Genomic DNA, 57,671 nt, shown 5'->3' on the forward strand with positions numbered 1-57,671 from the left:
TTTTTGTATCTGGTGTTTTTGAAACGAATTAAACATACTGAGATCACTCTGAATCCTGAGGTGACTTGGGTGTATAGAGTAGTCATGCGCTTAGGCGGGGTTAATGGGAAAGACGGTTACGGCCAGATTCTTTGGCTCTATATAATGCGTCATCAGCCGCTTTTAATACTATGCCTGGATTAGAGGTTAGTTTGCTATCTGCAATCCCAATACTTACTGTTACATGAATATAGCGATGTATAACGTTATTTTTTCGCGTCATACTGCCTTGCTTATCATTGTCTGGACGTTCAGCATAATTTCGAAGTACTAAATTATATTCTGCAATAGCGATACGTAATTTTTCTAAATGTACTTCACATTGCTCACTTTTCTTACCTTTAAATAAAATGGTAAATTCTTCGCCACCATATCGGAACATTTGTGCACCTCCTCCTACCTTCGTTATTAGCTGAGCCACTAACGTTAAAACGTTGTCACCCGTTTTATGACCATATAAATCATTGAATTTTTTGAAATGATCTATATCTAGCATGGCTAAAGTGTAGGTTTTTCCGAGATTCTTTAATTCTGTTTCTAGTGCTCGTCGTCCTGGAATATTGGTGAGTTGATCGATAAAGGCTTGTTCGTGGCTACAAATAATAAGATTAAACATATGCAGTAGGGCAGCTAACGTGAAGGCTGAGCAAGAGACTAAGCCATACTGAAAAAAAATGAATGTTAAGCTGGAGAATAGTACCCCTATAAATACTGCTTGGTCAGAGCCATAATTACGAAATAAAATCATAAACGTGCTAGTACCAGCGACCACGACTCCCCAGATAATGAATAAAAGAGGAAGAGGAGAGAAGTGTAATTGTGTTAGCAACCCTGAATCCCACAACGATGAAAGATCCGCTTTTTCAATATATTGAATGAAGATAGTTGACCAAATGATTTGTATTGCAATAAATAAACAAAAGTAGCCTCCAAATAAAGACCATAACCGTTTATCTGGTAGTTTATGCACGAGTAATAAATTGAGCGGTAATAGAGTCGCCAGTAAATAATAAATGAGTTTTGTTGTATTATTGGTCAGTGGGGCTTGTAAGTGATTTTGTACAATGTAGTACGCAATTATCATCAATAATGCGACAAGGCTCGTACGTCCTTGATTAAATGGTTGGCTAAGAATAATGATAAGAGCAAAAAGGATATAAGGCAGTATTAGCAGCAAATTCTGATAAGCAAGCAACGTTTCACGACTTTCTTTTAATGAGATAACCATTAAGAAAGAGAGTAATGATGGTATTCCAAAGCGAAATCCAGGATTTCTGAAAATGGAAAATGATAGTAGCTGCACTTAAAGCAATTCCTTTGTCGTTAAGTCTATACCCAAGTTACTCGTTTCAGCGTATTTACTTCTGTGTCAAATGTGCTTGAAAGGGAATGCCATTCCTACACACATTTTCCTTGAATTAAACACGCTGATATTACTCTGAATCCTGCATCTTGAGGTGACTTGGGTATGTATGAAGTTCAAGTCACATACATATACAATAGCCGACGTTGAGATGTTTGCTCAGTTGTCTTAATGCATTGCATTTTATTCTACAAATATTTGAGGGTTTTATTGGCATGATAATGCAGAAGGAGCCTTAAGGCCCCTAGCTGGTAACGCTGTAGGTATTTACTTAATAAGGTAAGGAAATAGCTTTCTTTTTTGTGCGTCTGTTAGATTCTCTACACATTCAACATTGCGCTCAGGAATACCATCAGGATCAGGGTAGTGTTTTAGCACTTTTTCCATGCTTTCTTCTCTAATCAGGTGAAAGATAGGGTAAGGCGAACGATTAGTGAGGTTTTCTGCATCTTCTGGCTCGGCACCATAAAAACAGTAATCAGGGTGGAAGCTGGCAATTTGATAGATGCCACTTTTGTTCATTTGAATGACAAGCCCTTCAACCAAATCAAGAAACTGATTATAGTCATCGAATTCTTTAAATAAGTTGGGTGCAACCACCAAGGTTGTTTCTAATTCTTCTACTGGCGTTTGATCCAATGTTTGCAATTCTTGATAGATAGTTTCCAATAAAACATCTTCTGAAGCGTCTTCGCAAACTTGTATTTTTATTTGTTTATTACGATTAGGTTTTGCGGCAAAAGGACATAAATTCAGGCCAATAACGACATCTTCTAACCATTGCTGAACATCTTTTTCTACTTGTGACATAGCTGACTCTGCATTTGTTGTAATTATGAAATGAATTGTATCAATCGAGAGATATAATTTTTGTTTTATTTGTTCAATTCATCTAGCGATTATACCCAAGTTACCTCAAGGTGCTCGTTTCAGCGAGAATTTGTTGGGCTCTAGGCAAGGCACTTATTTATAGACCTAGTCGTTCTACGTTGAAAATAAGTAACACCGCATAGAGCCCAACAAAACTCGCCCTTCGGGAGTGATTCAGCGTATCTACTTCTGTGTCAAATGTGTTTGAAAGGGAATGCCATTCCTACACACATATTCCTTGAATTAAATACGCTGATATCACTCTGAATCCTGCATCTTGAGGTAGCTTGGGTATATAAATAAAAAGGCCAGCTTCTTATGGCTGACCTTTCATTTTAAAAAGAGAAAATGATTATGCTTTCTCTTCTTCTTTTTCTGTTGCATCTGAATCAACTTCAGGCGCAGGAAACTGCTGTACAGGTTTAGCAACAAGTTGGCGTGTTGCTGTTCGAATTTCCGCTAGCTTCACTTCAAATGTATCACCTAGTTGATATTCTTGTACTGTATCAATAGAAACTGTACCTAAATCACCGCTACAAACAATACGTTGCTTATTATCAACAATTAACGACCCCGGAATAAATGCCGAAGCACCAATCTCAAGTAAACGAACTCGAATACCAGCACGATTAATGTCGAAGATTTCAGCAGTAAAGACAGCTTCATCCTTCACTGCATTTTTTAGCAAGCGAATGTAAAGCCAATCAGCAACTCCACGCTCTGCCATACGGTGTGTACGACGGTGTAATGCAATCTCTTCACCGACAGTATCGTCAGGTTTCTGAGATGGCTCGTTGCCTGTAATAACAGCTTTAAGAAGACGATGGTTAATCATATCGCCATACTTTCGAATAGGAGATGTCCATGTCGCGTAAGCATCTAATCCCATAGCGTAATGCGGAGCTGGTTGATTACCAACCTCACTGTAAGCTTGGAATTTACGTAGGCGGTTATCTAAATACGTTGAATCAAGCGTATTTAACCAACGGCGAAGCGCACTGAAACCTTCTAGGGTTTTCAGTTCTTCTTTTTCAAATGGCGCTTCAACTTTTTGCAAGAATTCCATCGCGGTATCAAGTTTTTCAGGATGGAAACCATTATGAATATTGAAAACACCTGTACCGAATTTATCTCTTAATACTCGACCCGCACAAATGTTCGCTGTAATCATTGCTTCTTCGATCATGCGATTTGAAGTACGGCGAGGATCAGTATGAATTGCGACAACATCGTTGTCTTCACTGAGCTCGAAACGGTAATCTGGACGATCAGGGAATACTACTGCGTTATTTGAACGCCATTTGCTACGTACATTAGCAAATTGATGAAGCGCATCGATTTGTTCTGCAATAACGTCGTTAGCCATTAACTTTTCTGACTGACCTTTTTCAATCAGATCTGATACATCGTCATACGCTAAACGAGCCTGAGATTTAATCCATGCAGCAAAGAACGTGATGTCGTCTTGAATATCACCTTCGCTATCAACCGTTACACGGCAACAAATAACAGGACGTTTCTCGTTTTCAATCAATGAACATAGTTCATCGCTTAATTCACGAGGAAGCATTGGGATATTACGACCAGGTAGATAAACGGTGAATCCGCGCTTACGTGCTTCATCATCCATTTTATCGCCAACAGAGATGTAAGATGTTGGATCGGCAATCGCAATCGTGATTTCGAAGTTACCATCATCTTTCTTAACCGTATGAATCGCATCATCCATATCTTTGGTTGACTCACCATCGATAGTAATGAACGGAATATCGGTTAAATCTTGGCGCTCTAAACCTTCGTCTAGCATATTCCAGCTATCTTGCGGTGCAGGCTCTGCGTTAGGCAGTTCATAGCGGGCAAGTGTTACCCACCACGGTGCAATTTTATCGTTACTGTCTGTGATTTTTTCATTAATCACACAAGTAAACGGTTTGTTTGAATTTGTTAGCGGGTGGCTATTTAGATTTGCTACAACCCAGTCGCCTTCTTTCAGCTCTTCTGGATTCAACCCTTTTATAGCGCGTGCTTTTATTGCGTCTTTTAGCTGTGGGTGATCAGGCACAACGTTTAATCGGTTGTGGATCATCTTCACGCGGCCAATAAAGCGTGTCAGGTTCTGCTCTACCAGCTCCTGAGGTTCAGCAACTTCACGCTCTTTTTCTGTACGAAGCACAGCAATCACGCGGTCACCGTGCATTACGTTTTTCATATAATTAGGCGGAATAAAAAAGCTTTCTTTATTATCAGTTTCTAGAAAGCCAAAGCCACGGTCAGTCGCTTTTACGTTACCTTCTTTTTTAGGAAGGGTTTCTTGAATTTGTTTTTTAAGCTGGGCTAGCAGCGGATTATCTTGAAACATTATGCTCGGTCTCAGAATATTAACCCAGACACTATACGTATTTGGGGCGCTAAAACCAAGATTGTGGAATGTATATTTTGTGAAGATTTGTGCCATTGTCGAAAAACGGTGGCTTTCTATCTATATATAGGGCCAAGGGCAGATAATAAATATAGGGTCAAGAGCAGTTAATAAATGGCACGCAAAATGAAATGATTTCAGCAATACAGTGCAATAACGCTATCCTTATACAATTACCAAAATGGTGATAGCTCTCTTCTATGTACGGTGTTTTTCGAGTCGTTGTACTTTTCTCTGGCAATAACATTAGAAATAAAATGCCTTTCCCACATTTATAGTCTGTATTTCTAGAAGAGTAAGTAAGGTGAAGAAGTGCTTTTATGCTGCGGGATAGTGCCAATAAGAAGTAATGCTCATAAGGATAATGACCAAGACACATACTTTTTGTCTAAATAGTAAGTGTTTGGAAGTTATTTTGTGACAGCCTTCAATTTTTTCTGGCCTTTTATCGCGTAATGGAGCAGAATATGCGCCTCATATCGTCGAGGCCCATGCTTGTGGTTGCTATTGCAGAACTTGTAAAGCAGAAGGGGCCCCGTTTACGTTAGATTATTTATTGGGATCCCAATGCCAGAATCTGTTACAGAATTTCGCCAATTAGAATTGGCTGACACACTTTTATCCGCTCTTGACTCAATGGGCTTCGTTTCACCAACGCCTATTCAGGCAGCATCTATTCCTCTACTTCTTACTGGTGTTGATGCACTTGGTAAGGCACAGACTGGTACTGGTAAAACGGCTGCGTTTTCACTACCTGTTCTAAATAAAGTAGACCTTTCTCAGCATAAGCCTCAGGCTATCGTAATGGCTCCTACACGTGAGCTTGCGATTCAGGTTGCTGCAGAAATCAAAGTCCTTGGTCAGAACATTAAAGGTCTTAAAGTTTTAGAGATTTACGGTGGTGCTTCTATCGTTGATCAAATGCGAGCACTTAAAAATGGTGCTCACATTGTTGTTGGTACTCCAGGTCGTGTTAAAGACCTTATTTCACGTGATCGTCTGCACCTTGATGAAGTTAGTACGTTTGTACTAGATGAAGCTGACGAAATGTTGAAAATGGGTTTTGTTGATGACGTTACTTGGATCATGGAACAAGCTCCAGCATCTGCACAACGCGTATTGTTCTCGGCTACTATGCCTCCAATCGTTAAGCAAATTGTTGACCGTTTCCTACGTAGCCCAGAGCGCATTGACGTAGCTGGCGAAAACCGTACTGTATCTCAAGTTTCACAGCAGTTCTGGATCGTTAAAGGCGTAGAAAAAGACGAAGCAATGATTCGTATGCTTGAGACTGAAGAGAACATCGATGCGTCAATCGTATTCGTTCGTACTCGTCAAGATACTGAGCGTCTAGCTGATTGGTTATCTTCGCGTGGTTGTAAAGCAGCAGCTCTACACGGTGATATTCCTCAGTCTTTACGTGAGCGTACTGTTGACCATATTAAACGTGGTGTTATCGACGTTCTTGTTGCAACTGATGTTGTTGCTCGTGGTCTTGATGTTCAGCGTATCACACACGTATTTAACTACGACATTCCGTTCGATGTAGAATCTTACATCCACCGTATCGGTCGTACTGGTCGTGCTGGCCGTTCTGGTAAAGCGATCCTATTGGTTCGTACAAACCAAATTCGTATGCTACGCACTATCGAGCGTGTTACTAAATCTCGTATGGAAGAAATTCAACTTCCTAACCGTGATGCAGTTGCCGCTGCTCGCTTGACTCGTTTAGGTCAAGAACTAGAATCACAGAAAGAACAAGCAACGCTTGAAGCTTTTGTTGAACTAGTAGGTAAATTACAAGAAACAATCAATGTTGATGCACCAACGCTTGCTGCGATGCTTCTTCAACGTCAACAAGGTAACCGTCCTTTATTCTATAAAGGTCCAGACCCAATGATTGCAGCGATTGAGCGTGAACAGCAGCGTCGTGAGCGTCGTGGTAACGATGATCGTGGTTCTCGCAACGAACGTGGCGGTGAGCGTCGTTCAAACAACAGCGCTGATTGGGATACTTACCAATTACAAGTTGGCCGTGAGCAAGGTATTCAGGTTAAAGATATCGTTGGCGCAATTGCAAACGAGCTTGGCCTAAGCAAAGAGTTCATTGGTGCTATTAAACTAGCTCCTTCACATACTTTTGTTCAGCTTCCTAAGAAGATGTCTGCAGAAGTTTCAGCACAACTTAAGAAGCTACGCATTCGTCAAAACGATGTAAAAGCTGTTGTTGTTGAAGGTGAAGTTCTTCGCGAACACCGTCCACGTAACAGTGGTAGCCGTGATGGCGGCCGTGGTGGATACCGTGGTAACCGTGATAGCAACGGTGGCAATGGTGGCGAGCGTCGTTTCGATCGCAACCGTGGTAGCGATAACCGTGGTGGAAACCGTGGTAGCTCGAACAGTGATCGTCCACGCCGTCACAGCGGTGAGCGTAACAACAACGCTTAATCTGCTATAAGTCACGTACTAAAATACGTTGATTGAAAAAGCCGCTACTTGATAGCGGCTTTTTTGTATCTGATTTTTGTCCCGCCCTGAGATAAGTTGACACATTGGAGACTTATCTATGAATACTTCTAGAACAACAATCATAAAGCGCTCTCAGCGTGATTATACAATGGGCTTTATTAACCAACTAGGGAAAGGTGAAATGACCTACAAGCAAGCACAAGACCACTATGGTATAGGTAGTTTATTAGATAACTGTGTAGGAAAAATCGCTTTTAATTAGCCATGGATTGCAGATGATTAGTGATTATAAGCATGCAGGGAAGGCTCTAACCCTGCATTTTGAGATAGTTTGGGGGTAGGGGACATGGAAGCTACACGATATGTCTAGCTTCCACAGTATGAGGGGAGGGAATTAAACAGCTATGGTCTCAGGCTGTAAATATTGCTGCCATGCATTTTGGTATAGGTTTAAAGACTCAGTTCTAAGTTTTTCTATCTGTGCTAATTCAAACTCAGAGATGTTACGTTCTTCTGTCATACTTGTGCGTTCGATACGTTGGATTTCTTCGTATATCTTGTGTTCAGCACCATTTTTTACCGTAGATATGGCTTCTAAGTGAAGTTGAACTTCTGCAATCACTTGGCTTTTTGGTAAGCGTACTAATAATTTAAAATCACGGTAGCCAGAAGCTGTCGGGCTTTTAAAGCGATTTTTAACCGCAACAACAGAGACTTCTTTATTCAGCAATTCTAGTGATTGCATCAAACTCGGTATATCATTTGCTACTAATGAGCATCGTGCCAAATCGGTAATACGATGAGTTTCACCTTGTAACTCTGTCTTGATTTTTTCTTTAGCGCGTTCTTCTGATTTAACTGCTGGCACTAAAGCTTGAGTGTTTGAATGCAATGCTATCTCACGAGCCAGAAGATCTAATTCTTGCTGGGCATGTGTTGCTGCATGATACAGTTGGTTAAAATTACTGTAAGGCTGGGTAATATTCTGTTCTGTCCAGCTATTGACGTTATAAAGGCCACTTAGGCTACGCTGAAAAGACTTTTTACCTTCTTGTGTTTGGTAAGGGGAAACTTCATAGTCAGAATCTGAATATTGAGGTAGTGGTGCAGCGATCGAAGTACGACCGAAGACGATAAGGAGAACGAAGAAAGTACGAAGTACAGATTTCATGTGCATAAAACAACTCCTGTGAAACCCCTAGTAGGGCTTTCCATCAAAAACATACATATAAACGGTGACGTAAAAAGTGTGTATGTGTTCTGTGGTTTGTTCTAATAATATTCCTCATATCTTTTGAATGAATGCATATAATAGCGGGTATACCTGAACATAAGATGAATTTAGGTCTACGATAAAAAATACGATGTTTTTTTGTGATAAAGGCCACATATTAGTAGCCTTAATGATAGTGAATATAAAATGTAGGAATTAACTTACGGCCAATTTAGGCTGTAAATATTCTTGCCATACAGAGTGGTAAAGATGAAGTGACTGATTACGCAATTGTCTTATTTTTGCTGACTCTATATCATTTAACTGACGATTATTTGCTTTAGCAGTACGTTCAATTGTTTGAATCTGTTCATATAATTGGTGTTCTTTACCATTTTTAATATCAGATATACCCTCTAAATGAAGCTGTATTTCTGCAATATGTTGGCTGTTTGGAAGACGAACTAACATTTTTAAATCTCGATATCCTGATTTTGCGGGTTGTTTGAAACGGTTTTTCACTTCAACAATCGTCACTTCTTTACTCATAAGTTCAAAGGCCTGCACTAAACTACCTATGTCATCGGCAACTAAAGAGCCTCGTGCTAGGTCTGTTAATTTATGTACACTTCCATTTAATTCCGTTGCTATTTTATATTCGGCTCTGTCTCGTGATTTAATGCCCGGTGATGAAGCTCTTGTACCAGTCATCATCGACGTTTGTTGAATGAGTTGCTCTAATTCATGTTGAGCAATATAGGCTTGTTGATATAGAGAATCGAGATCATTCTGATCTTGCACAATGTGCAGCTGCCTCCACGTTGGGATCGCATAGAGACCACTTAGCGATCCTTGGAAAGATTTTTTTGACTTCTGCGCTGATGAGGGAAGTTCGGATTCTGAATCGGTGTAATTAGGCAAACTGGCTGTAGCGATAGGGCTACGACCTAATACAAATAAAAGAACAAAGCAGGTGCGAAGTATAGATTTGGTACCCATTAAAGCTCCTGTATGCACATAACTTAGAAATTAAAACTGCCAAAGTGTGCTGGTTCGGATGAACAACATATCCGTGTACATAAGATATCTGTCTTCATTATCTTGTTTCAATGGGTGAATTGATAAAATGAGAGGTGGTAATATTAAGGTTGTGACGTGCTTCCCATTGTGTATATTTTGAATGATTCATATCAGCTGAAACTCCTATTAAGGTGTTACGAAATATGTAGTTCTTACTGATGCTCTTAACTTAGCTGTTACCATTGCTTAGTGGTAAACTAGCTTTGTTTCTTATTTCAATAAATGGGTGAATTGTGCAGCAGAATCTAGCGATTGTATTTGTAGTTATTTGGTTGGGATTAACCGTTGGCAGTGTAATGCTGTTTCAACGTGGTTCAGATGTAAAGCGTAAGCGTAAACTATGGCCAATTTATACCATTTTCACTAACACTGTGATTGGTGGGTTTATTATTTATATGCAGCCGCCGATTGTACTCATGTTTAGTTTGTTGGTTTTGCTTATTCCAGTGACTTTCTTAACTATTCGTTCTACTAAATTTTGTGAAGCATGCGGTCAAGTTACACGGACGCCATTTTTCTTAAAGCCAGCAACGAAGTGCAGCCATTGTCAAAAGCCTCTGTAACATTAGTTAACGGTAACATTAGCTAACAACGTGAATGTGTTGGTTTCGAAAGTAAACTTGGTTTAGGTTTGTAGCTGAAACCAAGTTTATCGTTGTTTTTGAATTGCTAGCCCAATTATGCACTTTTTGTAATAAGTGGATCGACACTAAAATTGATACCCACCCAACCATATTTCATAAAATTGCGAATATTCATGTGATCGACGTTGTCAGGGTTTTGTAATACATCAATACGATAATAGTTACCAAAACACGCTAGGGTTTCTGCTTCAGACAATTCATGTTTTTTAGCAAAAGAGAAGATACGGCAAGAACCTTCATTAGTGCCTATTGCATTGGTGAGTGTTTCATTACCTAAACCATTTGTAAAAGATGCAGGCGAAAAATCATAATGCTTATTAATGGTTTCAATGACTGTTTCAAATGCGATCGATTCAGGGTGAGTTTTTAATCTATGAATAAGCGCTTCCATGGCTTTATTTCTCCAAAATTGATAGTGCTTGGTTTTAACCATACCGATTAGTTTATTAAAGAATAAAAAAGGGCTATAAAGCCCTTTAAACATATTTGTTATGATACTACTTAGCGTTGCTAAGAGGCCTATTTACTTTTTTTAGCTTGTTGCTTTAGCTCAAAATCAAGCTCATCTGGGAATATGACTAAGCCATCTTCATTTTCATTAGGGAAAACAACGATAGCAAGACCATCATCTTCTAGTCCATGCGTCCAGCGGCTGTGCCATTTGTTTATTGAGATAGCTTCTGCTTTGCATGTATCCCATTCGCCTGTCGCCCAAGCTTCTGCGAATTCTTTGTTTGGCCATACTGGAACACAATCTTCGTCATCTGTATTTAGCATAACGCAACCATGTTCATCGATCAGGATCCAAATTTCACGATTAGTGACAACTTCTTTAACTAGGTATTTGAAACGTTTTTCTGCATCATAACCTTTTATCGTTTCGACCATCGTTGGCTCTAAAGGTGTAGACATGATTTTGTTCCTGTTGCATCTGAGTATAAGGCTAATATGATAAATCAAAATTGCACTTTAGTCTTATATTGCACCTGGAAACTTTATGACAAGTTTATAACCGAGGTCCTTAAGGTGCTTGCAAAGCTCACTTTGAACATAAAAAACCGCTATGTAAGCGGTTTTTTAGGGCTTGAACCCGGACCATATAAAGATCGTGACTATTTTAGGGTGTAAGGAATACGAACAGTAAGTTGGAAGTCAGGGGCATCTGCTGTTAATCCTGCTGATGCACCAACATTGATAGTGGTATCACGGCTAACAGCATAGTTAGCACCTACAGAAAGGGAGTCTAGCTGTAAAACTTTTGCATTAAAGTTTTCAACACCACTGACCTTTGATTTAAAGATTGTCTTGTGACTCAAGCCAAGGCTGAATGAGAACTTAGGGTTAACAGCAAAGCCCATACCGGCACCAAACGAAATGGTATCGCCAAGGTCAATGGATGCTTTTGTTCCTGCTAAATCAACATCATCTTCAATATTCCAGATATAGCTCGTATTCATGTAAATCACAGCAGGATCGACTGGCATTATCATCGTTAAGCCAGGCTCTATGCTTGGAAAGCCTGAACCTGTTGGCAAATCATCAGGTGAACCTTCATAAGGTGAGTCGCCTGTTGTGCTTTTGAAGCGTAAACTACCTATCCAATAAGGGGCGGTATTCATATTGAATTGGTATTTAAACCCCGCCTCAATGTCACCTAAACCATTTCCATCTAAATCAATTAATATATCTTCGTCTTGTCCTATACCAGCAGAACGCTCTGAAATAGAGTCGCTTCTATATACCCAAGGGATTCGCACCTCTACTTCAAATCGGTTTGTTATGCCGTAACGACCAGATAGACCAAATGTTATTGTTGTTCTATCAATATCACTCGCTTGTATTAACCCTACAATTAAAGAGGGTAATACCGAATAACCAACAACAGAGATCGTATTTGATGAATTTTGCGTATAAGACAGTGAGGAATCAATAACAAATGACCCCCTTGGTGTTAAGACACCTGGCTGTTCAAAAATGTCAGCAACAGTTTGAACTCGTTTAGGTTTTTCTTCTTCAGCATTTTTACTAGGTTCTGTTTCCTCTGCTGCAATAACGGCTGCGTTAGAACATAAAGCAAGAAGCGCAATCAGGCTTTTATATTTGAATTCTTTCACGATTTCCTCACTTCGGTACAAAGGTAGTCCATAAAAAAGTGTAAGTTGGTAACAAAATAATACCAAGCAATATAAAAAGAGTAGTAGATGATAAGTTAAGCTGTTAATTATTTGTCTCAGAATAATGTCTTATATATGAGATGAGCATGAATCAGTCTTATAAGTAATAAATGTAATGTTTATGAGTTGCTGTTTTTTTAATTGGAAGAGTTAATATATAAATTGCTGGAATTAATATTAAGTTTTTATATTTAAAAACATTTGAAGTTATCAAAAATAATACAAGGTTATAATTTTACAACACTACTATTAAGTTATCTCGCAGCACATTGCGGGTAACAATAAAAAAACAACAAACATATTTGGAGTAACACTATGCGTAAAACTAATCTCGCACTTCTTGTGGCAGTTGTTGTTAGTTCACCAATAGCTTTAGCTAATTACTATCCACCGGCACCTGTTAATTCAGGGAATGACAATACAGACATTTATAAAAACGATGTTGGTAATAAAGACATTGACATTGATAAAGAAGATAGTCATGACCTTTATGTTGATGTTGATGATTCATTTAATCATGAATCGAACTACGACACTACAACAGATACTGAGACAAATTATACCAAAAATATTAGCCGTGATTATGATAATGACACATTGACAATGAAGAATGTCAATAATGATGAGAGTTACTATAACCAAGACAATAGCGATAATAGTACAGTTTGGAAAGATACTCTTAATGTAACTGAAGATATTAGCTGGGATGTTAATTTAGAAGAGAACCATTATGTATCTACTTCTTATTTAAGTGGTTATGTTACTGACAACGAAGTGACATATGGTGGTGCATGTTGTGATGGTGATGGTGGCGGCTATGGTCATCGTGGTGGTTATAATGATGATGATGGTGGTATGGGTGGAGACTTCTTTGTTGACCAGTCTAACTCTATGATGGATTCATTTAACGGTTCTTCTGGTATCAGCATGGCTGGTCAAAATGCGGGTAATAACTCAATGCTTCAGCAAAGTGCTAGCACAAATGCTGTTCTTGTTGGCTATTAAGATAATTACTGAGGATTACTTGGTGTAATTCTCAGGAGGATGTTATGAAATATTTAACACTGATAGTTGCAGTATTAATTACTTGTAGTGCTGCTGCAGATGAGTTGGATATTCTAGCAAGTTCTGAAATGCTAAGCGATACATCAATGAATCAATCTCGTGGCGGTCAATATGAGTTGAACATAGATGTAATGCATGCTGAATCAGACATGTACGGTGATGTTCAAGGAAATGGTGCCTACAATAATACGACAGGTGCCAATATGATAACTGAGGGTGCATTTGGTGAGTCATCTGGTATTTTTAATGTAGTTCAAAATACTGGTAATAATGTTCTTATCCAAAATGCAACAGTAGTGAACTTGACGTTGAAGTAAGCTGTTAGCGTATCTAAGCTGACATATAAAGAATATGTCAGCGACGACTCTACAGACCACTAATTAGGGGTTGTTTTATAGGGACTAACATCATCACTTAATACATGATTGCTTGTTTATAATTAGCATTGTGTCGAAAAGATATAAATAATAAACCCTATGTTTAAGTTATTACAATAATAAATAACATATTCGGAGTAATATCATGCGTAAATCAAATATCGCACTATTAGTAGCAGTTGTATTCGCATCACCACTAGCATTAGCTGTTACACAAGACAGTAATAATACCATTAAAGTAATAGAAGATTCTTATAATACGGATGTTGATGTTGATAAGGTAGATAGCCATGACAAAGACATCTATGTGACTAATGTTGGCAACACTGAATACAATGATACGGTAGATTATACAGACGAAACTAATACTGAAATCGATAAATCAAGTACTTATGATAACGATACATTAACCTTGAAAAATATTGGTAATGATAGAAGCGTTTGGAAACAAGATAATAGTGATAACTCGATGAATTCGACTTATGACACTACGATGGACTACTCTGAAGCTTGGGATGTTAACATCGAGATCGATACGTATATGTCGGCTGCTGAGTTAGATGGTGCAGTTATGGGCTCAAATGTGACATATGGTGGTGCATGCTGCGATAGTGGAAAGAGTGGTTCGGGGGGAGATTTCACTGTTAATCAAACCAACTCTATGTCTAACTCTTTTGGCGATGCCTCTGGTATCAGTATTGCGGGTCAGAACGTAGGTAATAACGCGTTGGTACAGCAAACTACAAGTACAAATGCGGCTTTGGTTTCTCCTTAGTCAATATAGCTATTTGTTAAGGGCCTTAGGGCCCTTATTAATTTCCCAAAATTGTTACAAATGAGACAAAAATATTAATCAATTAGTTAATACTTGAAATATAAATACATTAAATAAATTGTATGTTAAACACTACGATTTGTTTGAGCATATAACATAATGGTATGTTTATGAAAACGTCTCTGTTTATTATTGCTGGCTTTTTTCTTAGTTCATCAGTTTTTGCTCTCGATTATTTTCCGAGTAGAGGTGCATATAATGTCAAAGTTAAAAGTTACCAAGAGAAAGTTTTTGGCGATGTGCAAAGGCAACAATATGACTTTAGTTGCGGTTCTGCGGCTGTTGCATCTTTATTAACTTATCATTATGGTTTAGAAACATCCGAAAATACTGTATTTGAATATATGTTCAAATACGGAGATAAAGAAAAAATAGAGCAACAGGGTTTTTCCATGCTAGATATGAAAAAATATCTGGAAGCTCAAGGGCTAACGGCAAATGGATATAAGTTACCGTTAATGAAATTAAAGAAATTAGGCGTTCCAGGTATTACAATTGTAAACTTTGATGGCTATATGCATTTTGTTGTAATAAAAGGTATGAATAGCAGTCAAGTTATACTCGGAGACCCCTCTCGGGGTACACTAACAATGGATATCGATGATTTCGAAGCTGGTTACAAAGGATTAGTATTATTAGTTAAGAATAACGTTAAAGTTGGCAAAGAAAGTTTCATAAAACAAGAAAATTATAGTGTTTACACGCCCTCTCCTGTTTCAGAGGCTGTAACTAGAGAATCACTTGCAACCTTTAGTATTACTCTACCTGGGGCAAATGATTATTAGAGGCTAGTATGAAAAAAACATCAAAATGGTTTTTTGCATCTGTAATAGGAGGTGCGGCCTTTTGGGCTAGCGCATCAATAAATCACGAAACTATAGATGATTTTGGTTTACTTACAATGAGTGAAACTGAAATGTCATCGATAAGAGGTGGTTTCGTATCCATTAATGATACATTAATTAATATTGGATTATCTATCTCGACAGCGCTAAATGGCGAAAAGGTATTTACCTCCTATATTGCAGATCTAACGATAGATAATGGGGTGCTAACATCCTCTTCATCATCAGCTAAACCTGTAAGTGTAGTCCAAAATGGTGAAGGTAACACAGCACCAGAAACGATAAGTATTGATACTGGTAGTATCGCGAGTATTATTCAAAATACAAGTGACAATACAACGATACGAGTAGAAACTCAGTTAGATATACAGGCTGATGTGAATAGCTATCTTGAAAGACAAGTTATTAACAATAGAATAGAGAATTCTATATTGTATTCTTCTTATTGATTGAAATTATTATGGTTCGTACAATTGAAATAAGGCATGGTGATTTAATTACTGTGCCTTTTTTGTTGTTTTCATTATGCCGATAGTGTTGCTGATTAAAATATTCATAATTTATTATAAATTAGAGGAACTTTTAAAGTTGAATAAGTCTCTGATTTAGTAGGTCTATTTTTAATGTTGATTTATATGTCACATAAATAGGCGGTTTAAGAGTCATTTTCTTACTTCTGATACCCTACATACGTGTCATTTATTGCCTATATTCTTAATACATTAAAAATAATATGTACATTGATAGCGTGGTGATTTCGATGGTGACTCAATCTAAAAATAAATCAATAAATGGTCGTCTTGTTGCAATTGGTTGTAATTATGAACCTTGGATTGCGCTTCTTGAACAATCAGGATGGAAAACACATTGTTGTTATGATCTTAGGACAGCAGATTCAATACTAGAAGAGTACAGCCCATGCATATGCATTGTTGATTTAAGCAATAACGATTTTAGCTTAAATAGTATTTCTTTGAGGGCAAATAAAACTAAGCAAGTACGTTGGATTGCGTTAATTAAAAATGAGCAGCTAGAAACGGATGCTATCTGTCAGTTTATTAATAATTATTGTGTCGATTACTTTTCAATGCCGATACCTAGCACCTTACTCTTAGACACTGTCGGACATCAACTTGGTATGCTTGAGATAGAAGCAAAAACTTGGGTTGAGGTAACGTCACAGCACGATATGGGACTGTATGGTGACTCTAAATCGGTAAAGCAACTTCGTGATATGGTTAGACGTGTAGCATCAACAGAAGTGAATGTTTTTCTTACTGGTGAAAATGGTACAGGAAAAGAACTTATCGCGAAATCAATTCATAATTTGTCTAAGCGTAAAAATGCACCTTTTATTAATGTTAATTGCGGCTCACTAACATCAGATGAAGAGAAAATTGCATTTTTAAATTCGGCAACAAAACTTCATGATGATGAAAAGCCCAAATTTAATGGTACTATTTTACTCGATAATGTTGAAGAATTGTCAAAAGAACTACAAGATGAATTGTTAAGATATTTACAGGCACCTGCAGGGGAGTCTATAAATGAAGACGTAAATTGCGATATACGTATAGTCGTTTCATCAAGTGCAGATCTTGAAACTGCAGTAGCTAACGGTGAATTTAGTAAAGAGCTCTACTATCGCTTGAATGTGTTCCATATTAAAGTGCCGACTCTTAGAGAGCGTGGTTCTGATATTTATCTTTTAGCAGAAAAGTTTTTAGGTCAATTTTCTAATGAATATAATACTTTAGCATCGAGTTTCTCTGAAGACTCTAAGCAGTTACTCTTACGCTATAGTTGGCCTGGTAATGTAAGAGAGTTAATGAATCAAGTAAAGCGTGCAGCATTGCTTGCTGAGGGTAGCGAAGTAAAAGCTGAGCATTTTGATTTGCCAAGTAAATCTAACCTTAAGCAAAGCTTGCGTAATATTAAAGATGAAGCGGAAAAAGATGTATTAGTCGCTGTACTTGAAACACACCGTGGTCAAGTTGCTTCAGCGGCCAAAGATCTGGGTGTATCTCGCGCTACTATGTATCGTCTATTAAATAAACACAATATAGTTCCTGATGTTCGATATTATAATAATGGGCAAATGGGTGAATAGTTTTATTCCGAATCAAAGATAAAAAAGCTCGATTAATCGAGCTTTTTTTTTGAATATTCAATGGCAACTAATTTAATATAATAATATCGTCATCATGTTCGTTGTATTCATCTTGCATCAGGTATAAATCATTCGGCTGAATAACTAAGAGTTCATCTTCAGTTGGCACTACCAAAGTATTTTTGTTTAAAGCATCCATAATCTTCTCCCTTGTTATTTATGTTTCTTCCATTAATTATAAGATGTCGTCATTGAGTCATATGAAATGTTGATTAAGCATCTATAAGCTCAATTGTAGTGGTTGAAAATGACAGTAATGTGAAAGGTTGATCGTGATCTCACAATCGGTTTGGTTTTGATTGTTTTATGAACACATTATGACTGTTATTCTATTTTTAATGTCTTTTTTTATATTGATACTATGAGGCTGTAAGTGGCGTCGAAGGGCGTTTATAGAAGCTAGTGGCTGGGTATAAATAAGTAGTTCTTATGTCTTAACGCAGCTTGTTGACTTGTCGCATTTTGTAGAGAAAATATTTGTTTGTAAACAGTATAATAGCGGTTAATGTTACCCACGTAAGTAATGGGCTCAAGTCCGACATGTTTACGTGTTATTACTTCAACATTGTTAAACCATTTTGTACTGTCATAGCCTTGCTCTTCTGCAAGTCTACGCATTCTATTGATACGTCCTGGTCCTGCGTTATAGCTTGCTAAAGCAAAAAACATTTTATTCATGTCGTCAATGTCATCTGTGTCATAATATCTGTTCAATATGAAATCCATGTATTTTACACCAGCATGAATGTTGTTATCAATGTTATAGATATTTGAAATATTAATATAAGGTTCTTTTGCTGTTTGAGGTAGAACTTGCATGATACCTACAGCGCCAGCATGTGAGCGTTTAGTCTGGTCAAATTGAGACTCTTGAAAAGCTTGTGCTGCAATTAATAACCAATTCATGTCATACATATTGCTGTAACGAACAAATCGTTTTTCAAGCTTTTTGAATTTAGCTATATTGGTAGCACTTACCACTTTTTGAAACCATGCTTTGCTGTTTAAATAACGATTGAAGATAATATTACCATTTAGAGTTCCGTATCGATTCTTTTCAATAAAGTTGTTAACTAATTCTGCTAATTCTGGACTGTCTTTTCTAAAAGCCCAACCAATTGCTCCCCCTTTTCTGATGGGAAACTCAGTATGCATTTTTAAATCGTCAGTCACTAAATCCCAAAACTCTGCTTTATGATTATCCAGCACTGTCATTGGGATAATTTTCTGCTGGATCATTTGTAATAATTCATAGTCTTGAAGCGTTTCTTCAATGAAGTGTACGTACATTGTTTCAAGGCCTTGTTTCGCGAGTTTTTTGTTAATGCGGTTTACACTTCGGTAGTAACTAGAACTTGCCCTGATCCAGACATTTTTTTTAGATAAATTTTTTAATTGAGTGATAGGACTTTTATCTGTATGGGTAATAAAAATTTCATTGATATTACTAAGAATAGGAGAGCTGAAATCAACGGTTTTTTTTCGTTGACGTGTAATGGTCAAATTTGCTGCAACGATGTCACCGACTCCGGCCTGAAGTGCAGGAAGTAATTGATCTCGGTTGATGGGAATAACTTGTAAATGCAACTTTTGTTTCGTGCTGTTCAGTACATGTTGTTCAAATAACAGCAGCATTTCAGAGGTTATACCTTTTGGATGGCCTTTATCTAGGTAGTAAAAACCAAGGTCGGCAGATACAAGTATTCTGATTACACCATGCTCGCTTATTTGAGTCAGATCACCAGTAAATTTAGTGTTGTTAATGGGAGAGACTTCGAGTGCGAACGATGTTGAAATGAAAGCATTAAAGCATAGTAATGCAATGACAAATCTTTTTAGCATGAACGATAACTCAATAAGGTAATGTTATTGAGTATAGTCAATTCACCTTTTTAAGTGATTAGGGTCATGAAATGTGTGTCTATGCTGCTTTGTATTGATCGCGTCCTGCTTCTTTCGCTTTGTAGAGTTGGTCGTCAGCTTCTTGCACTAGTTGCTCTGGTCCCTTTTGAGTTTTCCATGTCGTTATGCCTTGGCTAAGTGTAACGAAATCATTCACGCTAGAAGATGGATGGGGTATTGCTTCTTGTTGTAGGGTGCGATGAATACGTTCGGCGACTTTTTTGGCACCTTCTAAATGGGTATTGGGTAGAATAATAATAAACTCCTCACCACCATAGCGAGAAACAGAGTCTGATGTACGTAATAGGCTTTTTTGTAAGGTGCGGGCAACACGTTTTAAGCATAAGTCACCAGCAGGGTGACCAAGGTTATCGTTGTAATGTTTAAAATGGTCGATATCAATTAAGATAACAGACAGCGGTAAATGATTACGTTTTGCTAAATGGCAATGCTTATCTATTTCATATTCGAAAAATCGTCTGTTATAAAGGTTAGTTAACTGATCTTTGGTTGCTAGGTCAGAAAGCTTTTTTACCAATCTTTGATTTTCATGATCTTTTTCAACACTGTTATAAAACCAACGGTATAGCGTTCTACGGCCTGTTTCTACAATAATACAGATAGCCAGCACTTTTTCTATCGGCAATAACAACAGATGTCCAGCCTCAATGTAGTTTGCCCAAGTACTTACCAATAAGACGGGAAATATTGCAGCGTAAACGGCCTGACGAAGTGCATAGAACCCTAATAAAGAAGTCATCATGATTAAATCTGCCGCTATTTCAGCACTGGGCCACATTTGCCCAATGAAAGCGATGTGGTAAATAGCTAATGCCCAGCTAATGCCAAACAGTAAGGCGTAGAGTGTGGCTGTTTTGCGCCACTGTTGAGGGGGGGATTGCGAGTGGTAGAGAGCAATTCCTATCAAATAGACAATTGCTTGAAATGAGTATTGAGTCCAAGAACGATCTAAATACAGAGCGTTTTCTTTAATACCATTAAGCCAAATAGGGCCAACTATCATTAGTAAAATAATAAGAGAGATTGTTGCCGCCCATCGAAAACCAATCCGTATGTTTCTATAAGTTACGTCGTCTAACTGTTTAGCTAATGTTTGCTCATCCATGGCACATTCTTCTATCAATTCATTATCAAGTTGAGTGTACTTTATAAAGGAAAAGGCAAGGAATTTATTTTCATAAATGGGAGGAGATTACACAATAAAATTGTTGACAAAAATGATTGTAAAAAACGTTACATGCAAAAATTTGGCACTGTTCAAATTCATTGCTTGTTCACTGTACTACGATCAAAATAAACTGATTTAGATCAATGTTTGTTTCTCTGAAATCTCGCCTAATACACCACATATTGTATTTGCCCTCTCACTAAAGCCTATATTTTGTGTTTTAAGTGACAGTGTCATGTTAGTAGGAGCTTTGTGTGAAACCTGTAGTGATTAAGCGTGATGGATGCCGTGTACCGTTCAATACTCAACGTATTAAAGAGGCGATATTAGGTGCAGCCCAGTCAGTTGATGAAGTAGACGTAGAAGCAATGAATGAAGCCTACGCAGCTTCTGTAGCTGATGGTGTATTGTCTCAATTTTTGTCAGTTGAAGAAGTTGAAATTCACGCTATTCAAGATGCAGTTGAAAACCATTTGATGGTTGGCCCACACAAAGCGGTTGCGCGTGCTTATATTGAATATCGACACGATCGTGATATTGCGCGTGATAAGAAAAGCCTACTCAATAATGAAATTCGAGGGTTGATCGAACAGAGCAATGCATCGTTATTAAATGAGAACGCAAACAAAGACAGTAAAGTGATTCCTACTCAGCGTGATTTGCTAGCGGGTATTGTGGCAAAGCATTACGCTAAGCAACATTTGTTGCCTCGTGACATTGTAATGGCACACGAGCAGGGCGATATTCACTATCATGATCTAGATTATTCACCGTTTTTCCCTATGTTCAACTGTATGTTGATCGATCTTGATGGCATGTTGACGCATGGTTTTAAAATGGGTAACGCTGAAATTGATACTCCTAAATCAATTTCAACGGCTACAGCGGTTACCGCACAAATTATTGCTCAAGTTGCTAGCCATATTTATGGCGGTACAACTATAAACCGTATTGATGAAGTACTAGCACCTTATGTAACCGTGAGCTACGAGAAGCATTTGAGTGTTGCGACAGAGTGGGGCATTGCTGATCCAGAAGCGTTTGCTCGCTCTCGTACCGACAAAGAATGTTATGACGCATTCCAATCTCTAGAATATGAAGTCAATACGTTACATACCGCTAATGGACAAACGCCGTTTGTGACATTTGGCTTTGGTTTGGGCACTTCTTGGGAATCACGTTTAATCCAACAATCTATCTTAAGTAATCGTATTGCAGGATTGGGTAAGAATCGTAAAACAGCGGTATTCCCTAAGCTTGTATTTGCCATTAAAGATGGTTTAAACCATAAGCAAGATGATCCAAACTACGATATTAAAACGCTTGCACTAGAGTGTGCATCGAAGCGTATGTACCCTGACATTCTTAATTACGACAAAGTAGTTGAGATCACGGGCTCATTTAAAACCCCAATGGGTTGTCGTAGTTTCTTAGGTACTTATGAAGAAAATGGAAAGTTGATTCATGAAGGTCGTAATAACATTGGTGTTGTTAGCCTTAACTTACCGCGTATTGCCTTACAAGCTGAAGGTAGTGAAGCGCGTTTCTATGCATTATTAGACGACCGCCTAGTTCTAGCTCGTCGTGCCCTTGAAACACGTATTGCACGCCTAGATGGTGTTAAAGCACGTGTTGCACCTATTCTTTATATGGAAGGGGCGTGTGGTGTTCGTTTGAATGCTGATGATGATGTGTCAGAAATCTTCAAAAATGGTCGAGCGTCTATTTCGCTTGGCTATATTGGTATTCACGAAACAATCAATGCTATTTTTGGCACTGAAGCACATGTCTACGATGACGAGACACTACGTCAAAAAGCCGTTGATATTGTTAAGTACTTAAAAGCTGCGACAGATAAGTGGCAAGCAGAAACAGGTTACGGTTTCAGTTTATACAGTACGCCAAGTGAAAATCTATGTAGCCGCTTTTGTGCGATTGACGCGAAAGAGTTTGGTGTAGTAGAAGGTGTAACTGACAAAGGTTATTACACGAACAGTTTTCACCTAGATGTAGAAAAACAAGTAAACCCATACGATAAAATTGATTTTGAAATGCCATATCCAGAAGTGACGAGTGGTGGTTTCATTTGTTATGGCGAATATCCAAATATTCAACATAACGTCGAAGCTTTAGAGAACGTATGGGATTACAGTTACACGCGTGTACCATATTACGGAACAAATACGCCGATTGATGAATGCTATGAATGTGGCTTCATGGGTGAATTTGATTGTACGAGTAAAGGTTTTACATGCCCTAAATGTGGTAACCATGAACCGTCGAAAGTGTCTGTAACGCGTCGTGTGTGTGGTTATTTAGGCAGCCCAGATGCCCGTCCGTTTAACTTTGGCAAGCAAGAAGAAGTGAAACGTCGCGTTAAGCACATGTAATGTAAATATTTATGTAGATTCATTAAAAAGAACGTTTAAGAAGTGCCTGTTTGGCACTTCTTGCGTTTTGTTTATTCGTTTCAAGGTTGAGGAAACAAAACATGCACTACAACAATTACTATCCAGTTGATGTGGTTAATGGTCCTGGTACACGTTGTACGCTCTTTGTATCGGGATGTGAGCATCAATGCCGTGGGTGTTATAACAAAAGCACTTGGCGACTAGATAATGGGCATGCGTTTACTCAAGAAATGGAAGACAACATCATTAATGATTTAAATGATACGCGTATCAAGCGTCGTGGGTTGTCACTATCTGGTGGTGATCCCCTTCATCCTGCTAATCTCGCTTCTGTATTAAAACTTGTCATGAGAGTTAAAACGGAATGTGTAGGAAAAGATATTTGGTTGTGGTCTGGTTATGTTTTGGCTGAATTGACTGAGCACCAACAGCAAATAGTAGACTTAATTGATGTGCTGGTCGATGGTAAGTTTGAGCAAGGTAAGCGAGACCCATCCCTTGTGTGGAAGGGTAGCGAGAACCAAGTTATCCACTATTTTAATGAGATTGAATAAATTAAGCTCATAATGAACGTTATTGAGTAAAGTGTTTATTTGTAAAGCATTGCGTTGTGTGAAAATCACTCCAACGTTAATTTTTTGTGAATATTTCATACTGGTATACTGAGTTATCCACTGTTTCTGTGTATAACTGTGGGAGAAGAAGGTGTATGAAATTGGCTTGCACCTTTTTGGTGGGAATATTGCACAATATTGAAGCGCTTTTATTATGCTCAAAACAGCGATGGAAGCGCTTTTTGTGGGTATTCATACTACTTTTCTTTCATCTTTTGCTCATCTAAGGTACATTCCCATCTTTCCTGATCCGTAGGAGCCCGTCATGGCACGTACAATCCTTTATACTTATAAAGATGAAGAAAAAGAGCTTACTTTTTCATACGAAGAATACCATTCAATTCAAGAAGCCGTTGCCGCTGCTGAAGGAATTGATATTACTGCGTACTTAAAAATGGAACAGCAAATTGAAGCTGTGACTCGCGACAAAAAAGCAGTAAGAGACTACCGTGATAACCATTTCAGAAAGCTAGGTTTTGGTCGTATTACCCTAGCTCAAAAAGAAAACCGTGGTGTCGGTAAGAAATAACTAACGGATTGTAATGTTTTTACAACGCGTAAAATGGGTACTCACTGAGTATCCTTTTTTTTGACTGCTACTTTCTTTTCCTGTGTGTTGCTATCATCTTTCTTTCGCTCCCTGAATCCTATATAAATAAAGTAAGCCCCCAATGCTGCAATAACGTGTTTGACAGAGTGTCCACTTATTCCCCCCAACAATGCATATATTTCGTCGTCGTTAGATTCTGCCCATTTTGATAATACATAGGCAATGAGCGCGTATAGATAATACTGCCTGTGAGTAAATCGAGAGCAAAAGAAATAAAGAATAATGGGGAAGTGTATAATTGGGATGACTTGAATTAACACATAAGCAGACATATCTCCACGACCGTTTTGTAGCGTTGTTATATACCAATACACAATAGATAAAAAGCCATACACAATCATGGGGAAAAATAACCAACGACCGGCATCTCGTGATACAAACTCCGTTAAAATAATGCAATAGAGTGCGATAAAAGCGAGGGTGATCGGTATTCTGTCGAACATTAAGGTGAAATCGTTAGGGGTTAAGTGGTAATAACTTGATGCAAAGAAAGTGAGCATGATAGCGAAGAAAAAGAAGGGGTATTGCAGTACAATATTTGGTTCAATGGCCACCGAACGTTGCCTGAATAATTGTAACCCTTTAAGCCCAACATATAAAAAGGGGAGGTTAGAGATTACATTCCAAAAATTCGGAATCGAAAAAAACATGCGTTGATCAGCGTAGTCATAAAAGTTACCGCTTTGTTTTATAGGGGAGAAGATAATAGCGGCAAGAGTAAGAACAGCAGCAATAACAATAAGCCCTGTGACTTTCTTGTGATAAGAAGATAGCTTCACCATTATTCACCTCATAATTTACACTCAGCTTTCATAATAGTAATACCTTCGTTGAAACATTGTCGCCATGCTTGTTCTACTGACTGATTATAAGCAGGGTCGCATTCTTTAATTGTATCGATTAAGCATTCAAACCAAAGGTCAATATCTAAAGGTTTTATTCCTAATCCATCGGGTCCATGGCGTTTACCAAACTTTTTTACTGTTGCTCTCGCTTGTTCTGATGTTGCAGCGAGCATAATGATTAGCAATGATGCTTTAATCATTTTCATCTGATTTTTCATATCAACATGTGTGAACATCGCACGAAATTTTTCATTTTTTTCAAAAAAATGCTCATAAAAAAGAGGCATGAAATGAGGGTTTCGGTTACATCTGGCATAACTGTCGTTAAAAACTTCATAAATATCCATATTCATCCTTCATTTACTTATTCATACATTATTGACTTTCTTTCTCATTGTTGTTTGAAAGCTATGAGGTTAATAAGTATATCAGGCATATTTATTAATCGTTGATCAATAGCTGAGATATTGATTTAACCCATATAATAAACACGATATTTCATTTTTTGATTGATTTATAGTCGCCATATTGATTTATCTTCCCTCTATATGGTTGCTTTCTTTGCTTTGTGTTTGAATGGTGAGCGCTTGATTCTAAAAGGGTTTACAGCCATGCTTTAGAACCGTATTATTCACCGCGTTGGAGAGATGGCTGAGTGGTCGAAAGCACCGGTCTTGAAAACCGGCAAGGGTTTATAGCCCTTCTAGGGTTCAAATCCCTATCTCTCCGCCACATTTAGAAAAGGGCGCTGTTTTATCAGCGCCCTTTTTGCATTTCTTCAAGCTGCTACTTAACCATCTGATACAAACGGCGAGGTCTACCGCCCGTATTGTAGTTTAACACTAAGTTAATTGAGCCTTCTGACTCTAGAAACTCTAGATAACGCCTTGCTGTAACACGGCTGACGTTCATGCGTTCACCAATTTCATCGGCAGAGAAATCATGTAACTTCTCTTTATTCAAAATTGCCTTCAATGAGGCGAGGGTAGTGGCATCAATGCCTTTCGGTGTTTGGCGCAATTGTTTTGCAGGCGCTTTACGTAAGATCTGATCGATGTCGCCTTGGTCAACAGTGGCTCTACGAGAAAACTGCTGTTTGTATAGCTGATAATCGTTTAACGCTTGGTTAACGCGAGACATGCGAATTGGTTTTACTAAATAATCAATCACACCCAGCTGAACAGCTTTTTCGACCGTGGTTGTTTCACGCTCAGCGGTCGTCATAATGAAATCACAATCTGCTTTTTGTTCACGTAGGTGGCGAATAACATCAATGCCATTACCATCAGGCAGCGTTATATCGACAAAGATTAATGTTGGTTTATATGCCTCGAATTGAGTAAAGGCTTCTGAGCAGCTTTCACTAACAGCAACAACAGTAAAATCAGGATGTTGATTGATAGTGGATTCGAGTGTGTAGCTTGCGCGAATATCATCTTCAAGAAGCATTACAGTCGTTTTAGTCATAATTGGCGATTTCATTTTTATCTAAGTAAATGCTGAACAGCGTAGTATGTTGCTCTGTACGTTCCCAATCAATACTTCCGTGAAAGTAATTGACCAGTTGTTTGACCAAGTACAAGCCTATACCACTTTGTTCATCGCTATATTTCGAGCTTACACCGAATTCCAAAATGTTTTCTGATATGTTTTCGGGTACCCCTGCGCCGCTGTCTTGAATCTCTAAAATGATGTGATTACTGCGATCGCTCAGGTACACATTTATTTCAGGTTCTGCGTTGTTCCTATTTTGCCATGCCGCGAGCAGGGCATTATCTATAAGGTTGCCTATCATAGTGACGAGTTTTTCTGATATGTTTTTCTCATAACTTGATAGATTTGTATCCACATCGATCGTGTATTTCACTCCAATTTTTGATGCTTTATTGAATTTTGCGAGCAATAAGCCTGCTACAGAGCTATCTGTCACAGACAATACAATTTTATGAATAATTGATTGGTAGTTATCCGTTTCTTGTTGGATGAAATCAACGGCTTCATCGTATTTTCCGATTTGTAACATGCCTGAAAGCACATTGAGCTTATTGGAGTACTCGTGTGTTTTACTGCGAAGTAACTCAGTGTAATTTTTTAGGTAGTTGACTTCGTGTTCAAGCTCGCTTTGGTCAAGGTTTGCGAAGAATACAATTGCGTGACCAAGCAAACCTTTTTGGGTGTTTATTGGGTAGACATTGGCTCGGTATTTCAATTTACCAATATTGAAATCCCCTTGATGGAATACCCCATGATTAGCGAGAACCAGATGACTTAACGGCATGGAATAGCGTGACAAAGGCTGATTAACATAGTCGTATCGACCCAGTATCCCCATGGAAAGCATCTTAATTGCGCTGTTATTAATCGTCGATATATTCATGTCGCTATCTACTGCAATAATAGCGTCACGAATACTATCAAGCACCATTTCATGTTCGTTGAATTTATTCACGATAAATTCCGGCTCATAGTCTAGAAAGGTACGTTTCATTTTAAAGACAAAAGCAATTATTGTGCTAATACCAAGTAGGTAGACGACGCTGATAAGCACACCAATATGACCATATTGCTGTAGCAAAAGATCCGTTGTTTTCTCTGATAAATACCCTATGCAGATTGCACCGATGACTTTTCCATCTAAATAAATAGGAGAAAAATTACGGATAGCTTTGCCCAGTGAGCCTGATGCCGTACTACTGTATTCGGAACCTTGTTCCAGTACAGGATAAATGTCATTACCAATGAAGTGCTTGCCGACTTTACCTGGATCTGGGTGGTTTAATCGAATCGCATTTTTGTCGACGACCACGATAAAGGAAGCATCTGTACGTGTCTTGATATCTTCCATATAGCTTTGAAGATTGTAATTTTGCTGCTTATTTTGAGTATCAACGGCATTAATGACCTTTGGGTCATGGGCGATCACACGAGCAAGTTCTAACCCCCTCGCTTCAATACCTTCCTGATGTAAATTTTGCAGTAAAAAAAAGATTGCAGTGGTTACGACGATAACAATAGAAGAGGTGGTAGCAACTGTAGTTAAGGCCAAATAGCTCTTAAGTTTCATATAGGTCTTAGAATAGCAACGTTCATGACGAGACAGTATAACGGGCTATCTGCGGGTATTAATAGATGCTGAGTCAGAATTAATGATGTTTAGGCTGCTATTTTACAACATCTTCCCATCACAGCAGCGTGTACAAAAGTTACAAAAGGTAAAGATAGTTACATTAATGGGGCACTCAATATTCCAGCTTGTAAGTGTTGTTAGACTACAGAAGAAATAATAATAACCATACACGAACAGGTGAGACATGTTTACCAATGACGTAATTACAATAAAAGATAAGCGTACGATTAACATTATTTTTGCGCTATCTGCAGCTGTTATATTATTTGCTACCATTCAAAATAAAATGCCACCGGGGATTATTGGTGCCATCGGTGTGATGACCGTTGTCGGCTATATATTAAATGTGCTCGGCAACAAGACGCCTATTGTTAGTCAATTTTTTGGAGGGGGTGCCATTGTTATCATTTTCGGTTCCTCATACATTTTCCACAGTGGCATCATTCCTCATGAAACTGCTAATACGATCACCACGTTTGTAAAAGATGGTGGTTTCTTGTCTTTCTTTATCGCGAGTTTGGTGACAGGTTCGATTCTGGGTATGGATACTAATGTGCTGAAGAAAGCAGCATTGAAGTACATTCCGGTTATCCTTGGCGGTGTAATATGTGCATTTTTGTTTACCGGTCTTGTCGGTAGCGTCTTGGGAGAGGGTTTCTTTGAATCTGTCATGTTAATTGCTCTACCTATCATGGGCGGTGGCATGGGGGCTGGTGCAGTACCTTTAGTTGAAATTATGTCGGGTAACTCTAGTATGTCGGCTGAAATGTTGATGTCGAAAATGGTACCTGCGTTGGCTATCGGTAATGCCATTGCCATTGTAATGGCTGGTTTATTAGACAAGCTTGGTAAGTTCTACCCCTCTCTTACGGGTAACGGTCAGCTTATGCGTAGTACTGGTGAAGCGCAGAGTGAGGATGAACAAAAACAAGAACAACCAATATCAATCAATATACTGGGTATTGGTGCGCTGCTTGCTATAACAATGTATTTCGTCGGCACGATGCTAAGCAGCGTTATTAACATGCACACCTATGCACTAATGATCATCTTTGTTGCGTTAGTGAAAGTCATGGGTTTTATTCCCCGCGAGTTAGAAAAAGCTGCGCATGGTTGGTACCAGTTTGTTGTTGATAACTTAACTCCTGCACTGCTCGTTGGTATTGGTGTTGCTTATACCGATTTGAACCAAATCATAGCTTCTTTAAACCTTGTGTATTTCCTGATGGTATTTGCGACCGTACTTGGTGCAATTGTTGGTACTGCAATCGTTGGGCGTTTGATGGGTTTCCACCCCATTGAAGCAGCGCTTACTGCTGGTTTATGCATGGCCAATATGGGTGGTACCGGTGATGTTGCAGTACTTGCTGCAAGTAAGCGTATGGAACTTATGCCTTTTGCTCAAATATCATCACGAATCGGCGGTGCTTTCATGTTGATCCTGGCCACACTTATTCTTGAAATGCTGAAATAAGTGTTTTGGTTGGCGTTATACCATTCTGGATAAGTAAATAATCAGATGCTTGTCTAGATTGGTATTATGGGTGTGGCTAACGTAAATATGTTCTATAAAAAAACAAAAAAGATTAAGTTGTAAACATCTAACATATTTTTTCATAACTATACTTTAGGATTAGTTCTACATGTGTTTGATATTTACTCAAACACCTCGAATTACTCCTAAATTATTAGCTGTACCACGACTAATCCCCTATACTGCTCGGCCTTCATTGAGGGTTTCATTAGTTTTAATAAGGTTATTATAGAGATAGCCAGCAGACATTGTTGCTTAATGCCAGCATGGATACACTTGATATGACCACGGAACTGTCAATCACAAACATCACATACACAGTTGTTTGTCGAATTCACCATTATCACTCTCTACATCGTATCGTTTCGCAATCATCTTTTTTTGCTGCGTCACGTATGTAGTTCGCTTGTTGCGCGTTCTCTCTCATCGGTTTTACCGGTACATGGAAGATATGACACTCAGACCCTTTGAAGGCTATAACACTATACCTATAAAGGAGATGTCCACTATGGACTCTGTTAAAAATAATACAGCGAATACTTCGGCAAGCAGCGTAAAAAAACTGGGGTGGAGTAAAAGTGACACCGTATGGGTGCTTGGTTTATACGGTACAGCCGTAGGTGCTGGTACACTATTTCTTCCAATTAATGCTGGTGTGGGTGGTTTACTCCCTCTGATCATGATGGCAGTGCTTGCACTTCCTATGACTTTCTTTGCTCACCGCGCCATGACTCGTTTCGTTTTATCAAGTGTAAACCCAGGTGCAGATATAACTGAGGTAGTTGAAGAGCACTTTGGTGTGGGTATGGGTAAAGTCATTACTTTGCTGTATTTCTTTGCTATCTATCCAATTTTATTGGTATACAGTGTTGCTTTGACTAACACCGTTGAAAGCTTCATGGTAAACCAGTTAGGGATTATGCCTCCAGCACGTGCTTTACTTGCTTTAGGTTTGATCATTGCTTTAATGGCTATTGTACGTTTAGGCGAACAGTTGATTATCAAAGCCATGAGTATATTGGTGTTCCCGTTTGTTGCTGTGCTTTTAATGCTAGCGATGTATTTGGTTCCTTACTGGAACGGCTCAATTTTCGAGAACGTTATGCCGACTGACGGTGGTTACAGCACCATTATGATGGCGGTATGGTTGATTTTACCCGTGATGGTTTTCTCTTTTAACCACTCACCAGTGATTTCATCATTCGCAGTGGCAAAACAGAAAGAATACGGTGCCGATGCAGAAATACAATGTTCGCGCATTTTAGCGCGTAGCCACATTATGATGGTTGCCACTGTGATGTTCTTCGTGTTCAGCTGTGTACTTAGCTTATCTCCAGCAAACTTGGCTGAAGCAAAAGCACAGAATGTTTCTATTCTAACGTATTTGGCAAATCACTTTGACACGCCAGTCATTGCTTATGCAGCACCAGTAGTAGCAATTATTGCGATCACTAAATCTTTCTTAGGTCACTATTTAGGTGCTAGCGAAGGCTTGAATGGTTTGGTGGTAAAAGTTGCACGAGGCCGTGGTAAAACTATCGCGCCAAAAGCACTGAATACTTTCACAGCGTTATTCATGTTGTTGACCACTTGGGCTGTAGCAACGATTAACCCAAGCATTTTAGGAATGATTGAAAGCCTTGGTGGCCCGATTATTGCGATGCTGCTGTTCATCATGCCTATGTATGCTATCAAGAAAGTGCCTGCGATGCGTAAGTACTCTGGTGCATTGAGTAATGTCTTTGTTACAGTGATTGGTTTATGTTCAATATCTGCGATTTTCTATTCTCTCGCACAGTAATGACAGACCGTAAGTAACAGAAAAAGATCATGATAACGATTAATGTCGTTCACCTAAGGTGAACGGCATTTTTATTGCCTGTTATTTATCGCTTGTGTTGAATATCTAAGCTTCTTTTTGAAGTCGCTCGAATAGCGTACTTATCGCACGCGCGTGAAATGACTTTGCACTAGCTGGTTAATAAGGGTTTCACTACCCGTTAGCTCAAACGATCGTGGGGTAACTAATTCGCCGAACAATGGCGATCCACCGCCTAACAATACAGGAATGGTTGTGATAATCATTTCATCAATCAGATCTTCTTTTAGGAAGTGCTGAATCGTGATACCACCATCAATGTATAGGTTGTTGTAACCTTGTTCATTGAGCGATGCTACTACAGTGGTGAGTGGGCCTTTCACGAGAAATATTTTGTCTTCATACCCTTCAGGTACACGTGTCATCGTGTTACTTAATACGAACACTGGTCGAGTATAAGGCCAGTCGCAATCAAAACTTAGCACCATATCTAGTGTGTTACGCCCCATCACTAACGCATCAATACGCTCAATGAAATCGTTATAGCCGAGATCAGAGCCGTCAGGGTTAGGAGTGGCATGTAACCAATCGACAGATCCATTTTTATCCGCAATATAGCCATCAAGACTGGTTGCAATATACACAATGTTTGGCATGGTTAGCTCCCGTAAAATAGTACTAATGCTAATCAACACTTACTGTGTATGGCTTGCATTTGAATTATGTTGCTCTACAATATTCTACGCTGTAGAAATTAAGATAAGTCTATCGGGGAGAGTGAATGTCTGTCAAGGAAAAGAAACGAGGTCGTCCAAGTGGACCATCGGGGCAATTGAGCGCAGATAAAATCATTATTGCAGCTAAATTTTTGATGGTAGATAACGGGAAAATACCCAGTATCCGTCAATTAGCGGGTAGCTTAGATGTCGATGCAATGGCGATTTATCACTACTTTGCGAATAAAAATGCGTTGTTAGAAGCGGTAACGGTCTCGCTCATTGAAGCCATTTATGAACCGAAAGGCACTGAAGCTTGGCAAACAGAATTGACGACATTGTGTAATAGTTATTTGTTGTTGTTACAAGGGCATCCTGGTTTGCTACAAACCTTCTTAGGGATGACGTCGACAGGACCTGCCAATGTTTTTGTGGCTCGCGTTTATATAGCTATCGCGCCATTGAATCTTACGCCTGAACAAGTGAAAGATGCATTGGATCTGCTAGTGGATTACTTACATGGCTTTGCTTTGTCTCTAGAGTGTGGTGGGGCAGCGAGTGGTTTGACAATAGTACACGCTGAAGGCCCATTACGTTTTTATATTCGAGCGCTCGAAAAACAAAGCGTATGACGAAACGTAGATGATAATAAAAGTGATCTGCCATAAAAATAATAAGGCGATCATCGCTGATCGCCTTCGAGTGATTTTCTGAATTGATGTGCTTTGTGCTTAAACGTGTTTCACTTTGTGCTTAAGCATTTGTTGTGACCGTTATTAGTACCTTTTTGTCAGCGTGTTTATCCAATGCGCCGCTTAGACGGGTTAGCAATAAAGCGATAATCACAATGATAGCTCCGACCCAAGTGGTATTCATCAAATCAGATTTTGCGACAATCATACCACCTCCCCATGATCCCAGTGCAATTCCGACATTAAATGCTGCAATGTTTAAACCAGATGCAACATCAACAGCATCTGGGGTATATTTTTCTGCCAATTTCACTACGTAAACTTGCAGTCCCGGTACGTTACCAAAGGCGAATGCACCCCAAATTAAGATAGTGATAACGGCGGTAATTGGGTTGGATGCAGTAAAAGTAAAAGTGAATAACACCGCAGCTAGGCCTGAAAATATAATGGTCAGCGCTTTTATTGGCCCCATTTTATCGGCCATTTTGCCGCCCCAGATATTACCGACAGCAACTGATGCGCCATACACCAACATAATTAGACTTATCATGCTGGAATCAAAGCCCGAGACATCTTCTAAGATAGAAGCCAAGTAAGTGAAAGCAGTGAATGAGCCGCCGTAACCAACTGCTGTAATCGCGTACACCAATAACAAACGTGGTTGAGTTAAGACTTTTAACTGCGCAGACAGGTTGGCTGCTGGTGGTTGTTTTAGGTTATTCGGAACTAACACCATACTGCCGACAAGGGCGATTAGACCAAGAATAGCAACGACTAAGAACGTAGCTTGCCAGCCGTAAGTTTGACCAATGTAAGTGCCAAGAGGTACGCCAGTGACCAAAGCGACGGTTAATCCGGTAAACATGATGGCAATTGCGCTAGCCGCTTTTTCTTTCGAGACCAAGCCTGTTGCTATCGTCGAACCAATAGAGAAAAAGACACCGTGCGCTAAACCAGTCAAAATACGCGCCGTGATTAATGTGTTATAACCAGGGGCTTGCCATGCAAGTACATTACCTGCAACAAACAAACTCATGACTGCCAGTAAGACATGCTTACGGTTCCACTTGCCAGTTAATGCCGTGAGCACTGGAGCACCAACGGCAACACCTAAGGCGTATAAACTGACGAGTAATCCTGCAGAGGGAAGGGAAACGTGTAAATCATTTGCCATGGTTGGAATCAATCCGACGATAACAAATTCTGTAGTGCCGATGGCAAAGGCGCTAAGCGTCAATGCAAGAAGTGCTAATGGCATAATATAATCTCGACGTTGAATAAAGAAAGCAACGTACTTTCCGTTAATGAACTAAATGATGCGTGCATTATTCGCGATTACAACTTTGTGAAAAACAGTGCTACTTACAAATTACTTTTGTTATTATTGCAATAGTTCTGGGTATTGTAATGATATGAAGGGATAAACTGTGCTCACACGTTCGGACGATTTAACCATTTTGCTAATGGTTGTTGACTGCGGCGGGTTCTCTGCTGCCGCCGATTTGTTGGATATTCAAGTTGCACGTGTATCGCGTGCGGTCAGTAAAGTGGAGAAACAACTGGGTGTTACGATATTGAATCGCACAACCCGACGCATTGAATTAACCGATGAAGGGCGGCAATTTGTCGAGTCGGTGCGAGAGGGTTTAAAACTGATTCAACGGGCAGAAGAGGATCTTGTATCTCGTGGTGAGTTACCCAAAGGACGTTTACGTGTAGATGCTGCTAGTCCATTTGTTTTCCACCAATTAGTACCTTTGATTCAAGCGTTTAAAGTTGAGTATCCCGATATTGAGTTGGTGCTGACGTCTAACGAAGGTTTTGTTGATTTGTTAGAGAAGAAAACAGATGTAGCAATTCGTATTGGCATGCTTACAGATTCAACCTTGCATGCTCGTTCATTGGGAAAGAGCCCGTTGTATATTGTTGCGTCACCAGAATACCTTGCGCGACGAGGAATGCCACAAAAGCCAGATGAGCTGAACAGGCATGATCTTATTGGCTTTACTGGGGCAAAAGTGTTGAATCATTGGCCGTTGAAAGGTTTCCAATATATTGAACCGACAATTATGTCGAGTAACGGTGAAACGGTGCGACAGTTGGCAATTGCTGGGAATGGCATAGCGTGCTTATCTGGCTTCATGGTCAAAGATGATCTTGAGACTGGACGACTGGTCGCGATATTAGAGTCTGACAAACTCCTCAATACAGGCCGAGAGCAAGTCAATGCGGTGTACTATCAATCATCTTCTGTGGCACGACGTATTTCAGCGTTTATTGATTTTATTAAGCCTAAGCTAAGTTTATAGCACGTTAATTAGCAGTTATAAGTTCCGTCATAGTTGTCGAAAACGTTCACTTATCAATTTACATTGTTTGAGAACGGCGGTTTAACTTGGTGGCTTAAGTTGAATGTATTCGGACGAGTTTGCTACTGTGAAATTTCAGACTAGAAAGGACTCACATTATGTCGGCAATAAAACCTACCTTGTATTATATCTATGATCCCATGTGTTCGTGGTGCTGGGGATACAAACCTGTTTGGCTACAGATTAAAGATGTGGTCTCTAATGACGTCGAGATTGTGTATGTATTGGGTGGATTAGCACCAGATTCAGGTGTGCCGATGTCAGAAGCGATGCAGCAACAAATTGCGTCGTATTGGAAGAAGATAGAAAACTACCTCGGTACCCAGTTTAATTATGACTTCTGGCACCAAAACATGCCGCGCCGATCTACTTATCCAGCCTGTCGTGCCATTCTTGCTGCCCGCGAGCAAAGGGCAGAACAAGGCATGTTAGATGCTATTCAACATGCGTATTATCTTGATGCGAAGAATCCGAGTGACAATGACATTTTGATTGGTTTAGCTAAAAGCATCGGCTTAGATTGTGAGAAATTTGAAGCGGACTTTTTATCGCCAACGACACATGATGCCCTGTTGCGTGAGATTGCTTTTGCGCGCTCGATAGGAGGTAACAGTTTCCCGTCTCTATTTGTGCAAACAGAAAAAGGTGTAGGGGAATTGGTGATCAATTATGAAGATGCAGAAACGACGATTGCGCAGATAAGAAGTTTGATTTAATGGCCTGTTACTATCAGTTAATGGAAGTGGCGCCATTTCTGGCGTCACTTTAAATAAGAGAATGTTGTGTGGGTTGATTATTGCGATTGAGCTGCTAACCAGTTGGCGGTAACAGTATCAATCGGTTGGTTTTCACGTGATACTTTATAGTCTAATTCAGCAATGATTTCATTCGAGAAACGCAATGTATCTAACGTTTCTAGCTGTTCTTTGGTGAACAATTCTTTTTTACTTTCTCTGAGTAACAACACCGCACGATCGACAATGCCCAGCAACCCTTTTGGTTCTTTGATTTCACGAATATTATAACGGTAGTGCAAGAATTGCGGCTTCCAAAGCGGCACAATGAACCATTCTTTGTTTTCAACAGCTTGTTCGAAAGTACTAAAACAGGCTTCTTCAGTACCAGTATGGAATGCATACCCCGCATCATTAAGACCATATTCTTCCATCATCTTAATCGAAAAACGGGTAATACCTGCACCAGGGTTAATACCTTGGATATCATTTTTCATTTTCTTCACGACATCAGGTTTTACTAGGTCACCCACTTCTGCGACATCCTCAGACGGCACATAATCAGGCACGCCCCACAATGCATATGGTTCGTAATGTAAGCCAAGTTCAATTAGTGGTTCAATTTCTTCCACCTCTGATTTATACATACCATGACTTGAAGGTAACCATGCAGATGTCAGTAGATCAATATCACCGTCTTTCAGTTTTTTGAAGTTCTCTTGATGGGGTGAGTACACACACTCTACTTCAAAACCCATGTTATGTAATACATGCGAAATTAATGACGCTGTAATGCGATGGAAAGAGAGGTCGGTTACGCCTAATGTTAATTTCTGTGACATGATTTTCACCTTCTTGGGTTGAATTCGTTGTTTGGATACGAGAAAAGCATAACCTCAGAATGGTGAGTTAAAAACAGGGTAACATTTGAAGCATTCTCTAATATTTTTTGATAATTAAAGACACTCATCACCACCGTAGGAACTATTTGTTTGTATCGAGAGAAAATACTCTCTTGGTAATGTCCTCGAATTGATTGATAGGACGTATTTCGATTTGATTTCTATGTAATACCAATCTAGACAAGTATCTGATCATTTACTTATCCAGAATGGTATAAACGCCGACTTATCAGTAATACTGACCGAGCTGGCGTTGTAGTATTTATCGATACCTTGAAGGCAATAAGCGTTATTGATCGCTTATTTTTAATTTGAAAGTGCTTAGTATTGAAGAATGATTAAGCGATCTTGGTCATTTCATTTAACACGAAGCTGTCTACTGCGCCGTCAGTGGCTGCCATGTAGTCTTTTAAGTGTTGGTTTCCCATGTGCGTTTGCCATAGTTCACGTGATATCCAGTTCTCGTAAAACATGAAATGTGCTGGGTTTTCGTTGTCTTGGTGAAGGTTGTAATTGATGCAACCTTCCTCTGCGCGTGTCACGTCGATCAGTTTAAGTAGCTCAGTTTTTACCAATTCCACTTTATCGGCTTTAGCTATGATGTTTGCAACAATTGTTAGGTTAGCCATGCTCTTGTCCTCAATATTGGTTTTGTGACTCTCTTGTTTACGAGGTAAATCATAGCCCTTGTTAATTATGTTATAAACAGCATAATTACGGAATCATTTTCAAAAAACATTAGATAATATGTTGTTTGTAGACTTGCCCGTTGTACTATACCCAAGTTACCTCAAGATGCTTGTTTCAGCGAAAATTGGTTGGGCTCTAGGCAAGGCACTTAATAAAAGTCGATGGCTGTATTAGCGACCGACTTTTTGTGTTTATTCATTACGGTACAGCGTAATAGATTCGCTTAATTGCTGGCAATTAAACGTAGATGCAATGCGTCTTTCAATTCAGCTCTATTGTGTTTTAGTTGGAGCATTGATCCATCACCGATGGGGGAGTCTTGTAATTCCAGTTCACGGATTTCTTTATCAAGCGCATTGTAATGTTTCGTGTCTTTTGCAAATGCGTCGTCTACGTTAATCAGTTTTGCGATTGTATCTTTATACTCGGGAAATTCTTTAAGAAGAGAATGATCTTCACCTAACATAAATGCCTCGCGTTGGTCTGTGGTTAACAAATGGATGGATGAGTTTTTGGTAACAACTTATCTTCTATCTAATCATAGGTTAGCAATAAGTTAAAGCCTTGTTGAAATATCAAGATAGATTACAAAAAGCCCAATAAACCGTGTTGTGATTTATTGGGCATAATTAGATTCGGCGTCTGTATAGCGTTTAGCTAGAAATCACCGCGATGGTCTTTTTTTGCTAACCGTATTTTTATTTAGCTTACGCGATGAACAGCGCAAACTTTATTACCTGACGGGTCACGTAAATACGCTAGGTATAGCTGACCGATAGCACCTTCTCGTATTGCTGGTGGCTCTTCACATGTAGTACCGCCATTGGCTACTCCTGCTGCATGCCAAGCATCTGCTATTTCAGTACTTTCTGCTGAAAAACCGATAGTGCTACCATTACCATGGCATGCTGGTTCGCCATCAATTGGCTTACTTAATGCGAAAATACCACTTGTTGTGAAGTAAAAACAACGTCCTTTTTCGTCAAGAACACCTGGCTCATAGCCCATAGCACCTAAGATTGCATCGTAAAATGTTTTTGATTGTTGAATATCGTTTGCGCCAACCATGATATGACTAAACATTAATACTTTCCTTGTTTGAATTTTTAATAAAATATGATGTTGCTTGTGCTATCTATATCTACGTTACCTCAAGATACTCGTTTCAGCAAAACTCTGAATCCTGCATATTGAGGTGACTTGGGTATAAAGTCCCCAATAGCTATTTAATTATGATAACTTGGGCTTATAGCAAAAACGAGCATTGTCTTTTAAAAGGATCTTTGGGTTTATCATGGAAAAAAAAGCATTAGATACAAAAATTATAACAGCGGGTCGCTCGAAAAAGTGGACCCAGCATCTAGTTAATCCACCTGTAAGCCGTGCATCAACAATTGTATTTGATACCGTTGCTGAAATGAAACATGCGACTGCCAACCGTGCTAATAGAGAGCTCTTTTATGGACGCCGTGGTACGAATACGCATTTTGCTTTTCAAGACGCAATGGTTGAACTGGAAGGTGGTGTTGGTTGTGCATTATATCCTTGTGGTACGGCTGCTATTTCAAATGCCATTTTATCGTTTGTGAAAACAGGCGATCATATCTTAATGGTTGATGGCACTTACGAGCCAACGCGAGACTTCTGTGACAAAATTTTAGATAAGATGGGCGTTGAAACAACCTATTATGACCCGATGATCGGCGAAGGTATTCGCGATCTTATTCGCCCGAATACAACGGTTCTATTCTTAGAGTCTCCATGCTCTATCACGATGGAAGTACAAGATGTGCCGTTACTCGCAAGCATTGCACATGAGCATGATATTGTCGTGATGTTGGATAATACGTGGGCATCACCGATCAATTTCCAACCATTTGATCATGGCGTTGATATTTCGATTCAAGCGGCAACAAAATATATTGTGGGTCATTCTGATGTAATGTTAGGTACAGCAACAGCGAATGAACGCTGCTGGGATCAATTACGTGAAGGTAGCTATTTGATGGGGCAGTGCACCTCGCCAGATGATGTTTATCTTGCTATGCGCGGGCTACGTACATTAGGTGTTCGTTTAAGGCAGCACGAAAAAAACAGCATTAAAGTTGCTCAATGGTTATCTGAGCGCGAAGAAGTGGATCATGTTCGCCATCCTGCTTTTGAAAGCTGTGAAGGTCATGAAATTTACAAGCGTGATTTCAAGGGGTGTAACGGTTTATTCTCTTTGGTACTGAAGCGCGGTAATACTGCAGCGTTAACGGCGTTATTAGACGGCATGGAACACTTCAGCATGGGCTATTCATGGGGCGGTTTTGAAAGCCTAATATTAGCGAATGAAAATGTTAACTCTATACGTACAGCGAAAAAGAAAGAATTTGTTGGGCCAATGCTGCGTCTACACGTGGGCTTAGAAGATGTTGATGATTTGATTCGAGATCTTGAAAAAGGTTTTGAACGTTTTAATGCTGTGCTTGAGCAATAACAGCTGTTTATACTAGTAAGTAAGCCGAAACTCAATAGTGAAGGCATAGTAACGAATGTCACTATGTCTTCACTTGCATGTATATACGCAATGACTTCACCTATATTCTTAGTCATAACTCATTAAGACGATCTTTCTTCATACTCTGGGTTCTTCTTTTCTACGATGTGACTGTGAACATTATGGGTAAGACCATACGTTTTTTCTTCGTCTTCTCGAGATAAAATAGAAACAGGCTTTGGGCTTTTAACTTTTTCTAAATTAATGCTTATACTCCGCATATATTTTTTAGCAATGATAGATTTAGCATTTATGCTGAGTTGTTTATTGTGTTCCCATAATTTTTCCCATTGCCAAATAAGTACATGATATCTAACCCAAAGGTGATACGTGATCATAATGGCACAAAAAAGAGTCACAAATATAATTGCACAATTTTCTAAACTTATTGAGTGGATAAAATCTAAACCATTAGCGGAGTCATAGTTCGTTTTTATAAAGGGCTGAAATATTAAGAAGAACCATCCTCCCCAAGTGACGATAGCGATAGCGGCATCTCTTAGGTGATGTTGCCATGTTTTTTTACAGGCTTTGCAGATAATAAGCCCTCTAATATCATCATGATTTTTCTGCTGATGTGAATGAATGTATCTTGATTTTATCTTCGTTTTTGGGTTAATCATCATCTCTGAATACCTCTCCGCGATCAGGGCTTTCCCATACAGCTTTTTCCCCTTTTTTACGTATTAGAGCCTTGGGAACAGCGATAGTGACGGTGATAACATTCAGAAACCAATAGAACATAGGGTACCAAATACACCATAAAAAATTTCGACGTAACATAACGTCATAGTGACGGTCTATCATCAGACTTACTGTAAATTGCATTAAACAAATTAATACCAGTACAAAGCCCGACCATTCAAATGTGACCAGTTGATAAGTTGTAGGTTGTCCGCTGAGCGTAAAAAACTGAATAAAGTAAGAAATCATGAGGTATGCAAGGCTATAACACCAAAAAACACTCATTAAGTATTCGAATATTAATGGCCAAAGTTTCGTTTTTCCCTTTACGATAACGTTCATGCCCTGCTTAAAGAAAACCTCTGCGCCACCTTGTGCCCAGCGTAGCCGTTGCATGTATAAGCCACGTAATGTTTCAGGCATTAACACCCAACAACGCGCTTGTGGTTCATAGCGAATTTGCCAGTCGTTTATTTGCAGTTTCCAGCTGACATCAATATCTTCAGTGATCATGTCTGTGCTCCAGCCACCAATATCCATAATGGCTGATTTTCGGAACGCACAAACCACACCTGAAACGGTATATATTGTGCCGTAAATACGTTGTGCTCGTTTTATGAGACCGATAATTGATGAAAACTCACCCGTTTGGATTTTTCCAATAATGGTTGTTCGTGTACGTACCCTTGGATTACCCGTTACAGCACCCACTTTAGGGCAATCTTGGAAGTGCTTCACCATCCATCGTAATGCATTCAAATCGAGTAGGGCATCACCATCGATACACACCAAAATGTCACTGGTCGAATACTGAGTACCATTGTTTAATGCTGCGGCTTTTCCTTGGTTCTTTTGATGAACAACAATGAGGCGAGGCTCATGTTCCGCGATGTTATTTAATCGTGTTGCAGTATCATCTTTACTGCCATCGTTAATGGCGATGATTTCAAAATTAGGGTAATTCTGTTTCAGTAAGTAATTGATCGTTTCATTGACGTTAGCGCCTTCGTTATAACAAGGAACCATAATAGAAACTTTCGGATATTCATCGAGTTGTAAGGGACCCTGTCGTGCAATTTTTAGCTGCGCCCGCTCCCAATGGAAATAGTAATAAATACCACCACCGATCCATACCAGTGCCATTATCGCTGGGTAAATGAAAATGAATATATAGAATGTCTCTAGCCAATTCACTCGCTTTCTCCAATGGTATTACTGTTTGAAAATACAGGGCGCAAGGTCTTTTGATCTGGCACACCACGAATAAAATCATCAGGGTAATAGCCGTAATTCTGAATACCTGCTTTGCTAATTATCTCCATTTGTCGTGAGAGCTCAGAGGCTGGAATATCTTTACCATTCTTCCAATTTTTAGCTTGCAGCTCGAAAATCAATTTACTGCTGGGTACTGTTTTAAGCGCAATATTCGCAATATTTTCGAGCCATTTATCAGGTGATTTTGCCGATTCCATATAAGGCATCGCCATCACTGCGGTATAGTCATAACTGTTTGAAAAAGCAATCAAGTTTTGCGAAAACCATTCTTCACTTTTCGGGTTTATAACGGGTTGTGCATAGATGTTTCTGGCCAGCTTTAACTCAATGCCATCACCCGATAAATATTGGCGTGTACTGTTTGCCAACTCTAGGGTGAAATCAATTAAATATTGGGTTTTATATTTAGACCATGAGGTCATTTTTTGAGGATTATTACGAATATTAGAGACAGATTTCCCTAGTCCCCATTTCTGATATTGTTTTAGTGCCGCTGGTGTTGCATCTTCAAAATCCGTTAATAGTGCGTCGTCGTGGAATAAAAGCCCAGAGAACTTTCCGTACGCACCCAAATCGGTATAGATCTCATTTATTGCTTTCCGATTTTTTGTCGAAAACGGAGAAAGACGAAGGTATCGCTTAGGGGCTGGGGCGTTAAACCGACTATCTGTTACATAGTCATATTTATTTCCTAAATTAAAGCCAAGTACTGGCATCCACGCATACACAGTTACCCCTGCACGGGTGCTAAGTTGCCACGAAACACGATTGAAAATATCGGCTCGTACGGGTAAATGTCGGTTTTGGAAATACAGAGCATCTGCTATGCCATTACCATCGGGATCGGCAAAAGCTTGAAGGTAAACAGTGTCTATACCAAAGTTATAAATACGAGAAATTAACGTGTCCATATTACGGTTCATAACGGCCGGATTAGCGTCATAAACATAATCAAGATCGACATGCACAACCCGTTTAGGCCCTTCATATTCTGGCTCCCCACGTAAGATTTCATCGAGCCTTTCAAGTGTCATCTCTTGCTCAATTAAATAACGTTTTACGTTACGTCCCGAGTCACTCACATAGTTAACGCCTTCATCGAGTGAAAAGGTGTACGGCATACCCACCTTTGCAGCAGTATTAATCGAGTCTTGGCTATATGCACCGTATGGCCATACTAGAATGCGCGGGGCTTTAATTAAGTTAGATACAAATTGGTCACGGCTTTGCGTTAAGTCTGAGTAAATACGTTTATTATATTGTTTTAATGATTCGTATTGTTTCTTGATAGGATTATACGCAGGGGTTGTTGCTGCGGGCTGCTCATTACCATACGGATTCGCATTAATACCATAGTGTGAGTCAAAAGAATGAGAGGCAAACTCTACAATACCTGAACGCTCCATTTCTCGAATCTGTTCCCACGATAAGAATCGTTTCCGAGATATCATCGCTTTACCGTATTCGATTTTTTTATTGGCATCTGGCACTAACCATTTTCCTACCAAGGCAAAAATAGCAGGGTAGTTATAAAGCTTTAATAATGGATAAACCGTACTGTAGAAGCTTTCGTAGCCATCGTCGAAGGTGAGTAAGATTGCATTAGAGGGCAATGAGCTACGACCTGCTTTTGCATCAATAATTTGCTGATAGCTTACGGGGTTATAGCCTTCTTGTTTGAACCAATTGAAATGTTCAATTAAACGATCACGTGTAAGTGTATCGGGAAATATACGCAAGTTTGGGGTTAACCCCACATCAATAAAATCGTGATAACACAGTACGACATAGGTGTTGTTTGCACGTTCAGTCTTGGTTGATGTTGCCGCCGACAATGGGAAGTAAATGAATAATGTTAGGGTTAGCCAAAATAATATCTTCATTGTGGGAACCTCACATTAAAGTTGGCGAAGAGGTAAGTACTATATTCTCCTTCTCCGTCATAAACCCCTTTGCTTCGACCAATACCATAGCTAAAATCGACTTGTTTTTGCCATATCCATTTTTGGGCGTAACTCACGTCCCAGTTGTAGTCAGATCCAAAGTCCTCTTGCCAGTAACTGCCAATGCCTGTTTTCAGGTTTTGGTCAAAGCCCCAGCTATCGTTAATACGGTAATGATAATCTTGCGTGAGAATGAGTGAGCCAGAGTGGTCTGATTTGGGATTGAAGTAACTCGCTGTTTCAATTTCTTCATTAAATGAAGCACCGTAAGAGGCAGATCCGCGAACAGTATAGCTATTTGTTCTATATAGCAGACCTTCGATCCAAGTTAGATAGGTAAAGCGTTCATTACCATCAGTAAAGTCAGAGTACTTGCCTGATAATCCTAGATTGATCTCAGACTTAACGCGATAGATGAGGTAGGTGTCAAAATCATCCATATTTGCACCATCAAACAAGGCGCGAAGTGGGGTATTATCAGAATTATACTTATAGCTGCCTGAAATAAACCATTGATCATTAATTAGATAATCAGCAGTGGTCCAGAAATAGGCTTTATCATTTAAATGTCCACCGATGCCTGTTTCAACGAATAAAGTCACGGGTGATAAAGGAATTTCTGCTCCTATACCACTATAACGGGCGTACAGATTGTTTTCTTCAAACTCACCAAAACTCATCTGGTCGCGGAAAAAGAAATTATACCCATCCAAAACTCGCCCAGTATATAGGTGTGTATCGTAAGTCCAATCTTTTGATGCTTGGACTAAAACGTTGCCATTACTGTCTGTTTCTCCTCGGCGGTATTCGCCTGTCCATGTTGGCGCTGCTGCCTTTTTAACGTCATTGTTGATGATGTATTGATCGCTAGCGGGGTACAGGTTGTTTAAATTATCGAGATTTTTTTGAAGCCCTCGCCAATCTTTACGTTCAAGTTTTGCCATCAACTTGCCTCTGTCCGTTATACCTCTATCTTGAGGTGAAAGCAGTTGGCTAGCTTGTTCAAAATAACGTTCAGAAGCAAAGGTATTGCCTTTCCAGCGTTCAATGTCCCCTTTAATGGCCAACAGATAAGGATTCCCCGGTGCATTGCTAAGCAATTTATCAATTGTTTCAGTTGCTTGGGGGAAATCTCCCCGCCATGCGTAATGCAACGCTTCTAATTGCATAAGGGTTTGATATTCATCGTTTACTTTCTGTGTACTTCCGGTAAAGTCCCAGCGGTTTTTAGGAATATTAGGCTTTTCAGAGTCAATCAGCGCTTTGGCTTTGTCATACTGCTCAGTGTCCATATACGCGTAATATAACTTGATGGTGACTGGTAAGTTTTTAGGTTCTTCTTGGTGAATAGCACTAAAAATGGATTCCGCTTTACTGGGTTGCATCGTTCCTAAATAATAATCGCCAAGTGCTTCTTGAGCATAGCGCGGTAATGGCTGCTCTTTTTCTAGTTGTTCTGCGAGAGGGCTAGCCGTTTTATAGTCTTTTAATGTCACGAGGGCATAAAAGTAGTCTAATGACGCGCTTTTATAAAGAGGATGGTCTTTAGGTGCTTTATCAATAACTTGTTGCAATAAAACAGAGCTTCGTGTGATAGTCGGTGCACTTTTGGCTTTGATACCATCACGCAGTAAGGTGCTTGCCTCATAATAGTCGAACCATAAGTTATCAGCCGATGTAAACCATTCAGGATGCTGGGTTAATAATTCTTTTACCGCAGGCGATGCGCCCAGTTGAACGGCACTGGTATATAGCCCAACACCTGCCGTTTTATTATTGGGTTCGGCGGTTAGCCAACTTTGCCAAGCAAACATTTCACCAACGTGATCGTCTAGCGCCTGTGATACATAGATCCAATTTTGATAAAAGTGTGCATCTAATGGAAATCGTTGACGATATTCTCGTAATCCTTCTTTAGCACTCGCTAAATCGTTCGCTTCGGCACTTGATAAAGCTAATCCTAACCAAGCATCACGATTGTTAGGTGATCGTTGTGTTAGGTAGCGATAATATTTTGCTGAAGTTTGGTAATATCCTTCATTTCTGAACGCCTTTGCGACAATTTCAACCGACTCAGGGCTGAGCCCACGCGGTTGGCATGACTGGCAAGCGTCAACAATCGCTTTCGAATTTTCTTGCCAAGATAAAATGGCAATCAGATCGTTAAGAACAAGAGGATCTTTTGTCTGATCATAAAGTGTTGTTAACCCTCGTGCTGCAGACGATATATTTCCATTTTTTGCTTGCACAACGAAACCTTCTCTTTTCTCATCAATACTGCTTTTAGCACTTACAGCAGATGATAAGAGTAGGGCTAATGTGTATACCACAAAGGCTGCCGTCTTCATTGTTTAAACCTTAATTATTTTTATATTAGGTTTTTATATTGTTTTTATGCAATGTTGATTTCTATATTTTAGTTTAAAGTGATGTGGTTCGAATCTTATTAGCGGCTCTTAAATGAGAATTTGAAGGTAATAAATGCTTTTCTTTGTTTTTATGATGAGGTTTGGATTTAACTTTTTGTTATTTAATGTTTTTGTTATTTAATGTTTTTGTTTAAGGCGTTGTTATTTGTTTTTAATGATGTCTTATATTATTAAGGTTGTCTTATTTTTTATTTTTATTCTTATTGTTGATAGTGTGTCTTTATATTAAATACGCACCTTTTAAGAGGTTAAGGTAATAAGGTTTTATTAGTGTAAGCTATACATCCATAAAGTCACCCAATATCTCGACAATTATACCATTTTCATACTTCTTACTATTTATTCAATAAAAACTCTTTAAAATGAATGGCGACGGCAGAAGCGGTGGCGGGTGGCTGATAGTAGAGGTTGAGGCTCCATACGCTGGTATCGAAATCATCCAATAGTGAAATAAGCTGGCCGCTTTCTATCTCTGGTTCAACGAGAAATGCGGGTAAATAAGCGATGCCAGCGCCTTTTGTTACACCTTGAAGCAGTAGATCACTGTCGTTAACTTCTAAAGACTTAGGTACTTTTATTATCTGGCTTTCACCATTTTTGGTGAAAATCCAATCATTACTGCCCGTTAACGTCGTGGCAAATAAGCATTGATGCTGGGTTAAATCAGAGGGTTTTTGTGGCGTGGGTTGACGGTCAAGATAGTGTTGTGAGGCAACAACGCGAAATGGGCTTTGCATTATTTCACGGCGCACAAGGTGTAAATCATGTTCACGATAGCCTTGATAAGAGGCATTGGCGCTAATTGTTAAGTCGCTTTCTGCCGCATGGTCTAATGCCCAAGGAGTAATATTGAGGTTAAAAGTGACATCTGGGTTAGTTATAAGGTATTCACTGATCATGTCCATTAAATAATGATTGGCATAAACAGGTGTACAAACAATATCAATATGCCCTTTGTCGTGTAGCTGAAACTCCTGCATTTGACGGCATAAATGTTCGGAATTATCGACCATAGGTGAAAAATCATCGAATAGCTTTTGACCAGCAGGGGTAGGGGTTAATAAGCGGTTGCTACGACGGTGTAGCGGCATGCCAAATTTTTGTTCTAGATCTTGTAGCCAGCGGCTGCCTGCCGAGACTGAAATATTGAATTTACGTGCAGCAGCAGAAATAGAACCTGTTCTTACTACATATACAAAGAAAGCCATTTTATCCAGCATGATGTATTCCCTTTTAGCTAACGTTCATTGAATATGAAAATAGGCTCTCATATGAAAAGCCTATTTCTTGAAAGTTAATCAGTAATAAATATTGTACGTATTTATTTGATTAAGCGCTTGCTTCTGCAACTTCACGTTTTTTATTCTTACCCAGCTTTTCAGCCATGACTTTTTCCATGTCTTCCAAACTAACGCCTTTCGTTTCAGGTACGTACTTAACAACAACATACATACATATGATAGAAAGAACCGCGAAAACCCAGAAGCTGAATGCACCATTAAAGTGCTCTTTTAGGTAGGCATTTTCATTTAACATAGGGAAAGACTGAGTAACAATGAAGCCAGTGAACCATTGTGCGCCAACAGCAATTGCCATCGCACGAGAACGGATGCTATTCGGGAAGATCTCTGAAATCATAGTCCAACATGCACAACCCCAAGATGTTGCATATGCAACAACATACAGGCAGAGTGCAAATAAAGCTGCATAGCCTTCAGTACCGGTATAAAGCACATAACCGACAATCGTCATACCTAGCGCACAACCGAAAGTACCGTATTTCATTAGTGGTAAACGACCGACTTTATCAATTAGATACATACCTAAAGCATTACCAAAAATAAAGACAACGCCCACGAAGGTGGTTTGGAATAATGCGTTTTCAGTACCACCAGCAATCGGTTTTAGTATTTCTGGTGTGTAGTACATGATGACATTAATACCAGTTAACTGCTGTGCTGCCGCAACAAAAGTACCAATAACCAGAATAGAAAATAGTAATGGAGAACGTAAGCTGACTTTATTATTTTTTGATGCATTAGCAGGGACTAAAGATTTTTGTATTTCAAGAATAACGCGGTCGGCATGTTCAGGGTTAGAAATGCGAGAAAGGGTTTCTTTTGCTTGAGCAAGGTGACCTTTTAATACTAACCAGCGTGGTGATTCAGGGATAATCAATAAGAGACAGCCAAATAATAAGGCTGGCAGAACTTCTGACGCCAGCATCCAGCGCCAGCCAATATCAACCAGCCATGCTTCAGACATACCCTTTGCAATCAGGTAGTTAACGTAGAACACACCCGTTTGACCAATAACGGCAGATTGTTGGAACATACTAACAGCACGTCCCCTGAAATCTTTTGGGGCGACTTCAGACATATACATAGGCGAGACAACACACGCTAAACCAACTGCAATGCCACCTACAATTCTAAATAACACATAGATGGTAAAGGTAGAGGCAAGGGCAGAGCCTATAGCGGAAATAATAAATAGAAGAGCCGCTAAGAATAATGCTTTTCTACGTCCATATTTAAGGGCACACCAGCCAGCGCTGACTGCACCAATAATACTGCCTAATACAACACTGGAAACAGCCCATCCCGTCTGTGCTGGTGTTAAGTTGAAATACTCTCTTATCGGTCCGATAGCACCAGAAATAACGGCGGTGTCATATCCTAATAAAATCCCTCCAAGAGCCGCGATACAACAAATTCTAATGATGTAACTAAGGTTATGTTTTCGTGATGATGTCTCGATACTTGATGACATTATTTACTCCATTAAATTTTCCATCAGCATGTATAACCATCTATATACATGTTTCAGGGTTTAATCCCGCCTTCTAACTGTAGGGAAAGGGCTAAGGATTACTTAATACGCCTTTAATTGTTTCTAATAGTTATATTTTGAAAATATGCATTGATAAATATTTTTCATTGTGGCGTTTTTAATCATCATATGTATTCCATTGCATTCTTGCTATAGCTTGAAATGATTTTTCTCTTAAAATGATACCTGTGTCATACAATAGTAAATATTTATCACTTAATGTCGTCAATGTAAGTCATTGTTTTTTATTGGTTAAATGTTTTTGTGATCTTGATCTTATATCGCCGCTAGCCCTGTGTTTACGGGGTTTTTTCATAAAATACAAAGTTGTGGGGAAAGTGTTTTTTTGTTTGAAAAATATTTTTCATTTGTGTTTTTTTTTATTATATTGATTGCCAGTGAAACGAAACAAGTGTCGATTGGAAAATAATTAATCACACTACCTTAATCCTATAAATTAAATGCTGGAGAACGAACATGAGCAAAGTTCAATACGGAATCAGCCCTTTGACTTGGACTAATGACGACATGCCAGAACTTGGCGGTGAGATTGCTTTAGAAACGTGTTTGAGTGAAATGTCAGAAGCTGGCTTCACTGGTACTGAATTAGGTACGAAATACCCTCGTGAACCTGAAGTGCTTATTCCTCTACTAGAACAATACAATCTTGTTCTGGCTTCAGGCTGGTTTAGCGGTAATTTGATGACACTTACAGCAGAAGAAGAAATTGCAGCAATGCAAGTGCACATCAAACTACTGAAAGCTGCTGGCTGTAAGGCAATGGTATATGGCGAAGTGAGCAACTCTGTTCATGGCGACATTAATACACCACTTTCACACCGCGTCATTTTGACAATGGATGAGTGGAAAGTATACGCAGAGAAGCTGACTGTTGTTGCTGATTACTTATTAAATGAACATGGTATCAAACTGTCTTTCCACCACCATGTGGGCACAATTTGTGAGACAGAAGACGACATTAACCTTCTAATGGAACTGACTGGCGATTCTGTTCACCTAACGCTTGATACCGGCCATATCACATACGGTGGCGGTAACCCTGTAACAATGATTAAGCGCTGGGGCCATCGCATTGGTCACATGCATTTTAAAGACCTTCGATTAGGTGTTATGAAGACGGCGCGTGATGCAGACAAATCATTCCTTAATGCAGTTCTTGATGGTGTATTTACCGTTCCTGGTACTGGCGACGTTGACTATGACGATGTTTTCGCTGCACTGAAAGAGCGTAATTACGAAGGTTGGTTATTAGTTGAAGCAGAGCAAGATCCTGCAAAAGCGAATCCACTTGAGTTTGCTAAAACGGCTTATACAAACATTACTGGCTACGCAACTAAGTACGGTTTGTAATAACGACGTTTGTCGCTTTGTAATATTCAAAGCCGCCATCGGGGAATGGATGTTCCCCGATTAAAGAACTGACTACACAAATAATGGATAACACCGTGTAGGCAGGGCAGGGATGCCAATTTTTAGTGTGATGATGTTCGAGGAAGAAGATGAAAACTGTACGCCTAACTGTTGCTGAAGCATTTGCTAATTACTTAGCGGCACAAAAAATTGAAATTGATGGCAAAGTTGAGCAGCTATTTGGTGCTGCGTTTGCCATCTTTGGCCATGGCAATGTAACGTGCTTTGGTCAGCAATTAAAAAATATTGAAGATAAAATTCCGACGTGGCGTGGCCAAAACGAACAGTCAATGGCAACCGCTGCTATTGCTTATGCTAAAGCTAACCAACGTCGCCGTATTGGTATTGCAACTAGCTCTATCGGTCCTGGTGCAACGAATATGATAACGGCTGCGGGTATTGCCCATACAAACCGTTTACCTTTATTGTTAATTTCAGGTGATGCGTACATTAGTCGCCTACCTGATCCTGTATTACAGCAGCCAGAGAATTTCCATAATCCTTCTATTACGTGTAATGATGCCTTCAAGCCGTTAACACGTTACTGGGACCGCATTGTCTCTCCGGCTCAGATCATCCAGTCTTTGCCGCATGCACTAAACACCATGTTAGACCCTGAAACATGCGGTCCAGTATTTATTGGCTTACCGCAAGATGTTCAAGGCATGGCTTACGATTTTCCAGAAGCTTTCTTTGCCGACAAAGTACATCGCATTCGTCGTCCAGAGCCTGAAATGTTGGTGATTGAAGAAGCGAAAGAAATCCTATTAAACGCAGAGCGTCCGCTAATTATATCTGGTGGCGGTGTGCACTATTCACTCGCAACCGATGAATTAGCCGACTTTGCCGCAAAGCATAATATCCCAGTTGTCGAGACAATTGCTGGCCGTGCAACAATGTTGCAAGACAACCCTCTAAATGCTGGCCCAATTGGTGTTACAGGTTCAAATTCAGCCAATTACATGGCAGAACATGCCGATGTTGTTTTGGCTATTGGTACTCGCCTGCAAGATTTTACAACCGGTTCATGGTCGGTATTCCGCAATCCAGACATGAAACTTATCAGTATTAACGTAGCTAAATTCGACGCCATTAAGCATATGTCATACCCAGTGTTGGGTGATGCAAAAGCGTGCATGACAAAACTTTCAGGTGTGTTGGGTGATTGGCGTTCAGCGCAAGCGTGGGCAGATACGGCAAAAGAACAAGCAGATGAATGGAAGGCGGAAGTTTACCGTCGTACTCACCCTAAGAAAGGTGAGCTTTTACCGGGCACTTCTTCTTACGCTGAAGTCATTGGCAAGTTAAATACACAAATGGAAAAAGGTGACACCGTACTGACAGCTGCGGGTGGTTTACCTGCTGAATTATCAATGAACTGGCAGAACTACCAAATTGGTAAGTTCGATATCGACTTTGGCTTCTCTTGCATGGGTTACGAGATTGCAGGTGGCTGGGGTGCCAAGATAGCTAACCCTGATAATGATGTTGTTGTTCTGGTGGGTGATGGTTCTTATCTAATTCAGAATTCTGATATCTATTCATCAGTATTAACGGGTCAGAAAATGATTCTGGTTGTGTGTGATAACGGCGGTTTCGCGGTTATCAATAAACTTCAGAACAATACCGGTAATGAGTCGTTTAATAACCTTTTAGAAGATTGTCGTCGTCCTGATGGTGAGCTAGCACGGGTTGATTTTGCAAAGCACGCAGAATCACAAGGTGCAATCAGTGAAAAGCTCACATCGATCGACCAGTTTGATGCCGCATTTGTACGCGCTAAAGAAGCAGATCGTACTTACGTTATCGTTGTTGATATCGACCCTGTTTCACCAGCGGCTTGGTCTAAATGCGATTGTTGGTGGGAAGTTGGTTTACCAGAAGTTACTCGCAATGAAGGCACAGAGCAAAAAGTGGCTGATTGGCAAGAAGGTAAAAACCTACAGCGTCGGGGTGTTTAATTTACCTGCCGTTTAACTGAATTTTTCAACGCAATTTTATGACATTTTTGGTACTGCCTTTACACAAACTGTCGGCAGTACCGCCATGGAGATTATGATTATGTTTAATGAAGAACGCCGTTTTGAACAACCAATCCGCTGGGGCATGGTCGGTGGTGGACGTGGCAGCCAGATTGGCTACGCACACCGCAGTGCAGCACACCGTGATGGTCTATTTAAATTAGTTGCTGGTGCATTTGATTTAGATGCAGAACGCTGTCGTGAATTTGGTGTCAACCTTGGTTTAGATGCCGATCGTTGTTACAGCAATTATAAAGAGTTTTTTGCAGCTGAATCTAAGCGTTCTGATGGCATTCAAGCCGTATCGGTTGCCACTCCTAACTCAACACACTATGAAATTTGTAAAGCAGCGTTAGATGCGGGCTTACATGTTGTGTGTGAAAAACCCATCACATTCACCAGTGAAGAAGCTGAAGAATTAAAAGCGATTGCAGCCGAAAAGAACTGTGTGATCGGCGTAATGTACGGTTATAGCGGTTTCCCAATGGTACATCAAGCACGTGAAATGGTTGAGCGTGGTGATTTGGGCGACATTCGAGTCGTGAACATGCAATTTGCCCACGGTTTCCACAACGAAGAATATGAATTAAATGATCCAGGTCTTAAGTGGCGTGTAAGCCCTGCGGCATCGGGTCCGACTTATGTATTGGGTGATATCGGCACGCACGCTTATTACTTATGTGAAGTAATGACAGGGCTAGAAATTGATCGTCTAGCGTGTATGCGCCAAAGCTTTATTGCGTCACGTCAGCCACTAGAAGATAACGCACACGTCATGATGGAATTCAAAGGCGGTGCAGTGGGTACGTTATGGGCTTCTGCTGTTAACGCGGGTTCAATGCATGAACAACGCATTCGTATTGTCGGTTCAAAAGCATCCATCGAATGGTGGGACGAGCATCCAAACCAGCTTCGTTATGAAGTACAAGGTGAAGCTCCACGCGTTCTTGACCGTGGTATGGGGTATTTATACCAAGATGTGGAAGGTGTTGCTGCTAACCGTATCGGTGGCGGTCACGCAGAAGGCTTCTTTGAATCATGGGCAAACTTGTATCACCGCTTTGCACTAGCATTTGATGCTGCAGATCGTGATGATCAAGCAACATTAGAGAGCATTTGGTTCCCAGGTGTTGACGCTGGTATTGAAGGCGTTCGCCTTTGTGAGAAATGTGTTGAATCTGCTGACCAAGGTGCCGCTTGGGTCGCTTATAACGACTAGGGAATGATAACGATGACAAAGATTGCACTTCAGCAAGATCGCCTGCTGGATGCCATCGTACTAGGTCGCGCGGGAGTAGATTTATACGCCCGCGAAGCCAACACCGATATGGCAGACATTTCAGGGTTTAATAAATTTGTAGGCGGCTCTGCTGCCAATATCGCCGTCGCGATCAGCAAGTTAGGCGGCAAAACAGGTTTCATTGGTTGTGTGGCAGATGATGCGTTTGGTGGTTATGTACGTGGTTACATGACAGAGCAAGGTATTAATCTTGACGGCATGATGACCGACAATTCAGGTTCACGTACCTCTGTTGCGTTTACTGAAATGAAGCCAAACGATTGTACGGTACTTATTTACCGTAACAAGGCATCAGATTTAACACTAAAGCCAGAACAAGTTGATCCGGCATACATTGCACAAAGCAAAATGTTGGTTGTAACAGGTACGGCGTTATCTGAAAGCCCAAGCCGCGAAGCAACGCTAATCGCTATGGAACATGCCCGTCGCAGCAATACCGTTGTAGTGCTCGATGTTGATTACCGTCCGTACTCGTGGCGCACCGATGTTGACGCATCTATTTACTACGGTATTGCAGCTGGCTTGTCTGACATCGTGATTGGTAATCGCGAAGAGTTCGACATGATGGAAACCGTATTAGCACCAGGTAATACAGATGATGATGCCACGGCAGACCGATTCTTACGTGCAAATACACAGGTTGTGATTGTAAAGGCGGGCGAGCTAGGTTCGAAAGTGTACTGCAAAGATGGTCACAAATTCCAACAGGGTATTTTCCGTGTTGAAGTTAAGAAGCCTTTTGGTTCAGGTGATTCATTCGCAGGCGGCTTGATTTGGACATTAGTGAACGGCGGCGAGTTGGAAGACGGTGTGAAACACGGTTCAGCGGCAGCAGCAATTAATGTGAGTGGTAATAGCTGCACCGAAGCCATGCCAACGAAAGAAGTACTATTCGATTTTATTGAGACCCGAGAACAAGACCTTTAATTATTTGATAATGGTAAATAAAGGTTAATTAGGTCAGCCGGATCAGCAGACTGTATCTTGAATAAAGATCGTTAATGCATACCATCATGATTCGGCTCTTTTATATAAAACTTACCCAAAAGAAACGATAAAACTAAAAATGGGTAATGGAGGAGAAAGTAATATGGGTAAGCATATCCCACCGTTTGATAATAAAAATCAGCCAATAATTGACATTAATGATGATGTTTCACCGCTGTGTTATTTCAACCCTGTACGTTTAAAGCAAGGCGAAACACATACCCACACTGTAGATGGTTATGAATCTGTTATCGTGCTTGCTGGTGGTACTTGCTGCATTACAGTGTCTAATAGCAGCGCTGAAGAAATGGTGTTTGACAACATTGGGCAACGTGCATCGGTATGGGAAGGAAACCCAGAATCTGTGTATGTTCCTGTGGGCTCTACCGCTGTTATCGAATGTGTAAGTGAACAAGCAGATATCATGATAGCTGGTGGTCGCTATGAAGAAACGTTAGAACCTTTTGCCGTATTACAAGATAACGTTGATATGGTGCAGTACGGCTCTGATGACACTAAAACACACCGAAAAATTAAGCACGTACTGGGTCAGAGCAATGCAGATAAGCGTGGCCGTTTATTAGTGAGTGAACTGTTTACTGTTGGCGCTGGTGGCTGGTCTGGTTTTCCTCCCCATAAACATGATGAAGATCGTACTAAGCCAGATGGAAGCAAAGAAACATTGTACGAAGAAGTGTACCAGTTTCGTTTTAACCCTGATTTTGGTTTTGGTGCTCAATTCTTGTATGAGCATGAAGATGATTTTGGTCCGGTCTATCACGTTCGAACTGGCAGTGTGATTGCGATTGATAAAGGTTACCACCCAAGTGTCGCGGCACCAGGTTACGAGATGTATTACTTCACCATCATTGTAGGAAAAACGTCTAAATCGCTTGTTCAGCACTTTGATCCTCACCATGAGTATCAAGTGAATACGATTCCAGGCATCAAGGACATGATCGCCAAATTCAAATAACAAGGAAACGTTATGCTAGTTAACTTAAATGACTTATTACCTCAGGCTGCAGCATCCGATTATTCTGTGCCTTGTTTCAATGTTTTTGGTTATGAAGATGCTCGTGCTGTTGTAGATGCAGCAGAAGAAATGAACAAAGCTGTTATTTTGGCTTGTAACAAAGATGTCGTCGACTTCTATGGTGTTGAAATTGCGGCTGCAATGTTTTTACAGCTAGCGCACGATAGTTCAGTACCTGTTTGCTTGCATTTGGATCATACTTACGATGAAGAAATTATTTATCGTGCTTTAAAAGCAGGGTTTAGTTCAGTCATGTTTGATGGCTCTCAGTTATCGCTTGAAGATAATATTGCACGTACTAAAAAGGTGGCTGAGGTTGCCCATGCTTGCGGGGCATCCATCGAAGGCGAGATTGGCTCTGTACCTTATGAAGAAGGCCGTGATCACATTAAAACAATTGATACGTCCCCTGATGATGCTGCGCGCTTTGCAGAAGAAAGTAACGTAGATTGTGTCGCCATTTCGGTGGGAAATGTTCACCGCTTAACGACACCCACAAGCACAATTGATTTTGGTCTACTCGATCAGATTGCGAGTAAGGTGAGTAAGCCATTAGTTATTCACGGTGCAAGTGGTATTCGAAATGAAGACATGGCAAAACTGAAAATAAGCCGTGTGTCTAAATTCAATATCGGAACGTGCTTACGACAGGCTTTAGGTCATAATTTGCGCGATTTTATGAACAATGAGCCTGACAAATTTGACCGTATTTACTTCATGAAAAAGGCGATGCCTTATGTAAAAGAAGAAGCGATTCGCAACTTTAAACTATTGTCTTAAAATACATACCCTAAGAAATAGCATCTTAGGGTATTATTGTTATTAATTAGATACTTTCGACCGAGGAGAAGCGTTAGGTATGGAAGCTGAAAATACTTTATTAGAAGTGCCAAACGACCTCGACACTCTACGTGATTTGATTGTTAAGCGTTATGATAAGTTGAGTCAACGACTCCAGCAAGTTGCTGACTATGTAATGGCTCAACCGATGCTTGTTGCGGTTGAAACGATGGCGACGATAGCAGAACAGGCCAATGTTCCGTTATCTACACTGAGTCGTTTTGCTAATACGATGGGGTTCTCTGGCTTTAGTCAGATGCAAGCGTTATTTCGTGACCAATATTTGAATCGCCCTCGTGATTACAAAGAACGAGTACGTCAAGCACGCGAGCAAGATTGCTTTGAACCTGAATCACCAACAACTATTTTTCAGGATTATGGTGTCGCTAACATTGAAGCAATGGAACAGCTTCAAGTATCCGTTTCGCCTCAGAAACTTGAGCGAGCAGTATCGTTAATGGACAAAGCAGATACTATATATATTCAAGGGATGAGAAGGGCGTATCCCGTTGCATTTTACCTTTGGTATGCGTTAATGAAGTCTGATAACAATGTTGTATTGCTTGATGACCATGGTGGTATGTTAACCCCTATGACGCGCCGTATTAGCGAAAATGATGTATTAGTAACCGTG

General features: G+C 39.8%; 52 protein-coding genes and 1 tRNA gene (1 of these 53 running past the window's edge). 26 read left to right on the forward strand and 27 right to left on the reverse strand.

Annotation, left to right across the window (positions count from 1 at the left end; all coding sequences use genetic code 11):
• Positions 1–100 precede the first annotated feature (100 nt).
• The 3 genes from C9J47_RS03200 to C9J47_RS03210 form a co-directional block, all read right to left on the reverse strand.
• On the reverse strand, positions 101–1,342 hold the full coding sequence (locus tag C9J47_RS03200) for a GGDEF domain-containing protein (RefSeq protein ID WP_107252216.1): 1,242 nt from the start codon (positions 1,340–1,342) through the stop codon (positions 101–103).
• Between the two features lie 327 nt (positions 1,343–1,669).
• Entirely contained in the window at positions 1,670–2,212 is a 543-nt protein-coding gene (locus tag C9J47_RS03205; protein ID WP_107252217.1) for a DUF1415 domain-containing protein, read from the reverse strand.
• Between the two features lie 412 nt (positions 2,213–2,624).
• Positions 2,625–4,631 carry an exoribonuclease II gene (locus tag C9J47_RS03210; protein ID WP_107252218.1) on the reverse strand — a complete coding sequence of 669 codons (2,007 nt, stop codon included), beginning with the start codon at positions 4,629–4,631 and terminating at the stop codon, positions 2,625–2,627.
• A 627-nt stretch (positions 4,632–5,258) separates the two neighbouring features.
• Here C9J47_RS03210 and C9J47_RS03215 point away from each other — a divergent pair.
• Positions 5,259–7,139: a DEAD/DEAH box helicase gene (locus tag C9J47_RS03215; protein ID WP_107252219.1), complete on the forward strand. Its 1,881-nt coding sequence runs from the start codon at positions 5,259–5,261 to the stop codon at positions 7,137–7,139.
• Positions 7,140–7,257: 118 nt separating this feature from the next.
• On the forward strand, positions 7,258–7,422 hold the full coding sequence (locus C9J47_RS26970) for a hypothetical protein (protein ID WP_170107403.1): 165 nt from the start codon (positions 7,258–7,260) through the stop codon (positions 7,420–7,422).
• A 132-nt stretch (positions 7,423–7,554) separates the two neighbouring features.
• Here the strand turns inward: C9J47_RS26970 and C9J47_RS03220 are convergent, their stop codons facing one another.
• Together C9J47_RS03220 and C9J47_RS03225 are read right to left on the reverse strand one after the other, a co-directional pair.
• Entirely contained in the window at positions 7,555–8,337 is a 783-nt protein-coding gene (locus C9J47_RS03220; protein WP_107252220.1) for a nucleotidyltransferase family protein, read from the reverse strand.
• A 252-nt stretch (positions 8,338–8,589) separates the two neighbouring features.
• Positions 8,590–9,372: a nucleotidyltransferase family protein gene (locus C9J47_RS03225; RefSeq protein WP_107252221.1), complete on the reverse strand. Its 783-nt coding sequence runs from the start codon at positions 9,370–9,372 to the stop codon at positions 8,590–8,592.
• A gap of 314 nt (positions 9,373–9,686) precedes the next feature.
• Between C9J47_RS03225 and C9J47_RS03230 the strand changes: the two genes are divergently transcribed.
• Positions 9,687–10,016, forward strand: a complete 330-nt coding sequence (locus C9J47_RS03230) for a hypothetical protein (protein WP_107252222.1) — start codon at positions 9,687–9,689, stop codon at positions 10,014–10,016.
• A 115-nt stretch (positions 10,017–10,131) separates the two neighbouring features.
• On the opposite strand, the gene C9J47_RS03235 is transcribed toward C9J47_RS03230, so the two are convergent.
• The 3 genes from C9J47_RS03235 to C9J47_RS03245 all read right to left on the reverse strand — a co-directional run bounded on the left by C9J47_RS03235 (position 10,132) and on the right by C9J47_RS03245 (position 12,211).
• Positions 10,132–10,488 (reverse strand): HopJ type III effector protein, encoded by a 357-nt coding sequence (locus C9J47_RS03235; protein ID WP_107252698.1) that lies wholly within the window; start codon positions 10,486–10,488, stop codon positions 10,132–10,134.
• Positions 10,489–10,616: 128 nt separating this feature from the next.
• Positions 10,617–11,009 (reverse strand): DUF2750 domain-containing protein, encoded by a 393-nt coding sequence (locus C9J47_RS03240; RefSeq protein ID WP_011220516.1) that lies wholly within the window; start codon positions 11,007–11,009, stop codon positions 10,617–10,619.
• 200 nt (positions 11,010–11,209) lie between these two features.
• A complete protein-coding gene (locus tag C9J47_RS03245; RefSeq protein ID WP_107252223.1) occupies positions 11,210–12,211 on the reverse strand; it encodes a transporter in 1,002 nt (333 codons plus the stop codon).
• A 375-nt stretch (positions 12,212–12,586) separates the two neighbouring features.
• Between C9J47_RS03245 and C9J47_RS03250 the strand changes: the two genes are divergently transcribed.
• The 6 genes from C9J47_RS03250 (at position 12,587) to C9J47_RS03275 (ending at position 17,503) form a co-directional block, all read left to right on the forward strand.
• Positions 12,587–13,276, forward strand: coding sequence for a hypothetical protein (locus C9J47_RS03250; RefSeq protein ID WP_107252224.1), 690 nt, complete (start codon positions 12,587–12,589; stop codon positions 13,274–13,276).
• Between the two features lie 44 nt (positions 13,277–13,320).
• Complete coding sequence (locus C9J47_RS03255) at positions 13,321–13,653, forward strand: hypothetical protein (RefSeq protein ID WP_011220519.1); 333 nt, start codon at positions 13,321–13,323, stop codon at positions 13,651–13,653.
• A gap of 205 nt (positions 13,654–13,858) precedes the next feature.
• Positions 13,859–14,488: a hypothetical protein gene (locus tag C9J47_RS03260; RefSeq protein ID WP_107252225.1), complete on the forward strand. Its 630-nt coding sequence runs from the start codon at positions 13,859–13,861 to the stop codon at positions 14,486–14,488.
• A 170-nt stretch (positions 14,489–14,658) separates the two neighbouring features.
• Entirely contained in the window at positions 14,659–15,333 is a 675-nt protein-coding gene (locus C9J47_RS03265) for a C39 family peptidase (protein WP_107252226.1), read from the forward strand.
• Positions 15,334–15,341: 8 nt separating this feature from the next.
• The gene (locus tag C9J47_RS03270) at positions 15,342–15,842 is read left to right on the forward strand and encodes a hypothetical protein (protein ID WP_107252227.1); all 501 of its coding nucleotides are present in this window, start codon (positions 15,342–15,344) and stop codon (positions 15,840–15,842) included.
• A 311-nt stretch (positions 15,843–16,153) separates the two neighbouring features.
• Complete coding sequence (locus tag C9J47_RS03275) at positions 16,154–17,503, forward strand: sigma-54-dependent transcriptional regulator (protein WP_107252228.1); 1,350 nt, start codon at positions 16,154–16,156, stop codon at positions 17,501–17,503.
• Positions 17,504–17,570: 67 nt separating this feature from the next.
• Here the strand turns inward: C9J47_RS03275 and C9J47_RS27425 are convergent, their stop codons facing one another.
• The 3 genes from C9J47_RS27425 to C9J47_RS03285 form a co-directional block, all read right to left on the reverse strand.
• A complete protein-coding gene (locus tag C9J47_RS27425) occupies positions 17,571–17,702 on the reverse strand; it encodes a hypothetical protein (protein ID WP_281258893.1) in 132 nt (43 codons plus the stop codon).
• Between the two features lie 260 nt (positions 17,703–17,962).
• Entirely contained in the window at positions 17,963–19,405 is a 1,443-nt protein-coding gene (locus C9J47_RS03280; protein ID WP_107252229.1) for an MltF family protein, read from the reverse strand.
• 79 nt (positions 19,406–19,484) lie between these two features.
• Positions 19,485–20,591: a GGDEF domain-containing protein gene (locus C9J47_RS03285; RefSeq protein ID WP_107252230.1), complete on the reverse strand. Its 1,107-nt coding sequence runs from the start codon at positions 20,589–20,591 to the stop codon at positions 19,485–19,487.
• Positions 20,592–20,908: 317 nt separating this feature from the next.
• Here C9J47_RS03285 and nrdD point away from each other — a divergent pair, with 317 nt between their 5' ends.
• The 3 genes from nrdD (at position 20,909) to C9J47_RS03300 (ending at position 24,208) form a co-directional block, all read left to right on the forward strand.
• Positions 20,909–23,044: an anaerobic ribonucleoside-triphosphate reductase gene (nrdD, locus tag C9J47_RS03290; RefSeq protein ID WP_107252231.1), complete on the forward strand. Its 2,136-nt coding sequence runs from the start codon at positions 20,909–20,911 to the stop codon at positions 23,042–23,044.
• A gap of 101 nt (positions 23,045–23,145) precedes the next feature.
• Positions 23,146–23,619 carry an anaerobic ribonucleoside-triphosphate reductase-activating protein gene (gene nrdG / locus C9J47_RS03295; RefSeq protein WP_107252232.1) on the forward strand — a complete coding sequence of 158 codons (474 nt, stop codon included), beginning with the start codon at positions 23,146–23,148 and terminating at the stop codon, positions 23,617–23,619.
• A 325-nt stretch (positions 23,620–23,944) separates the two neighbouring features.
• Positions 23,945–24,208 carry a DUF2960 domain-containing protein gene (locus C9J47_RS03300; RefSeq protein ID WP_006230381.1) on the forward strand — a complete coding sequence of 88 codons (264 nt, stop codon included), beginning with the start codon at positions 23,945–23,947 and terminating at the stop codon, positions 24,206–24,208.
• A 41-nt stretch (positions 24,209–24,249) separates the two neighbouring features.
• Here the strand turns inward: C9J47_RS03300 and C9J47_RS03305 are convergent, their stop codons facing one another.
• Positions 24,250–25,071: a ceramidase domain-containing protein gene (locus tag C9J47_RS03305; protein ID WP_107252233.1), complete on the reverse strand. Its 822-nt coding sequence runs from the start codon at positions 25,069–25,071 to the stop codon at positions 24,250–24,252.
• 8 nt (positions 25,072–25,079) lie between these two features.
• Positions 25,080–25,481, reverse strand: coding sequence for a globin (locus tag C9J47_RS03310; RefSeq protein ID WP_107252234.1), 402 nt, complete (start codon positions 25,479–25,481; stop codon positions 25,080–25,082).
• A 294-nt stretch (positions 25,482–25,775) separates the two neighbouring features.
• Between C9J47_RS03310 and C9J47_RS03315 the strand changes: the two genes are divergently transcribed.
• Positions 25,776–25,866, forward strand: a tRNA-Ser gene (locus C9J47_RS03315).
• Positions 25,867–25,920: 54 nt separating this feature from the next.
• Here the strand turns inward: C9J47_RS03315 and C9J47_RS03320 are convergent.
• Together C9J47_RS03320 and C9J47_RS03325 are read right to left on the reverse strand one after the other, a co-directional pair.
• A complete protein-coding gene (locus C9J47_RS03320) occupies positions 25,921–26,601 on the reverse strand; it encodes a response regulator (RefSeq protein WP_107252235.1) in 681 nt (226 codons plus the stop codon).
• Complete coding sequence (locus C9J47_RS03325; RefSeq protein ID WP_107252236.1) at positions 26,594–28,198, reverse strand: ATP-binding protein; 1,605 nt, start codon at positions 28,196–28,198, stop codon at positions 26,594–26,596. The genes C9J47_RS03320 and C9J47_RS03325 overlap by 8 nt, the downstream gene beginning before the upstream one ends.
• A gap of 247 nt (positions 28,199–28,445) precedes the next feature.
• Between C9J47_RS03325 and C9J47_RS03330 the strand changes: the two genes are divergently transcribed.
• Positions 28,446–29,735: a 2-hydroxycarboxylate transporter family protein gene (locus C9J47_RS03330; RefSeq protein WP_107252237.1), complete on the forward strand. Its 1,290-nt coding sequence runs from the start codon at positions 28,446–28,448 to the stop codon at positions 29,733–29,735.
• 568 nt (positions 29,736–30,303) lie between these two features.
• Positions 30,304–31,596 (forward strand): serine/threonine transporter, encoded by a 1,293-nt coding sequence (locus tag C9J47_RS03335; protein WP_107252238.1) that lies wholly within the window; start codon positions 30,304–30,306, stop codon positions 31,594–31,596.
• 140 nt (positions 31,597–31,736) lie between these two features.
• On the opposite strand, the gene C9J47_RS03340 is transcribed toward C9J47_RS03335, so the two are convergent.
• The gene (locus tag C9J47_RS03340; RefSeq protein WP_107252239.1) at positions 31,737–32,270 is read right to left on the reverse strand and encodes a dihydrofolate reductase family protein; all 534 of its coding nucleotides are present in this window, start codon (positions 32,268–32,270) and stop codon (positions 31,737–31,739) included.
• Positions 32,271–32,395: 125 nt separating this feature from the next.
• Here C9J47_RS03340 and C9J47_RS03345 point away from each other — a divergent pair, with 125 nt between their 5' ends.
• A complete protein-coding gene (locus C9J47_RS03345) occupies positions 32,396–32,962 on the forward strand; it encodes a TetR/AcrR family transcriptional regulator (protein ID WP_107252240.1) in 567 nt (188 codons plus the stop codon).
• A gap of 121 nt (positions 32,963–33,083) precedes the next feature.
• On the opposite strand, the gene C9J47_RS03350 is transcribed toward C9J47_RS03345, so the two are convergent.
• A complete protein-coding gene (locus C9J47_RS03350; RefSeq protein ID WP_107252241.1) occupies positions 33,084–34,280 on the reverse strand; it encodes an MFS transporter in 1,197 nt (398 codons plus the stop codon).
• 169 nt (positions 34,281–34,449) lie between these two features.
• Between C9J47_RS03350 and C9J47_RS03355 the strand changes: the two genes are divergently transcribed.
• Positions 34,450–35,331 carry a LysR family transcriptional regulator gene (locus C9J47_RS03355; RefSeq protein ID WP_107252242.1) on the forward strand — a complete coding sequence of 294 codons (882 nt, stop codon included), beginning with the start codon at positions 34,450–34,452 and terminating at the stop codon, positions 35,329–35,331.
• A gap of 158 nt (positions 35,332–35,489) precedes the next feature.
• Positions 35,490–36,107, forward strand: coding sequence for a DsbA family protein (locus C9J47_RS03360; RefSeq protein ID WP_107252243.1), 618 nt, complete (start codon positions 35,490–35,492; stop codon positions 36,105–36,107).
• A gap of 77 nt (positions 36,108–36,184) precedes the next feature.
• Here C9J47_RS03360 and C9J47_RS03365 read toward each other — a convergent pair whose 3' ends face one another.
• From C9J47_RS03365 to C9J47_RS03380, 4 genes are all read right to left on the reverse strand, one after another.
• On the reverse strand, positions 36,185–36,967 hold the full coding sequence (locus C9J47_RS03365; RefSeq protein WP_107252244.1) for a glycine betaine ABC transporter substrate-binding protein: 783 nt from the start codon (positions 36,965–36,967) through the stop codon (positions 36,185–36,187).
• A gap of 398 nt (positions 36,968–37,365) precedes the next feature.
• Positions 37,366–37,656: a putative quinol monooxygenase gene (locus C9J47_RS03370; protein WP_107252245.1), complete on the reverse strand. Its 291-nt coding sequence runs from the start codon at positions 37,654–37,656 to the stop codon at positions 37,366–37,368.
• A gap of 284 nt (positions 37,657–37,940) precedes the next feature.
• Positions 37,941–38,183, reverse strand: a complete 243-nt coding sequence (locus tag C9J47_RS03375; protein WP_107252246.1) for an HP1242/YdcH family protein — start codon at positions 38,181–38,183, stop codon at positions 37,941–37,943.
• Between the two features lie 236 nt (positions 38,184–38,419).
• Entirely contained in the window at positions 38,420–38,800 is a 381-nt protein-coding gene (locus C9J47_RS03380; protein ID WP_107252247.1) for a VOC family protein, read from the reverse strand.
• A gap of 211 nt (positions 38,801–39,011) precedes the next feature.
• On the opposite strand from C9J47_RS03380, the gene C9J47_RS03385 reads away from it, so the two are divergent.
• A complete protein-coding gene (locus tag C9J47_RS03385) occupies positions 39,012–40,199 on the forward strand; it encodes a cystathionine beta-lyase (RefSeq protein ID WP_107252248.1) in 1,188 nt (395 codons plus the stop codon).
• Positions 40,200–40,321: 122 nt separating this feature from the next.
• On the opposite strand, the gene C9J47_RS03390 is transcribed toward C9J47_RS03385, so the two are convergent.
• From C9J47_RS03390 to C9J47_RS03415, 6 genes are all read right to left on the reverse strand, one after another.
• A complete protein-coding gene (locus C9J47_RS03390; RefSeq protein ID WP_245903266.1) occupies positions 40,322–40,885 on the reverse strand; it encodes a hypothetical protein in 564 nt (187 codons plus the stop codon).
• Positions 40,875–42,137, reverse strand: a complete 1,263-nt coding sequence (pgaC, locus tag C9J47_RS03395; RefSeq protein WP_107252249.1) for a poly-beta-1,6-N-acetyl-D-glucosamine synthase — start codon at positions 42,135–42,137, stop codon at positions 40,875–40,877. The genes C9J47_RS03390 and pgaC overlap by 11 nt, the downstream gene beginning before the upstream one ends.
• Entirely contained in the window at positions 42,134–44,101 is a 1,968-nt protein-coding gene (pgaB, locus tag C9J47_RS03400; RefSeq protein WP_107252250.1) for a poly-beta-1,6-N-acetyl-D-glucosamine N-deacetylase PgaB, read from the reverse strand. The genes pgaC and pgaB overlap by 4 nt, the downstream gene beginning before the upstream one ends.
• The gene (pgaA, locus tag C9J47_RS03405; RefSeq protein ID WP_107252251.1) at positions 44,098–46,509 is read right to left on the reverse strand and encodes a poly-beta-1,6 N-acetyl-D-glucosamine export porin PgaA; all 2,412 of its coding nucleotides are present in this window, start codon (positions 46,507–46,509) and stop codon (positions 44,098–44,100) included. The genes pgaB and pgaA overlap by 4 nt, the downstream gene beginning before the upstream one ends.
• 416 nt (positions 46,510–46,925) lie before the next feature.
• Positions 46,926–47,810, reverse strand: coding sequence for a LysR family transcriptional regulator (locus tag C9J47_RS03410; RefSeq protein ID WP_107252252.1), 885 nt, complete (start codon positions 47,808–47,810; stop codon positions 46,926–46,928).
• Positions 47,811–47,919: 109 nt separating this feature from the next.
• Complete coding sequence (locus C9J47_RS03415) at positions 47,920–49,362, reverse strand: sugar porter family MFS transporter (protein WP_107252253.1); 1,443 nt, start codon at positions 49,360–49,362, stop codon at positions 47,920–47,922.
• A 537-nt stretch (positions 49,363–49,899) separates the two neighbouring features.
• Between C9J47_RS03415 and iolE the strand changes: the two genes are divergently transcribed.
• From iolE to C9J47_RS03450, 7 genes are all read left to right on the forward strand, one after another.
• Entirely contained in the window at positions 49,900–50,793 is an 894-nt protein-coding gene (iolE, locus tag C9J47_RS03420) for a myo-inosose-2 dehydratase (RefSeq protein WP_107252254.1), read from the forward strand.
• 149 nt (positions 50,794–50,942) lie between these two features.
• Positions 50,943–52,814, forward strand: a complete 1,872-nt coding sequence (gene iolD, locus C9J47_RS03425; RefSeq protein ID WP_107252255.1) for a 3D-(3,5/4)-trihydroxycyclohexane-1,2-dione acylhydrolase (decyclizing) — start codon at positions 50,943–50,945, stop codon at positions 52,812–52,814.
• Between the two features lie 100 nt (positions 52,815–52,914).
• Positions 52,915–54,093 carry a Gfo/Idh/MocA family protein gene (locus C9J47_RS03430; protein ID WP_211321680.1) on the forward strand — a complete coding sequence of 393 codons (1,179 nt, stop codon included), beginning with the start codon at positions 52,915–52,917 and terminating at the stop codon, positions 54,091–54,093.
• A 12-nt stretch (positions 54,094–54,105) separates the two neighbouring features.
• Positions 54,106–55,101: a 5-dehydro-2-deoxygluconokinase gene (gene iolC / locus C9J47_RS03435; protein ID WP_107252257.1), complete on the forward strand. Its 996-nt coding sequence runs from the start codon at positions 54,106–54,108 to the stop codon at positions 55,099–55,101.
• A 163-nt stretch (positions 55,102–55,264) separates the two neighbouring features.
• Positions 55,265–56,137 carry a 5-deoxy-glucuronate isomerase gene (locus C9J47_RS03440; RefSeq protein ID WP_107252258.1) on the forward strand — a complete coding sequence of 291 codons (873 nt, stop codon included), beginning with the start codon at positions 55,265–55,267 and terminating at the stop codon, positions 56,135–56,137.
• Positions 56,138–56,149: 12 nt separating this feature from the next.
• Positions 56,150–56,977, forward strand: coding sequence for a class II fructose-bisphosphate aldolase (locus tag C9J47_RS03445; protein ID WP_107252259.1), 828 nt, complete (start codon positions 56,150–56,152; stop codon positions 56,975–56,977).
• 79 nt (positions 56,978–57,056) lie between these two features.
• Positions 57,057–57,671, forward strand: partial view of a MurR/RpiR family transcriptional regulator gene (locus C9J47_RS03450; RefSeq protein WP_107252260.1) — the 5' portion only. The gene runs 228 nt beyond the window's last position; the window shows 615 of its 843 coding nt (coding positions 1–615); the start codon lies at positions 57,057–57,059; its stop codon lies off the right edge, out of view.

The organism is Photobacterium indicum, assembly GCF_003026215.1.
In the GTDB taxonomy this organism is placed as follows: Bacteria; Pseudomonadota; Gammaproteobacteria; order Enterobacterales; family Vibrionaceae; genus Photobacterium; species Photobacterium indicum.

Excerpts from the sequence above, each read along its gene's own strand:
- C9J47_RS03205 (WP_107252217.1), bottom strand. The coding sequence starts at position 2,212 with ATGTCACAAGTAGAAAAAGATGTTCAGCAATGGTTAGAAGATGTCGTT.
- C9J47_RS03210 (WP_107252218.1), bottom strand. The coding sequence starts at position 4,631 with ATGTTTCAAGATAATCCGCTGCTAGCCCAGCTTAAAAAACAAATTCAA.
- C9J47_RS03215 (WP_107252219.1), top strand. The coding sequence starts at position 5,259 with ATGCCAGAATCTGTTACAGAATTTCGCCAATTAGAATTGGCTGACACA.
- C9J47_RS26970 (WP_170107403.1), top strand. The coding sequence starts at position 7,258 with ATGAATACTTCTAGAACAACAATCATAAAGCGCTCTCAGCGTGATTAT.
- C9J47_RS03220 (WP_107252220.1), bottom strand. The coding sequence starts at position 8,337 with ATGCACATGAAATCTGTACTTCGTACTTTCTTCGTTCTCCTTATCGTC.
- C9J47_RS03225 (WP_107252221.1), bottom strand. The coding sequence starts at position 9,372 with ATGGGTACCAAATCTATACTTCGCACCTGCTTTGTTCTTTTATTTGTA.
- C9J47_RS03235 (WP_107252698.1), bottom strand. The coding sequence starts at position 10,488 with ATGGAAGCGCTTATTCATAGATTAAAAACTCACCCTGAATCGATCGCA.
- C9J47_RS03240 (WP_011220516.1), bottom strand. The coding sequence starts at position 11,009 with ATGTCTACACCTTTAGAGCCAACGATGGTCGAAACGATAAAAGGTTAT.
- C9J47_RS03250 (WP_107252224.1), top strand. The coding sequence starts at position 12,587 with ATGCGTAAAACTAATCTCGCACTTCTTGTGGCAGTTGTTGTTAGTTCA.
- C9J47_RS03255 (WP_011220519.1), top strand. The coding sequence starts at position 13,321 with ATGAAATATTTAACACTGATAGTTGCAGTATTAATTACTTGTAGTGCT.
- C9J47_RS03260 (WP_107252225.1), top strand. The coding sequence starts at position 13,859 with ATGCGTAAATCAAATATCGCACTATTAGTAGCAGTTGTATTCGCATCA.
- C9J47_RS03265 (WP_107252226.1), top strand. The coding sequence starts at position 14,659 with ATGAAAACGTCTCTGTTTATTATTGCTGGCTTTTTTCTTAGTTCATCA.
- C9J47_RS03270 (WP_107252227.1), top strand. The coding sequence starts at position 15,342 with ATGAAAAAAACATCAAAATGGTTTTTTGCATCTGTAATAGGAGGTGCG.
- C9J47_RS03275 (WP_107252228.1), top strand. The coding sequence starts at position 16,154 with ATGGTGACTCAATCTAAAAATAAATCAATAAATGGTCGTCTTGTTGCA.
- C9J47_RS27425 (WP_281258893.1), bottom strand. The coding sequence starts at position 17,702 with ATGGATGCTTTAAACAAAAATACTTTGGTAGTGCCAACTGAAGATGAA.
- C9J47_RS03280 (WP_107252229.1), bottom strand. The coding sequence starts at position 19,405 with ATGCTAAAAAGATTTGTCATTGCATTACTATGCTTTAATGCTTTCATT.
- C9J47_RS03285 (WP_107252230.1), bottom strand. The coding sequence starts at position 20,591 with ATGGATGAGCAAACATTAGCTAAACAGTTAGACGACGTAACTTATAGA.
- nrdG (WP_107252232.1), top strand. The coding sequence starts at position 23,146 with ATGCACTACAACAATTACTATCCAGTTGATGTGGTTAATGGTCCTGGT.
- C9J47_RS03300 (WP_006230381.1), top strand. The coding sequence starts at position 23,945 with ATGGCACGTACAATCCTTTATACTTATAAAGATGAAGAAAAAGAGCTT.
- C9J47_RS03305 (WP_107252233.1), bottom strand. The coding sequence starts at position 25,071 with ATGGTGAAGCTATCTTCTTATCACAAGAAAGTCACAGGGCTTATTGTT.
- C9J47_RS03310 (WP_107252234.1), bottom strand. The coding sequence starts at position 25,481 with ATGGATATTTATGAAGTTTTTAACGACAGTTATGCCAGATGTAACCGA.
- C9J47_RS03320 (WP_107252235.1), bottom strand. The coding sequence starts at position 26,601 with ATGACTAAAACGACTGTAATGCTTCTTGAAGATGATATTCGCGCAAGC.
- C9J47_RS03325 (WP_107252236.1), bottom strand. The coding sequence starts at position 28,198 with ATGAAACTTAAGAGCTATTTGGCCTTAACTACAGTTGCTACCACCTCT.
- C9J47_RS03330 (WP_107252237.1), top strand. The coding sequence starts at position 28,446 with ATGTTTACCAATGACGTAATTACAATAAAAGATAAGCGTACGATTAAC.
- C9J47_RS03335 (WP_107252238.1), top strand. The coding sequence starts at position 30,304 with ATGGACTCTGTTAAAAATAATACAGCGAATACTTCGGCAAGCAGCGTA.
- C9J47_RS03340 (WP_107252239.1), bottom strand. The coding sequence starts at position 32,270 with ATGCCAAACATTGTGTATATTGCAACCAGTCTTGATGGCTATATTGCG.
- C9J47_RS03345 (WP_107252240.1), top strand. The coding sequence starts at position 32,396 with ATGTCTGTCAAGGAAAAGAAACGAGGTCGTCCAAGTGGACCATCGGGG.
- C9J47_RS03350 (WP_107252241.1), bottom strand. The coding sequence starts at position 34,280 with ATGCCATTAGCACTTCTTGCATTGACGCTTAGCGCCTTTGCCATCGGC.
- C9J47_RS03360 (WP_107252243.1), top strand. The coding sequence starts at position 35,490 with ATGTCGGCAATAAAACCTACCTTGTATTATATCTATGATCCCATGTGT.
- C9J47_RS03365 (WP_107252244.1), bottom strand. The coding sequence starts at position 36,967 with ATGTCACAGAAATTAACATTAGGCGTAACCGACCTCTCTTTCCATCGC.
- C9J47_RS03370 (WP_107252245.1), bottom strand. The coding sequence starts at position 37,656 with ATGGCTAACCTAACAATTGTTGCAAACATCATAGCTAAAGCCGATAAA.
- C9J47_RS03375 (WP_107252246.1), bottom strand. The coding sequence starts at position 38,183 with ATGTTAGGTGAAGATCATTCTCTTCTTAAAGAATTTCCCGAGTATAAA.
- C9J47_RS03380 (WP_107252247.1), bottom strand. The coding sequence starts at position 38,800 with ATGTTTAGTCATATCATGGTTGGCGCAAACGATATTCAACAATCAAAA.
- C9J47_RS03385 (WP_107252248.1), top strand. The coding sequence starts at position 39,012 with ATGGAAAAAAAAGCATTAGATACAAAAATTATAACAGCGGGTCGCTCG.
- C9J47_RS03390 (WP_245903266.1), bottom strand. The coding sequence starts at position 40,885 with ATGATGATTAACCCAAAAACGAAGATAAAATCAAGATACATTCATTCA.
- pgaB (WP_107252250.1), bottom strand. The coding sequence starts at position 44,101 with ATGAAGATATTATTTTGGCTAACCCTAACATTATTCATTTACTTCCCA.
- pgaA (WP_107252251.1), bottom strand. The coding sequence starts at position 46,509 with ATGAAGACGGCAGCCTTTGTGGTATACACATTAGCCCTACTCTTATCA.
- C9J47_RS03410 (WP_107252252.1), bottom strand. The coding sequence starts at position 47,810 with ATGCTGGATAAAATGGCTTTCTTTGTATATGTAGTAAGAACAGGTTCT.
- C9J47_RS03415 (WP_107252253.1), bottom strand. The coding sequence starts at position 49,362 with ATGTCATCAAGTATCGAGACATCATCACGAAAACATAACCTTAGTTAC.
- iolE (WP_107252254.1), top strand. The coding sequence starts at position 49,900 with ATGAGCAAAGTTCAATACGGAATCAGCCCTTTGACTTGGACTAATGAC.
- iolD (WP_107252255.1), top strand. The coding sequence starts at position 50,943 with ATGAAAACTGTACGCCTAACTGTTGCTGAAGCATTTGCTAATTACTTA.
- C9J47_RS03430 (WP_211321680.1), top strand. The coding sequence starts at position 52,915 with ATGTTTAATGAAGAACGCCGTTTTGAACAACCAATCCGCTGGGGCATG.
- iolC (WP_107252257.1), top strand. The coding sequence starts at position 54,106 with ATGACAAAGATTGCACTTCAGCAAGATCGCCTGCTGGATGCCATCGTA.
- C9J47_RS03440 (WP_107252258.1), top strand. The coding sequence starts at position 55,265 with ATGGGTAAGCATATCCCACCGTTTGATAATAAAAATCAGCCAATAATT.
- C9J47_RS03445 (WP_107252259.1), top strand. The coding sequence starts at position 56,150 with ATGCTAGTTAACTTAAATGACTTATTACCTCAGGCTGCAGCATCCGAT.